This is a genomic window from Streptomyces sp. NEAU-YJ-81, from assembly GCF_017592595.1.
Lineage (GTDB): Bacteria > Actinomycetota > Actinomycetes > Streptomycetales > Streptomycetaceae > Streptomyces > Streptomyces hygroscopicus_B.
The window spans coordinates 1-56,595 of sequence record NZ_JAGFNO010000025.1; the positions used below are offsets into that span (position 1 = coordinate 1).

The 56,595-nt window shown below is 72.3% G+C and carries 51 protein-coding genes and 2 pseudogenes (1 of these 53 only partly in view); 26 read left to right on the forward strand and 27 right to left on the reverse strand.

Translation table 11 applies throughout. From position 1 onward, the window contains the following. The 3 genes and pseudogenes from J5X86_RS36840 to J5X86_RS36850 form a co-directional block, all read left to right on the forward strand. A pseudogene (locus J5X86_RS36840) lies at positions 1–127 on the forward strand (electron transfer flavoprotein subunit alpha/FixB family protein); the annotation flags it as partial. 181 nt (positions 128–308) lie between these two features. Then, the gene (locus J5X86_RS36845) at positions 309–1,598 is read left to right on the forward strand and encodes an aldolase/citrate lyase family protein (RefSeq protein ID WP_208521026.1); all 1,290 of its coding nucleotides are present in this window, start codon (positions 309–311) and stop codon (positions 1,596–1,598) included. 383 nt (positions 1,599–1,981) lie between these two features. After that, a complete protein-coding gene (locus J5X86_RS36850; RefSeq protein WP_208521027.1) occupies positions 1,982–3,193 on the forward strand; it encodes a hypothetical protein in 1,212 nt (403 codons plus the stop codon). Positions 3,194–3,237: 44 nt separating this feature from the next. Here J5X86_RS36850 and J5X86_RS36855 read toward each other — a convergent pair whose 3' ends face one another. Next, positions 3,238–3,870: a GAP family protein gene (locus J5X86_RS36855; RefSeq protein WP_208521028.1), complete on the reverse strand. Its 633-nt coding sequence runs from the start codon at positions 3,868–3,870 to the stop codon at positions 3,238–3,240. A 174-nt stretch (positions 3,871–4,044) separates the two neighbouring features. Here J5X86_RS36855 and J5X86_RS36860 point away from each other — a divergent pair, with 174 nt between their 5' ends. After that, positions 4,045–4,428 (forward strand): SHOCT domain-containing protein, encoded by a 384-nt coding sequence (locus J5X86_RS36860; protein ID WP_208521125.1) that lies wholly within the window; start codon positions 4,045–4,047, stop codon positions 4,426–4,428. 23 nt (positions 4,429–4,451) lie between these two features. On the opposite strand, the gene J5X86_RS36865 is transcribed toward J5X86_RS36860, so the two are convergent. Next, entirely contained in the window at positions 4,452–4,904 is a 453-nt protein-coding gene (locus J5X86_RS36865; RefSeq protein ID WP_208521029.1) for a hypothetical protein, read from the reverse strand. Positions 4,905–5,090: 186 nt separating this feature from the next. Further along, a complete protein-coding gene (locus J5X86_RS36870) occupies positions 5,091–6,152 on the reverse strand; it encodes a LacI family DNA-binding transcriptional regulator (RefSeq protein ID WP_208521030.1) in 1,062 nt (353 codons plus the stop codon). Between the two features lie 145 nt (positions 6,153–6,297). Between J5X86_RS36870 and J5X86_RS36875 the strand changes: the two genes are divergently transcribed. Both J5X86_RS36875 and J5X86_RS36880 read left to right on the forward strand, forming a co-directional pair. Then, positions 6,298–7,275 (forward strand): ROK family protein, encoded by a 978-nt coding sequence (locus J5X86_RS36875; RefSeq protein WP_208521031.1) that lies wholly within the window; start codon positions 6,298–6,300, stop codon positions 7,273–7,275. A 101-nt stretch (positions 7,276–7,376) separates the two neighbouring features. Beyond that, positions 7,377–8,147, forward strand: coding sequence for a hypothetical protein (locus J5X86_RS36880; protein ID WP_208521032.1), 771 nt, complete (start codon positions 7,377–7,379; stop codon positions 8,145–8,147). Positions 8,148–8,216: 69 nt separating this feature from the next. Here J5X86_RS36880 and J5X86_RS36885 read toward each other — a convergent pair whose 3' ends face one another. Beyond that, positions 8,217–10,274, reverse strand: a complete 2,058-nt coding sequence (locus J5X86_RS36885; RefSeq protein WP_208521033.1) for an NPCBM/NEW2 domain-containing protein — start codon at positions 10,272–10,274, stop codon at positions 8,217–8,219. A 213-nt stretch (positions 10,275–10,487) separates the two neighbouring features. Between J5X86_RS36885 and J5X86_RS36890 the strand changes: the two genes are divergently transcribed. The 4 genes from J5X86_RS36890 to J5X86_RS36905 all read left to right on the forward strand — a co-directional run bounded on the left by J5X86_RS36890 (position 10,488) and on the right by J5X86_RS36905 (position 14,847). Then, a complete protein-coding gene (locus J5X86_RS36890) occupies positions 10,488–11,771 on the forward strand; it encodes an ABC transporter substrate-binding protein (protein ID WP_208521034.1) in 1,284 nt (427 codons plus the stop codon). Between the two features lie 12 nt (positions 11,772–11,783). After that, on the forward strand, positions 11,784–12,698 hold the full coding sequence (locus J5X86_RS36895; protein WP_208521035.1) for a carbohydrate ABC transporter permease: 915 nt from the start codon (positions 11,784–11,786) through the stop codon (positions 12,696–12,698). Next, positions 12,695–13,606, forward strand: a complete 912-nt coding sequence (locus J5X86_RS36900) for a carbohydrate ABC transporter permease (RefSeq protein WP_208521036.1) — start codon at positions 12,695–12,697, stop codon at positions 13,604–13,606. The genes J5X86_RS36895 and J5X86_RS36900 overlap by 4 nt, the downstream gene beginning before the upstream one ends. 206 nt (positions 13,607–13,812) lie before the next feature. Continuing rightward, positions 13,813–14,847, forward strand: coding sequence for an NUDIX hydrolase (locus J5X86_RS36905; protein WP_208521037.1), 1,035 nt, complete (start codon positions 13,813–13,815; stop codon positions 14,845–14,847). A 127-nt stretch (positions 14,848–14,974) separates the two neighbouring features. On the opposite strand, the gene J5X86_RS36910 is transcribed toward J5X86_RS36905, so the two are convergent. Then, the gene (locus J5X86_RS36910) at positions 14,975–16,336 is read right to left on the reverse strand and encodes a dipeptidase (RefSeq protein WP_208521038.1); all 1,362 of its coding nucleotides are present in this window, start codon (positions 16,334–16,336) and stop codon (positions 14,975–14,977) included. A 169-nt stretch (positions 16,337–16,505) separates the two neighbouring features. Between J5X86_RS36910 and J5X86_RS36915 the strand changes: the two genes are divergently transcribed. The 3 genes from J5X86_RS36915 to J5X86_RS36925 all read left to right on the forward strand — a co-directional run bounded on the left by J5X86_RS36915 (position 16,506) and on the right by J5X86_RS36925 (position 19,931). After that, complete coding sequence (locus tag J5X86_RS36915; RefSeq protein ID WP_078645684.1) at positions 16,506–17,711, forward strand: geranylgeranyl reductase family protein; 1,206 nt, start codon at positions 16,506–16,508, stop codon at positions 17,709–17,711. 301 nt (positions 17,712–18,012) lie between these two features. Further along, positions 18,013–19,242: a sensor histidine kinase gene (locus tag J5X86_RS36920; RefSeq protein ID WP_208521039.1), complete on the forward strand. Its 1,230-nt coding sequence runs from the start codon at positions 18,013–18,015 to the stop codon at positions 19,240–19,242. Between the two features lie 23 nt (positions 19,243–19,265). Then, positions 19,266–19,931 carry a response regulator transcription factor gene (locus tag J5X86_RS36925; RefSeq protein WP_043239878.1) on the forward strand — a complete coding sequence of 222 codons (666 nt, stop codon included), beginning with the start codon at positions 19,266–19,268 and terminating at the stop codon, positions 19,929–19,931. Positions 19,932–20,000: 69 nt separating this feature from the next. Here the strand turns inward: J5X86_RS36925 and J5X86_RS36930 are convergent, their stop codons facing one another. From J5X86_RS36930 to J5X86_RS36950, 5 genes are read right to left on the reverse strand one after another with little or no spacing between them, the layout of a single operon-like run. Then, positions 20,001–20,906 carry a DUF2797 domain-containing protein gene (locus J5X86_RS36930; protein WP_208521126.1) on the reverse strand — a complete coding sequence of 302 codons (906 nt, stop codon included), beginning with the start codon at positions 20,904–20,906 and terminating at the stop codon, positions 20,001–20,003. Further along, entirely contained in the window at positions 20,906–21,148 is a 243-nt protein-coding gene (locus tag J5X86_RS36935; protein ID WP_208521040.1) for a DUF6332 family protein, read from the reverse strand. The genes J5X86_RS36930 and J5X86_RS36935 overlap by 1 nt, the downstream gene beginning before the upstream one ends. A gap of 6 nt (positions 21,149–21,154) precedes the next feature. Further along, on the reverse strand, positions 21,155–21,679 hold the full coding sequence (locus J5X86_RS36940) for a DUF4442 domain-containing protein (RefSeq protein ID WP_243982424.1): 525 nt from the start codon (positions 21,677–21,679) through the stop codon (positions 21,155–21,157). 54 nt (positions 21,680–21,733) lie between these two features. After that, positions 21,734–22,468: a maleylpyruvate isomerase family mycothiol-dependent enzyme gene (locus J5X86_RS36945; RefSeq protein ID WP_208521041.1), complete on the reverse strand. Its 735-nt coding sequence runs from the start codon at positions 22,466–22,468 to the stop codon at positions 21,734–21,736. A 53-nt stretch (positions 22,469–22,521) separates the two neighbouring features. Continuing rightward, complete coding sequence (locus tag J5X86_RS36950) at positions 22,522–23,781, reverse strand: MFS transporter (protein WP_208521042.1); 1,260 nt, start codon at positions 23,779–23,781, stop codon at positions 22,522–22,524. A gap of 17 nt (positions 23,782–23,798) precedes the next feature. Here J5X86_RS36950 and J5X86_RS36955 point away from each other — a divergent pair, with 17 nt between their 5' ends. Continuing rightward, positions 23,799–25,028 carry an ROK family protein gene (locus J5X86_RS36955; protein ID WP_208521043.1) on the forward strand — a complete coding sequence of 410 codons (1,230 nt, stop codon included), beginning with the start codon at positions 23,799–23,801 and terminating at the stop codon, positions 25,026–25,028. 23 nt (positions 25,029–25,051) lie between these two features. Here the strand turns inward: J5X86_RS36955 and J5X86_RS36960 are convergent, their stop codons facing one another. Then, on the reverse strand, positions 25,052–25,639 hold the full coding sequence (locus tag J5X86_RS36960; RefSeq protein WP_208521044.1) for a DUF4865 family protein: 588 nt from the start codon (positions 25,637–25,639) through the stop codon (positions 25,052–25,054). A 238-nt stretch (positions 25,640–25,877) separates the two neighbouring features. Between J5X86_RS36960 and J5X86_RS36965 the strand changes: the two genes are divergently transcribed. After that, positions 25,878–26,171: an SHOCT domain-containing protein gene (locus J5X86_RS36965; RefSeq protein WP_208521045.1), complete on the forward strand. Its 294-nt coding sequence runs from the start codon at positions 25,878–25,880 to the stop codon at positions 26,169–26,171. A gap of 399 nt (positions 26,172–26,570) precedes the next feature. Here the strand turns inward: J5X86_RS36965 and J5X86_RS51250 are convergent. After that, a pseudogene (locus J5X86_RS51250) lies at positions 26,571–27,026 on the reverse strand (ATP-binding protein); the annotation flags it as partial. Positions 27,027–27,211: 185 nt separating this feature from the next. Next, on the reverse strand, positions 27,212–27,547 hold the full coding sequence (locus J5X86_RS36975) for a hypothetical protein (protein WP_059145517.1): 336 nt from the start codon (positions 27,545–27,547) through the stop codon (positions 27,212–27,214). Between the two features lie 179 nt (positions 27,548–27,726). Between J5X86_RS36975 and J5X86_RS36980 the strand changes: the two genes are divergently transcribed. Continuing rightward, complete coding sequence (locus J5X86_RS36980; protein ID WP_078645706.1) at positions 27,727–28,848, forward strand: PLP-dependent cysteine synthase family protein; 1,122 nt, start codon at positions 27,727–27,729, stop codon at positions 28,846–28,848. A 43-nt stretch (positions 28,849–28,891) separates the two neighbouring features. Here the strand turns inward: J5X86_RS36980 and J5X86_RS36985 are convergent, their stop codons facing one another. Continuing rightward, on the reverse strand, positions 28,892–29,365 hold the full coding sequence (locus J5X86_RS36985; protein ID WP_208521046.1) for an SRPBCC family protein: 474 nt from the start codon (positions 29,363–29,365) through the stop codon (positions 28,892–28,894). A 24-nt stretch (positions 29,366–29,389) separates the two neighbouring features. Beyond that, positions 29,390–30,235 carry a DeoR/GlpR family DNA-binding transcription regulator gene (locus J5X86_RS36990; RefSeq protein WP_208521047.1) on the reverse strand — a complete coding sequence of 282 codons (846 nt, stop codon included), beginning with the start codon at positions 30,233–30,235 and terminating at the stop codon, positions 29,390–29,392. A 135-nt stretch (positions 30,236–30,370) separates the two neighbouring features. Here J5X86_RS36990 and J5X86_RS36995 point away from each other — a divergent pair, with 135 nt between their 5' ends. Then, a complete protein-coding gene (locus tag J5X86_RS36995) occupies positions 30,371–32,803 on the forward strand; it encodes a hypothetical protein (RefSeq protein WP_208521048.1) in 2,433 nt (810 codons plus the stop codon). Here J5X86_RS36995 and J5X86_RS37000 read toward each other — a convergent pair. From J5X86_RS37000 to J5X86_RS37020, 5 genes are all read right to left on the reverse strand, one after another. Next, positions 32,773–35,211 (reverse strand): right-handed parallel beta-helix repeat-containing protein, encoded by a 2,439-nt coding sequence (locus tag J5X86_RS37000; RefSeq protein WP_208521049.1) that lies wholly within the window; start codon positions 35,209–35,211, stop codon positions 32,773–32,775. The genes J5X86_RS36995 and J5X86_RS37000 overlap by 31 nt on opposite strands. Positions 35,212–35,424: 213 nt before the next feature. Then, complete coding sequence (locus J5X86_RS37005) at positions 35,425–36,027, reverse strand: hypothetical protein (RefSeq protein ID WP_208521050.1); 603 nt, start codon at positions 36,025–36,027, stop codon at positions 35,425–35,427. Between the two features lie 80 nt (positions 36,028–36,107). After that, on the reverse strand, positions 36,108–37,865 hold the full coding sequence (locus tag J5X86_RS37010; protein ID WP_208521051.1) for a GAF domain-containing sensor histidine kinase: 1,758 nt from the start codon (positions 37,863–37,865) through the stop codon (positions 36,108–36,110). 115 nt (positions 37,866–37,980) lie between these two features. Then, the gene (locus tag J5X86_RS37015; protein WP_208521052.1) at positions 37,981–38,940 is read right to left on the reverse strand and encodes a universal stress protein; all 960 of its coding nucleotides are present in this window, start codon (positions 38,938–38,940) and stop codon (positions 37,981–37,983) included. A 79-nt stretch (positions 38,941–39,019) separates the two neighbouring features. Further along, positions 39,020–39,478, reverse strand: coding sequence for an ATP-binding protein (locus J5X86_RS37020; protein ID WP_078645717.1), 459 nt, complete (start codon positions 39,476–39,478; stop codon positions 39,020–39,022). A 218-nt stretch (positions 39,479–39,696) separates the two neighbouring features. On the opposite strand from J5X86_RS37020, the gene J5X86_RS37025 reads away from it, so the two are divergent. Together J5X86_RS37025 and J5X86_RS37030 are read left to right on the forward strand one after the other, a co-directional pair. Further along, complete coding sequence (locus tag J5X86_RS37025) at positions 39,697–40,146, forward strand: cyclic nucleotide-binding domain-containing protein (RefSeq protein ID WP_208521053.1); 450 nt, start codon at positions 39,697–39,699, stop codon at positions 40,144–40,146. Positions 40,147–40,255: 109 nt separating this feature from the next. Further along, positions 40,256–40,963 (forward strand): response regulator transcription factor, encoded by a 708-nt coding sequence (locus tag J5X86_RS37030; protein ID WP_078647819.1) that lies wholly within the window; start codon positions 40,256–40,258, stop codon positions 40,961–40,963. A 440-nt stretch (positions 40,964–41,403) separates the two neighbouring features. On the opposite strand, the gene J5X86_RS37035 is transcribed toward J5X86_RS37030, so the two are convergent. Then, the gene (locus J5X86_RS37035; RefSeq protein ID WP_208521054.1) at positions 41,404–41,898 is read right to left on the reverse strand and encodes a DUF6643 family protein; all 495 of its coding nucleotides are present in this window, start codon (positions 41,896–41,898) and stop codon (positions 41,404–41,406) included. 239 nt (positions 41,899–42,137) lie between these two features. On the opposite strand from J5X86_RS37035, the gene J5X86_RS37040 reads away from it, so the two are divergent. Continuing rightward, entirely contained in the window at positions 42,138–43,505 is a 1,368-nt protein-coding gene (locus J5X86_RS37040) for a TerD family protein (protein ID WP_208521129.1), read from the forward strand. A gap of 28 nt (positions 43,506–43,533) precedes the next feature. Here the strand turns inward: J5X86_RS37040 and J5X86_RS37045 are convergent, their stop codons facing one another. After that, a complete protein-coding gene (locus J5X86_RS37045) occupies positions 43,534–44,772 on the reverse strand; it encodes a glycosyltransferase (protein ID WP_208521130.1) in 1,239 nt (412 codons plus the stop codon). An 80-nt stretch (positions 44,773–44,852) separates the two neighbouring features. Between J5X86_RS37045 and J5X86_RS37050 the strand changes: the two genes are divergently transcribed. Both J5X86_RS37050 and J5X86_RS37055 read left to right on the forward strand, forming a co-directional pair. Further along, the gene (locus J5X86_RS37050; protein WP_208521055.1) at positions 44,853–45,647 is read left to right on the forward strand and encodes a glutamate racemase; all 795 of its coding nucleotides are present in this window, start codon (positions 44,853–44,855) and stop codon (positions 45,645–45,647) included. 98 nt (positions 45,648–45,745) lie between these two features. After that, positions 45,746–46,303 carry a hypothetical protein gene (locus J5X86_RS37055; RefSeq protein ID WP_208521056.1) on the forward strand — a complete coding sequence of 186 codons (558 nt, stop codon included), beginning with the start codon at positions 45,746–45,748 and terminating at the stop codon, positions 46,301–46,303. 134 nt (positions 46,304–46,437) lie between these two features. Here J5X86_RS37055 and J5X86_RS37060 read toward each other — a convergent pair whose 3' ends face one another. Continuing rightward, positions 46,438–47,460 carry an O-antigen ligase gene (locus J5X86_RS37060; protein ID WP_243982428.1) on the reverse strand — a complete coding sequence of 341 codons (1,023 nt, stop codon included), beginning with the start codon at positions 47,458–47,460 and terminating at the stop codon, positions 46,438–46,440. Between the two features lie 204 nt (positions 47,461–47,664). Between J5X86_RS37060 and J5X86_RS37065 the strand changes: the two genes are divergently transcribed. From J5X86_RS37065 to J5X86_RS37075, 3 genes are all read left to right on the forward strand, one after another. Next, on the forward strand, positions 47,665–48,144 hold the full coding sequence (locus J5X86_RS37065) for an NUDIX domain-containing protein (RefSeq protein WP_208521057.1): 480 nt from the start codon (positions 47,665–47,667) through the stop codon (positions 48,142–48,144). Positions 48,145–48,199: 55 nt separating this feature from the next. Beyond that, on the forward strand, positions 48,200–49,006 hold the full coding sequence (locus tag J5X86_RS37070; RefSeq protein WP_208521058.1) for a 3-hydroxybutyrate dehydrogenase: 807 nt from the start codon (positions 48,200–48,202) through the stop codon (positions 49,004–49,006). A gap of 191 nt (positions 49,007–49,197) precedes the next feature. Further along, complete coding sequence (locus J5X86_RS37075; RefSeq protein WP_208521059.1) at positions 49,198–51,252, forward strand: GAF domain-containing protein; 2,055 nt, start codon at positions 49,198–49,200, stop codon at positions 51,250–51,252. Here the strand turns inward: J5X86_RS37075 and J5X86_RS37080 are convergent. Both J5X86_RS37080 and J5X86_RS37085 read right to left on the reverse strand, forming a co-directional pair. Then, positions 51,246–52,667, reverse strand: a complete 1,422-nt coding sequence (locus tag J5X86_RS37080; protein ID WP_208521060.1) for an MFS transporter — start codon at positions 52,665–52,667, stop codon at positions 51,246–51,248. The genes J5X86_RS37075 and J5X86_RS37080 overlap by 7 nt on opposite strands. 198 nt (positions 52,668–52,865) lie before the next feature. Further along, positions 52,866–53,546 carry a TetR/AcrR family transcriptional regulator gene (locus tag J5X86_RS37085; RefSeq protein ID WP_208521061.1) on the reverse strand — a complete coding sequence of 227 codons (681 nt, stop codon included), beginning with the start codon at positions 53,544–53,546 and terminating at the stop codon, positions 52,866–52,868. Between the two features lie 122 nt (positions 53,547–53,668). Between J5X86_RS37085 and J5X86_RS37090 the strand changes: the two genes are divergently transcribed. Further along, complete coding sequence (locus tag J5X86_RS37090) at positions 53,669–54,862, forward strand: cytochrome P450 (protein ID WP_208521062.1); 1,194 nt, start codon at positions 53,669–53,671, stop codon at positions 54,860–54,862. Between the two features lie 122 nt (positions 54,863–54,984). Here the strand turns inward: J5X86_RS37090 and J5X86_RS37095 are convergent, their stop codons facing one another. Together J5X86_RS37095 and J5X86_RS37100 are read right to left on the reverse strand one after the other, a co-directional pair. Continuing rightward, positions 54,985–56,346: a cytochrome P450 gene (locus J5X86_RS37095; RefSeq protein WP_208521063.1), complete on the reverse strand. Its 1,362-nt coding sequence runs from the start codon at positions 56,344–56,346 to the stop codon at positions 54,985–54,987. 82 nt (positions 56,347–56,428) lie between these two features. Next, positions 56,429–56,595: the end of a cytochrome P450 gene (locus J5X86_RS37100; RefSeq protein WP_208521064.1), read on the reverse strand. 1,195 nt of this gene lie beyond the right edge of the window; only the last 167 of its 1,362 coding nucleotides appear in the window; its start codon lies off the right edge, out of view; it ends in the stop codon at positions 56,429–56,431.

The following is a 56,595-nucleotide window of genomic DNA, read 5'->3' on the forward strand; positions in this document are numbered from 1 at the left end:
GACGATCGTGGCGGTCAACAAGGACTCCGAGGCTCCGATCTTCGATCTGGTCGATTACGGCGTGGTCGGTGACCTCTTCGAGGTCGTCCCGCAGCTGACCGAAGAGGTCAAGACCCGCAAGGGCTGATCCTCCGCGATCCCCGCAGGACATTCCGTGAGGCCCTGTACGCGATGCGCGTACAGGGCCTCACGTCTGCCGAAGGGGGTGTTGACCAGCCGTCGAGCGCCCGGATAACTTCGCGCTACGGATCATTCTTTCCGTAACGTGGAAACAAGCTGGATGCGGTGGGAAGGGCGGAGGAGCGGACATGAAGCCTCAGGAGACCGTGCCGACCAGCCTGCCCGGTGCTGTACGGGCGTCCATCGCCGACTCCCTCGCCGACGTCGACGCCGAGCTCGCCCGCCGCTATCCCGGCGACCCGGGCACCCGCCAGCCCGTCCACACGGTCTACGTGCCCGCCGACCTCCTTACCGTCGCCACCGTGCGCGATTGGGGCGACCAGGCGCTGGCGGCCCTGGACCAGCATGCCCCCGACGCCGACTCCTTCGCCGCCGTCCTCGGCCTCCCCGACGACCTCGCCGAACCCGTCCATACCCGGGTGCGGGCCAAGCTGGAGCGCGAGCCCGTGGAGGACCTGCGCATCGACTTCGAGGACGGCTACGGCCCGCGCCTCGACGCCGAGGAGGACGCCGCGGCCGCCCGCGCCGCCTCGCTCCTCGCGGCCGCCTGCGCGGAGGGCAGCGCGCCGCCCTATGCGGGCATCCGCATGAAGTGCATGGAGGCCGCCGTACGCGACCGGGGCATCCGCACCCTCGACATCTTCCTTACCGGGCTCATGGCGGCCGGTGGACTGCCGGACGGCCTGGTGCTCACCCTGCCCAAGGTGACGTACGCGGAGCAGGTCACCGCGATGGTCCGGCTGTGCGAGGAGTTCGAGAAGGCGCGCGGGCTCGCCCCGGGCCGCATCGGCTTCGAGATCCAGATCGAGACCACCCAGGCCATCCTCGGCTCCGACGGCCGGGCCACCGTCGCCCGAATGATCGACGCGGCCGAGGGGCGGGCCACCGGGCTGCACTACGGCACCTTCGACTACAGCGCCTCCTGCGGGGTCGGCGCCGCCCACCAGTCCATGGACCACCCCGTCGCCGACCACGCCAAGGCCGTGATGCAGGTCGCCGCCGCCGGCACCGGCGTACGGCTCTCCGACGGCTCGACCAACGTCCTGCCCGTCGGCCCCACCGAGCGGGTCCACGACGCCTGGCGGCTCCACCACCGCCTGGTCCGGCGGTCATTGGCACGCGCGTACTACCAGGGCTGGGACATGCACCCCGGCCACCTCCCCACCCGCTACGCCGCCGTCTACGCGTTCTACCGCGAGGGCCTGGAGGCCGCGGCGGAGCGGCTCGCCGCGTATGTGGACCGTACGGCCGGAGGCACCGGCATCGCCGACGAACCGGCCACCGCCAAGGCGCTCAGCGGCCATCTGGTGCGCGGGCTGGACTGCGGGGCCCTCGACGGCGCCGAGGTCGAGCGGCTGACCGGCCTGGGCCGCGCCGAACTCGACGCGCTGGCGGGGCGGGCCCCGGCCGCATCCTGACCTCTGCAGTCGGCCGGTCCGCCGGGAGCCGCAGATCGGCGGGAGCCTGCTGATCTGCCGGAGCCTGCGGGTCTGCCGGAGCCTGCGGGTCTGCCGGAGCCTGCGGGTCTGTTGGAGCCTGCTGGTCCGTTGGAGATCGCGGATCGGTAGGTGCCCGCTGATCGGTGGAAGCCTGCCAGTCCGCTGGAGCCCGCAGACCGGTGGGCACTTGTCGACTCGCAGGAGCCCACAGACCCGACTGAGCCCGTCCGTCCGCTGGAGACCGTCGCGCCGGAGCCCACAGTTCCACGGCCGCCGGGCCCGCTGATCCGCTTGGCCATATCCGCTCACCCGCACGTGTCACCCGGGATGCGGCCCCGCCGGGGAAGGCGGGAGATGGGTTCATGGCCAGAAGCGCCGTGTCGGCCCTGCTGATCCTGCTCGGTTGCCTGCTCGTACCGGTGTCCGTGCTGACGGTGTGGGTCCACGACATCGTCCTGGACACCGACCGCTACGTGGCGACGGTCGCCCCGCTGGCGAAGGACCCGGCGATCCAGGACACCGCCGTGGACCAGGTCAGCCAGGCCGTCGACATCCGCCACAACAGCCGCGAGGTCACCGCCGACATCGCCTCCTGGCTGCGCGCCCACGGCCTCCCGGAACAGGCCGCCGACACCATCGAGGGGCTGGCCCCGCAGCTGGACTCGGCCCTGGACCAGGCGGTGCGGAAGGTGGCGGCCCACATCGTGCGCAGTGAGCAGTTCCCCGCCGTGTGGACCGGCGCCAACCGGGCCGCCCACACCGCCGTCGTGGGCGCCCTCACCGGCAAGGGCGGGGGGCCGGTCGGCGTCGAGGGCCACACCGTCACCCTCAATGTCGGCGCCGCCGTGGAGCGGGTCAGACAGCAACTGGTGGACGCCGGGCTCCCCGTGGTGACCGGCATCCCCGACATCCACCAGCGGCTCGTCCTCTTCCACTCCGACCGGCTCGACACCATCAGACGGTCGGCGCGTTTCCTCGACCTGGCGGGCAACTGGCTGCCCGCGCTGACGGTGACCCTCGGCGGCACCGGAGTGCTGCTCGCCCACCGGCGCCGCCGGGCGCTCGCCCGCGCGGCCCTGGGCACCGCGCTCGCCTCCCTCGCCCTGGCGCTGGCCCTCGCGGTGGGCCGTAGCTACTACCTCGACCATGTGCCGGTGAGCGTGCTGTCCAGGGAGGCCGCCTCCGTCCTCTTCGACACGGTGGTGCGCTTTCTGCGGGTCACCGTGCTCACCGTGCTGGTGCTCGGCGTCGTCGTCGCGCTCGGCGCCTATCTGACCGGCCCGGGGCGGCTGCCGAGCACGGTACGCGGCACGGCCGAGGTCCTCGCCGACAGCGCGGCCCGTTGGGGCGCGTCCCACGGGATGCGCACCGGCCGGGCCGGCATCTGGACCGCGGACCACCGGCGGGGGCTGACCACGGCGGCCCTGCTGGTGCCGGTCGCGGTGTTCGCCCTGTGGAACCACCCCACCGTGCTGACGGTGCTCTTCCTGGTGCTGATCCTGCTGGCCGCCCTCGCGGTGATCGCCCTCCTGGCCGCCACGGGCCGCACGGGGGCGCACGGCAGGGGCCGTTAGGGGCCACAGGCTGTCAGGGGGCAGAGGGCCAGAGGGCCAGGCCGTCAGGGGGTCAGGATGAGCACGATGAAGATCAGGCATGCGGCGACATTGACCACCCAGCTATGGGTGGCGAGCCACTCCCGGAGCCGGGGCATCGCGCGCCGCGCCCGGTCGCCGAGGAGGAGGTAGACCAGCAGCGGCAGCGCCGCGATCAGTACGGTGGCGGCGATGAACGGCAGCGCCGCCGCCAGCCCCGCCCGGTGCTGCTCCAGATTCGCCCCTACGGTCAGCATGACCACGATGTCGGACGGCATGAACAGGATGATCAGAAATCCGGTCGTGAGCGCCTTACGGGCATCGGCTTCCATCAGCGCGCCCAGCCACTTCGGCGGCTCGACCGTCCGCCGCTTCACCACGTTCTTGACAGCGACCAGTGCCAACAGCCCCACCAGCACGAGTTGTACGACCGACGCGGCCGATCCCCGATGGGCCGGGCTGCCCGGCGAGACCGCCTGCCCCAGCAGCCCGCACAGCCCCCGGGCGAGAGCGACCCCCGCCGCGGTCGCGACCGCCACCCCGAGCAGAAACGCCAGGGACACCCGCACCGGCCGCGCGGTGGTCACCAGGATGACCGCGGCCACGATCTGAGGGCCGGCCATCATGGTGACGGCCAGGGGGAGAATCTGGAGATCCACGGCCGCCTGCCCTTCCCGCCCGCGTCGCCCGATCACCCTCCCGACTCCCCTTTCTACGCACGGCCCGCCGCCACGGCATCCGGCGCTGCGCCGATCGGGGCGCCGTAAGCTGAAGACGTGGGGCCCGGCGGGGCGCTCATGGCCGCGCCGGGCGTGGCCGACGGGAGGCTGACGATGGACTACCCACTGCTGAATGTTTTCCTGACCACGATGTGGGTCTTTCTCTGGATCCTCTGGCTGGCGCTTCTGTTCCGTGTCTTCACCGACCTCTTCCGTGACGACTCGCTGAGCGGCTGGGCCAAGGCGGGCTGGACCGTCTTCGCCCTCCTGCTGCCGTTCCTCGGGGTCTTCGTGTACCTGGTGGCACGGGGGCGGGGGATGGGCACGCGCGAGATGAAGCGTGCCGAGCAGGCGGAGAAGGACTTCCGGGAGTTCATGCGTACGACCGCCACCACCGGCCGGGCGGAGGAGCTCGAGCACCTCGTGGAGCTCAAGAACCACGGCGACCTCACGCCCGAGGAGTACGAGCGGGCCAAGGCCAAGGTCCTGGCCGCTTGAACGAACCATCGGCACCGCGGTGATCAGTACCGCACCGCGGTGCCCACCTGTGCCGTGATGCGGCCGGTGAGCTTGCGGTGGCTGCGGGCGGTGGCCCTGGTCGGCTGGTGCGGGGGCACCTTGGACAGATGCAGGACGACGGCGTCGACCAAGTCCCCGCTCTCGTTGCGGAAGTTGACCTCAATGGCGTAGCTGGCCGTGTGCTTGCCCCCGTTGGTCACGGTCAGCGGCGCCACGGACCGTCCCGCGCCGTTGCGGGTCACCCGGCCGGCCTTCACCTCGCGCTTGGCCTGGGAGCCGCCCTTGATCTTGTCCAGCTGGGCCTGGGCCGACGACCTCGCGGAGGCGATCGCGGCCGAGGCCCGGGACACTTCGGACGACGGGGTGCCCCCGTCGTCCGAACAGCCGGCGGCGGCCGGCGCCAGCACGGCCATGAGGCTCACCGCGCAGATCGTCCGCGTTCGGCGCCCGCTCATCGCGTCTCCCTCGTTCCGCCGGCCGGGGTCCCGGGCCCTCCGCATCCACCCTCGGGGCGGTGGGGGGCCGGGGCAACCGGAGCGGGGCCGTTCAGGCGTTCGGGGGAAACGGGCCGTTCGGGGATGGGCTCAGCCGCGCGGGAAAGCGCGGCCGTTCGCGAAAGCAGGCCGTACGGGGACGGCCGGTCAGGGTGTGGATGTCGCGGGCGGGGGCAGTTCGCCCGAGCCGCGCGGGATCAGCCGGGTCGGCAGGACGACCCGCTGGGGGTCCCCGGCCGCGCCGTCGAGGCGGCGGAAGAGCAGATCGGCGGCGGTACGGCCGAGCTGGGCCGAGTCCTGGGCTATGACGGTGATCCCGGGAGAGAGCAGATCGGCGAGCTCGAAGTCGTCGAAGCCGACGAGGGCCACCGGCGCGGCGGGCGTGGGGCGCTCGGCCAGGACCCGTACGACCGTGACCGTGACCCGGTTGTTGCCCGCGAAGAGCGCGGTGACCGGTTCAGTGGCGTTCAGCATCGCGGTGGCCGCGGCCCGGACCCGCTCCGGATCGGTGGGGCCGGGCGAGACCCAGGCGTCATGGACCGGCAGTCCGGCGTCGCTCATCGCCGCGTGGTAGCCGCGCAGCCGCTCGGCGGCGGTGTGGATGCCCGGCAGGTCGCCGAGGAAGCCGATCCGGCGGTGGCCGTGGGCGATCAGATGGGCGACGGCGTCGCGGGAACCGCCGAAGCTGTCGGAGAGGACGGCGTCGGCGTCGACACGGCCCGCGGGCCGGTCGACGAAGACGGTGGCGACCCCGGCCGCCATCTCGGGGGCCAGATAGCGGTGGTCATGGCCGGCCGGGATGATGACGAGGCCGTCGACCCGGCGCGCGCACAGGGCGAGCACCAGTTCCTGCTCGCGCTCGGGGTCCTCCGCGCTGGAGCCGTTGATCAGCAGTGCGCCATGGGCCCGGGCGATCTCCTCGACGGCGCGGCTCAGCGGACCGTAGAAGGGGTCGGCCAGATCCTCCAGGACCAGTCCGATGCTCGCCGTACGGCCCTTGCGCAGGATGCGGGCGCTGTCGTTGCGGCGGAAGCCGAGTGCGGTGATGGCCTCCTGGACGCGGCGCTCGGTGTCGGGGGTGACGCCCGGTTCGCCGTTGACCACTCTGGAGACGGTTTTGAGGCCGACCCCGGCCCGTGCGGCGACGTCCTTCATAGTGGGCCGGGTGCCGTAACGGCGTGTGGCGGTGCTCGGGGCGGTGTCGGTCACAGTGCGCTCGTCCCGTCGCTGGTCGTCGTGGGGGAGGGAGTGACGAGCATAGCCCCTGGACAACGTTGTCAGCGGCGGGAAGACTGTTGTCGCACACCGAACACGTCCATGCCCACCAGCAGGCCCACCAGGAGAGTCGACACCTATGCCACGTGACCTCATCGCCGCACTGGACATCGGCGGGACCAAGATCGCGGGCGCTCTGGTGGACGGGAGCGGAAAACTGGTCGTACGGGCCCGCCGCGCCACCCGTGCCCAGGAAGCCGGCGCGACGGTCATGCGGCAGGTCACCGCCGTGCTCAAGGAGCTCGCGGCCACCGCGCACTGGTCGCGGGTCGCCGCCGTCGGCATCGGCAGCGCTGGCCCCGTGGACGCCTCCGTGGGCACCGTCAGCCCCGTCAACATCCCCGGCTGGCGTGACTTCCCGCTGGTCGCCGGGGTCCGGGAGACCACCGGCGCACTGCCGCTGTCGCTGGTCGGCGACGGGCCGGCGATGACGGCCGCCGAGCACTGGCAGGGCGCGGCGCGCGGCCGTAAGAGCGCGCTGTGCATGGTGGTCTCCACCGGCGTCGGCGGCGGGCTGGTCCTGGGCGGCCGGCTGCACCCGGGCCCGACCGGCAACGCCGGGCACATCGGCCACATCAGCGTGGAGCTGAACGGCGACCTGTGTCCCTGTGGCGGACGCGGCTGCGTGGAGCGGATCGCCAGCGGTCCCAACATCGCCCGCCGCGCCCTGGACGGGGGCTGGCGCCCGGGTCCGGACGGCGACACCAGCGCCCAGGCCGTCGCCGCCTCGGCGCGGGACGGCGACCCGGTCGCGCGGGCCTCCTTCGAACGGGCCGCCCAGGCCCTGGCCGCCGGAATCGCCGCGACCGCCGCGCTCGTCGAGATCGAGGTGGCGGTCATCGGCGGCGGGGTGGCGGGCGCCGGGGACGTGCTCTTCACGCCCCTGCGGCGCGCCCTGCGCGACTACGCGACCCTGTCGTTCGTCCAGGGGCTGGAGGTCGTCCCGGCGCAGATGGGCACCGACGCGGGGCTGGTGGGCGCGGCCGCCGCGGCGGCGCAGGAGGCGCGGCTGGAGGGATTCGGCCCGGTGGCGGGCGCGCATCCGACCGGCGATTGAGCCCCGCTGTCACCGTCTCCCCCTAAGCTGTTCGCCCTCAGCTCGAAGCCCTGAAGCCTGGCAGCGGCCAGGCGGGGCCGAGGAGAGCGCGAGGGGGAGCGGTGGCACCGGTGGACATGGGCGGCGATCTGTCCGGCAGGCTCCTGGGCGGGCGGTACCGGGTGACGGGCCGGCTCGGCCGGGGCGGCATGGGCGTGGTCTGCAGGGCCGTGGACGCGGTGCTCGGCCGGGAGGTCGCGGTGCGGGGCGCAAGGCGCAGGCCCCGCGGAGCGCTCATCGCGGCTGCCGCCGCCACCGTCGTGCTCATCGCCGGCGGGGTGACGTACGCGCTGGTCGCAGGCGATGACCACACCACAGCGTCGGGGCCGACGAAGGATCCGGTGTCGGAGCCGGGCAAGGACCTGCCGAGCGACCCGGCGGGGCCCGCGGAGACCGCCTCACCGGGCGGCGGAAGGGCGAGCGGCACGGCCGGGCAGGATGGCGTCGAGCCGGGTGACACGGCCTCACCGTCCGCGTCCCGCAGCCCGGGCGGCGGCAATGGCGACCGGGGCGGCACGGCGGCTTCATCGGCCCCGCCCTCGGGGGCCGCGCCCGTCTGCCACGGCAGTGGCGGCGGGCGGTACGACTGCGAGGTGTGGCGGGACGCGACCTCGTACAGCCATGGTGGTGAGCCGGTCGGCACTCTCGAGCACGGCGTGAACTACTTCTTCTGCCAGGAGAACCTGGGCCGCCGGGAGACCTACGGCAAGTGGTCGAACGTGTGGTGGGCCAGGACCGACGACGACAACGGCCATCGCGATGTCTATGTGAGCGTCGTCTACGTCAAGGGCGGGAACAACGACGAGCCCCTCCCCGGGCTGCCCGAGTGCTGAGCCCGGGCGGCCGCGGGAAGGGGCGGATCTCCGTGGGGTGATGAGGTTTCAGCGTGGGGTGGACAGACCTCAGCAGGTGAAGGACGCGTCGGCCCAGTCCCCGTGGTCGCTGGTGACCCCGTCCCCGCCGTCGGTGACGACGAGCCGGACCGTGTCCGCCTCGCCGATGGCGGCCGTAAGGGCGGTGGCCGGATCGGCGTTCGTCAGCGTCTTGGACGACGCCACCTTGGTGTCGTCCGCCCAGACCTCGAAGGCGACCGATCCCTCGGTGCCCTCCTCGTCGTCCACGCCGACCTGTGCGGTGAAGCGCGAGCACCGGCCCCCGGTGTAGTAGGTGACCTCGCTGGGCGCGTGCACGCCCAGGCCCTTGTCGTACGTGGTGCCGCCGAGGGTGAGCGGATGGCCGTCACCCGCCCCGCTCTCGCCGACGCTGGTGTTCTTCTCCACCGGGCCCCAGCCGTTGAGCGCGCTCAGCCAGGACAGATCGCTCGCGTACGAGCTGCCGGAGGGCGGTGCGACCACCACATGGACCGCCGAGACCAGCCGCGCGGCGGCCTTGGCGCCCTTCGGTGAGCGGTAGTCGGCGGCGACCGTCAGATCGTACGCACCGGGTGCGGCCCCGGCGGGCGCGGTGACCTGCCAGCGTGTGGCCAGCTTCGAGCCGGTGGGCAGCGAGGCGGCCCGGGTCGGCGAGGTGGCCTTGATCCGCCAGCCGTCGGGGCCGGTGAGGCGGACCGAGACCTGATGGGCGGGGGTGCGGCCGAGGTCGGTGAGGGCGGTGACGACCTGGGCGGTGTCTCCGGCCTCGGTCAGCGCGGTGCCGTCGATGCCGAGTTCGGCGAGGGGCGGGTAGGAGGCCCAGCGCGCGTCGGCCGAGGCCCGGTAGAGCACGGTGCCATGGGCCGGGACGGTGGCCGAAATGGCTCCGGCGGTGTTGTAGTCCTTGTGCGACCACAGGTCGCGCAGCCGGTACGCGGTCGCCTTCGGCAGCCCGACCCCGGTCGCCGTTGTGGCGATGTGCTGCGGCCGGTCGGTCTCGTTGAACAGCGCGACGGCGCGGCTGCCGTCCGTCATCTCCTTGGCGATGACCCAGCGCCCGCCCTCGGACGAGACCACGGTGCCCTGCTTGCCGAGCGGGTCCTGATCGACGCCGATGACCTCGCGATTGCCGAGGATCTCATAGGTCTCGTCGGTGGCCTTGCGCAGATCGGTGCCGATCAGCAGCGGTGCGGCCATGATCGACCACAGTGAGAAGTGGCTGCGGTACTCGGTGTCCGTCATCCCGCCGTTGCCGACCTCCAGCATGTCGGGGTCGTTCCAGTGGCCGGGGCCGGCGTACTGCGCGAGCGGCAGGTTCTGCTTGGCGATCGACAGCATGCTGCCCCAGCTGTCGCTGATGTCGCCCGTCGTCCGCCACAGTTGGCCGAATTCACCGGCCCACTCCCATGGCTTGTTCTCGCCCCATTCGCAGATGCTGTAGACGATGGGGTGGCCGGTGGACTCGGACGCGGCCTTCAGCGCGTCGCGCATGGCGCGGTAGCGCTGCTTGGCGTCGACACCCTGGTTATTGCAGTTGTCGTACTTGAGGTAGTCGATGCCCCAGTCGGCGAACTGCTGGGCGTCGGACTTCTCATGGCCGAGGGCCCCGGGGAAGCCGGCGGTGTTGCAGGTCTTGGTGCCCGCGCTGGTGTAGATGCCGATCTTCAGTCCCTTGGAGTGGACATAGTCGGCGACGGCCTTGATGCCGTTCGGAAAGCGGACCGGGTCGGGGACCAGCTTGCCGTCCGCGTCGCGCTGCGGCAGCGCCCAGCAGTCGTCGAGGTTGACGTACTGGTATCCGGCGTCCTTCAGCCCCTTCGCCACGAAGATATCGGCGATGCCCTTGACCATCGCCTCGTTGAACTCGGCGCGGCAATGGGTGGAGTTCCAGTTGTTGAAGCCCATCGGAGGGGTGAGGGCGAGCCCGTCACCGGGCGCGGCGCCCGGTGCGGAGGCCGGTGTGGTGACCTCGGCGGGGTGCGACGGCTGGGCGACGGCCGGGAGGGCCAGACCGGCCGTCGCCAGCAGGCCGGCGCTCAATGCTCCGATGACTCTTCGCTTCGAGGGGCGAAAAAAGCGATGGCGCACGATGCGGGTCCTCCGTTCTCAACGGGGGTGACGCAGTGTCATGGCTGCGTCACATGCGAGCGTTTACGGTAGACCCTGTTGGAGTCTGTTGGAAGAGATGCGATAACAGTTGTTCGATATCTCGTCAAAACCCTTGACGTTCTGCCTGGGTGCCGGGTGAGATCCCCTCACTCGCGTTCGATTGTGTTTGATTGGACCTCTGTGGAGGGGCACATGGCACCGTCATTGTCAGGACATCGGATCTCCCGCCGTGCGCTGCTACGAGGTACCGCGGCCGGAGCGGGCGCGGTCACCCTCCCGACGCTGCTGACCGCCTGCGGTGGTCCGGGCAACGAAGTGAAGATCGGCTCCAACGCCTCCGACGCGGTGCCCCGGAAGGCGTTCGCCGAGGTGTTCAACGCGTACGAGAAGAAGTCGGACAAGAAGGTCAAGGTCAACACCGTCAACCACGAAGCCTTTCAGGAAGGCATCAACCGCTATCTGAAGGGCACCCCCGACGACGTCTTCATGTGGTTCGCCGGGTACCGCATGCAGTTCTTCGCCGAACAGGGGCAGCTCGCCGAGATCAGCGATCTGTGGAAGGGCTTCGACGGCTTCTCCGACGCGCTCAAGGCGCAGTCCACCGGCAAGGACGGCAAGCAGTACCTCGTGCCGTACTACTACTACCCCTGGGCGGTCTTCTACCGGAAGAGCGTCTTCGCCCAGCGCGGCTATGAGGTGCCGAAGACCTTCGACGAGTTCCGGGCCCTCGCCAAGCGCATGGACAAGGACGGCCTCGACGCCATCGCCTTCGGCGACAAGGACGGCTGGCCCGCCATGGGGACCTTCGACTATCTCAATATGCGGGCCAACGGCTACGACTTCCATATCTCCCTGATGGGCGGCAAGGAGTCCTGGACCGATCCCCGGGTCAAGCACGTCTTTGACCTGTGGCGCGGTCTGATGCCGTACCACCAGAAGGGCGCCAACGGACGGACCTGGCAGGAGGCCGCCCAGAGCCTGGCGCAGAAGAAGTCCGGTATGGCGGTCTTCGGACTGCCCCACCCCGGACAGCAGTTCCCCGACGCCGACCGCGACGATCTGGACTTCTTCGCCTTCCCCGAGATCGACTCCGCCTATGGCCAGGACGCGGTCGAGGCGCCCATCGACGGCTTTCTGCTGGCGAAGAAGTCCAAGCGGCAGAAGGAGGGCAAGGAGCTGCTCAAGTACCTCGCCACACCTGCCGCCGAGGAGATCTACCTGAAGCGGGACCCGAACAACATCGCGGTCAACGACGGCGCGTCCACCTCCTCGTACAACGCGCTGCAGAAGAAGGCCGTCGACCTCATTTCGAACGCCAAGCAGATATCCCAGTTCATGGACCGCGACACCCGGCCGGACTTCGCGTCCCAGGTGATGATCCGGGCCATTCAGCAGTTCATCAACAAGCCGGACGACATTGACTCCCTGACCAAGGACATCGAGTCCCAGAAGAAGACCATCTTCGCCGGCAACTAGGAGATTCGCGCCGTGCCGCTCATCAACGCGCGGCGTGCCAAACGGCGGGGTCCCCGGAGGTTCACCTCCCGCGACCTCGCCGTTATCGGCGTGCTGCTGGGCATACCCATCCTGCTCGACCTGGCCCTGGTCTGGGGCCCGACCCTCGCCTCCATCGGTCTGTCCTTCACCAACTGGGACGGGATCGGCGATATCCAATGGGTCGGCATCGACAACTACAAGACCCTCTTCACCGACTATCCGCCGTTCTGGCCCGCCGTCCGCAACAATCTGCTCTGGGTGGCCTTCCTCGGCCTTGTCGCGACCCCCTTCGGGCTGCTGCTGGCCGTACTGCTGGACAAGGGCGTCCGGTTCAGCCGGTTCTACCAGTCCACCCTCTATATGCCGGTGGTGCTCTCCCTCGCCATCGTCGGCTTCATCGCGCAGTTGATCTTCTCCCGTGACCAGGGCGCGCTGAACGCGATTCTGGGCAACAAGGACAACCCGGTGGACTGGCTGGGAGACCCGGAGCTCAATATCTGGATGGTGCTGCTGGCAGCCGCCTGGCGGCACACCGGGTATGTGATGATCCTCTATCTGGCCGGGCTGAAATCCGTCGATCCCTCGCTCAAGGAAGCGGCCGCGATCGACGGCGCCAGCGAGACCCAGACCTTCTTCCGGGTCGTGCTGCCCACTCTGCGGCCGGTCAATGTCATCGTCGGTGTCATCACCGTGATCGAGGCATTGCGCGCGTTCGACATCGTCTACGCCATCAACCATGGCCGTAACGGGCTCGAACTGCTCTCGGTGCTGGTCACCGACAACATCATCGGCGAGGCCAGCCGGATCGGCTTCGGCTCCGCGATCGCCGTCGTCCTGCTGGCCGTGTCCATGGGATTCATCGTGACCTATCTGGTGCAGGAACTGCGAGGGGGGAAGAAGGGATGACCATCACCCGGACCGCCCCCGTACGGACCGTGGCGCCGGTGACCGGCAAGCGCCGGGTGAGCCGTGGACGGCTCGGGCTGCACGCGTTCTTGATGACCGTGTCGCTCGCCTTTCTCGCCCCGCTGCTGCTCGCCATCTACGCCTCGCTGCGGCCCTACGAGGAGACCGCCAAATACGGCTATTTCTCGCTGCCGCGCCATCTGTCGTTCGACTACTACGCGCAGGCGTTCAACGACTCCGGAATGGGCAAGTACTTCATCAACTCGCTCATCATCGCGGTGCCCGGAGTGCTGTTGACGCTGTTTCTCGCCTCGTTCGTCGCTTTCTGCGTGACCCGGCTGAGAATGCGCGGCGGGCTCGTGCTGCTGATGGTGTTCACGGCGGGCAATCTGCTGCCGCAGCAGGTCATCGTCACCCCGCTCTATGTGCTCTTCACCAAGATCAATCTGCCCTACTGGATGTCGGACTCGATGACGATGTACGACTCCTACTGGGCCGTGCTCGCCGTCCAGGTCGCCTTCCAGGTGGGTTTCTGCGTCTTCGTCCTCGCCAACTTCATGCGCACCCTTCCCGAGGAGATCACGGAAGCGGCGCGGGTGGATGGCGCGGGGGTGTGGACGCAGTACTGGAACATCACGCTTCCGCTGTGCCGGCCGGCGCTCGCCGCGCTCGCCACATTGCAATTCACCTGGATGTACAACGATTTCCTGTGGGCGCTCGTCTTCATCTCCGACGGTGACAAGCTGCCCATCACCTCCGCGCTCAACAATCTGCGCGGCCAGTTCTTCACCGACTACAACCTGCTCGCGGCGGGCTCGGTGATCGTGGCGCTGCCCACGGTGCTGGTCTTCCTGCTGTTGCAGCGCCACTTCATCGCCGGACTCACCCTCGGCGCCAGCAAGGGCTGATACGGCAGGGGTCACCGTGGTCCATGTGGCCGCGGTGACCCCTGTGGCACAAGGGCCCCACGACCCCCGACCACGCCTCACCGCACCGCCCGCGTCATGCGCCCATACGGTCCGGAGCGGCGCGATCCGTCACTCGGTCGTCTTCGGGCGTTTCCGTGGCAGGGTGATGCGGGCAACTGTCAGGAGGCGATGGAATAGGGGGAAATGTGATCGTCTGGCTGAACGGTGCGTTCGGTGCGGGTAAAACCGCCACGGCCCGTGAATTGGTGGACTTCATGCCCGGCAGCACGTTCTACGACCCGGAGCTGGTCGGCAACGGTCTGCGGATGATGCTTCCGCGTAAACGTCTTGAACAGGTGTCCGACTACCAGGATCTGCCCTCCTGGCGCCGGCTGGTCGTGGACACCGGAGCGGCGCTGATCGCGGAGGTCGGCGGTCCGCTCGTGGTGGCGATGACGGTCCTCAGACAGGAGTACCGGGATGAGATCTTCGGTGGTTTCGCGGCCCGTCGCATCCCCGTGCGGCATGTTCTGCTCCACACCGATGAAACGATCCTTCGCGAGCGGATAGCCGGGCGCGAGGAGATACCCGGGGACCCGGACGCGAACGAGTCCGTACGTCAGTGGTGCCTGGCCCATCTCGCCCCCTACCGGGCGGCCCTGCCCTGGCTGACCGCCGATGCCCATGTCGTGGACACCACCGGCATCACCCCGCGCCAGACCGCCCAGCACATCGCCGACGCCGTCCGCGACGGCGCCGGGAGCTGCGACATCGTGCAGACTCCGGAGCCGACGGCGGAGACGCTGGCCGCCGGGGTGCTGCTCTTCGACGAGGAGGACCGCGTGCTGCTCGTCGACCCCACCTACAAACCCGGCTGGGAGTTCCCCGGCGGCGTTGTCGAACCGGGCGAACCCCCGATGTGCGCCGGGGTCCGCGAGGTCACCGAAGAGCTGGGCGTACGGCTCGACGAACCGCTGCGGCTGCTGGTCGCCGACTGGGAACGCCCCCAGCCGCCCGGCTACGGGGGCCTGCGGCTGCTCTTCGACGGCGGCAAGCTCTCCAGCGCGGCCGCCCGGGAGGTGCTGCTGCCCGGCTCCGAACTGCGCGGCTGGCGCTTCGTCACCGAGAGCGAGGCGGCCGCGCTGCTGCCGCCGGTGCGGCTGAGCCGACTGCGCTGGGCGCTGCGCGCCCGCGAACAAGGCCGCCCGCTCTATCTCGAAGCGGGCGTCCCCACGGGCTGACCCACCGGCCCGCTCGTACCTCGTCCGCCCGCCCGTGCCCCACCGGCCTGCCGCGCCCCATAGCGGGACCGGGCCGTCGCCCCACGGTCCGGAACCGGCCGCGGGGCGACGGCAGGAGGGGGGAAGCTCAGCCCTTGCCCGCCGCGTACATCCCCAGGAACAGCGCCTCGGTCAGCGAGAGCTTCTCCAACTCCTGCGGCGAGACGCTCTCGTTGACCGCGTGGATCTGCGCCTCCGGCTCGCTCAGCCCGATCAGCAGGATCTCCGCCTCCGGGTAGAGCGAGGCCAGCGTGTTGCACAGCGGGATCGAGCCGCCCTGCCCGGCGATCGCCATCTCCTGGCCGTCGTACGCCAGGCGCATCGCCTCCCGCATCGCCGCGTACGCCGGGCTCGTGGTGTCCGCGCGGAACGGCTGGCCCTGGCCGACCTGCTCCAGCGAGAGCCGCGCGCCCCACGGCACCGAGGACCGGAGGTGCTCGGCGAGCAGCCGGTTGGCCTCGGCCGCGTCCACGCCCGGTGGCACCCGCAGGCTGACCAGCGCCCGCGCGCTCGACTGGACGGACGGGGTGGCGCCGACCACCGGCGGGCAGTCGATGCCGATCACGGTGACCGCGGGGCGCGCCCAGATGCGGTCGGCGACCGTACCGGAGCCGACCAGCCCGACCCCGTCGAGCACCTTGGCGTCCTTGCGGAATTCCTCTTCCGGATACTGCAGCCCGTCCCACTCCGCGTCCGCCTCGAGGCCCTTGACGGTGGTCGAGCCGTCCTCGGCGCGCAGCGAGTCCAGGACGCGGATCAGCGCGGCGAGCGCGTCCGGGGCCGCCCCGCCGAACTGGCCGGAGTGCAGATTGCCCTCCAGGGTCTCCACCGAGACCCGCAGCAGCGTCATACCGCGCAGTGTGGCCGTGACCGTCGGCAGCCCGACCCGGAAGTTGCCCGCGTCGCCGATCACGATCGTGTCGGCGGTCAGCAGCTCCGGATGGGCCTCGGCATAGCGCTCCAGGCCGCCCGTGCCCTGCTCCTCCGAACCCTCCACGATCATCTTGACGTTGACCGGGACCCCGCCCTGCTCCTTGAGCGCCCGCAGGGCGGTGAGATGCATGATCACGCCACCCTTGCAGTCCGCGGCGCCCCGCCCGTACCAGCGGCCGTCGCGCTCGGTCAGCTCGAAGGGCGGGGTGTGCCAGGCGGCCTCGTCCAGCGGGGGCTGCACGTCGTAATGCGCGTAGAGCAGCACGGTCGGGGCGCCGGCCGGACCGGGCAGAAAGCCGTAGACGGACTGGGTGCCGTCGGGGGTGTCCAGCAGCGCCACGTCCTCGAACCCCTCGGCGCGCAGGGCGTCGGCGACCCACCGGGCGGCGGCCTCGCATTCCTCGCGCGGGAACTGCGCCGGGTCCGCGACCGACTTGAAGGCCACCAGCTCCGCCAGCTCGGCCCTCGCGCGCGGCTGCAGGGCGGCTACGGTGGCGGCGAGAGGTGCCTTCTCCATGGGGGTCACTCCTGGGGTGCGACGGGCAGGCGGCGGGATGCGCTGCGATGGGCACGTATGTACGGCTTGATGCCGCGTGGCCGATCATCCCACAGCGGGGTCATCCGTCGGGGAGCCGTAGGATGCCGGGAAGGCGCATCAGGTCGGTCGATTGGGAGCGGATCCACACGTGAGCAGCGACAACGCAGCCCCGGACAATGAGACGGTATGGGACGTCGTCGTGGTGGGCGCGGGCCCTGCGGGTGCCTCCGCGGCCCATGCCGCCGCCTGCGCCGGACGCCGGGTGCTGTTGTTGGAGAAGGCCGAACTGCCGCGCTACAAGACGTGCGGCGGCGGCATCATCGGTCCCTCGCGCGACGCACTCCCGCCGGGCTTCGAACTGCCGCTGCGGGAGCGGGTGCACGCGGTGACCTTCTCGCTCAACGGCAAGCTGGCCCGCACCCGCCGCTCCAAGCACGCGCTCTTCGGGCTGATCAACCGGCCGGAGTTCGATGCGGCCCTGGTCGAGGCCGCCAAGGACGCGGGCGCCGAGGTCCGTACGGGCGTCGCGGTCACCCGCGTCGAACAGCACGGCCCGGCCGTGCCCGACCGGCGCACGGTCGCCGTGGTGCTCGCCGACGGTGAGACGGTGCTGGCGCGGGCCGTGGTCGGCGCGGACGGCAGCGCGAGCCGCATAGGCGCGCATGTCGGCGTGAAGCTGGACCAGGTGGATCTCGGCCTGGAGGCGGAAATCCCCGTTCCGGAGACCGTCGCGGAGGACTGGGCGGGCCGGGTGCTCATCGACTGGGGCCCGATGCCGGGGAGTTACGGCTGGGTCTTCCCCAAGGGCGACACCCTTACCGTCGGCGTCATCTCGGCGCGCGGCGAGGGCGCCGGGACCAAGCGGTATCTGGAGGACTTCATCGCCCGGCTCGGCCTCGCCGGATTCGAGCCGAGCATCTCCTCCGGCCATCTGACCCGCTGTCGCGCCGACGACTCGCCGCTGTCGCGCGGCCGGGTCCTGGTGTGCGGGGACGCGGCCGGGCTGCTGGAGCCGTGGACGCGCGAGGGCATCTCCTACGCGCTGCGCTCGGGCCGGCTCGCGGGCGAGTGGGCGGTGCGCGTCGCCGAGGCGCATGACGCGGTGGACGCCCGCCGCCAGGCCCTGAACTACGCCTTCGCGATCAAGGCGGGGCTCGGCGTGGAGATGGGCGTCGGCCGCCGTCTGTACACGATCTTCGCCCGCCGCCCCGGGATGTTCCACGCGGCTCTCACCGGCTTCCGCCCGGCGTGGCGTACCTTTACGAAGATCACCCGCGGCACCACCACCCTGGGCGACCTCGTCCGCACCCACCCGGCCGCCCGCCGGGCCCTTGCGGCGATGGACCGGGGCTAGCCGCTTTCTCCCGGGCGTCGCGCGGCGGTGATGCGTCGCGCGGCGGTACCGCGTCTTCGTCGGTAGTGCGTCGCGCGGCGGTGATGCGTCGCGCGGTGGTCCCGAGCCTTCGCCGGTAGTGCGTCGTGCGGCGGTCCCGAGCCTTCGCCGGTGATGCGTCGCGCGGCCTCGCCAGTGACGCGGAAGACCGGGCGCCTCCCGGCGATCCGGGCCCGGCCGGCGCGACGTACTCCGCCGGGAGTACGCGCGGGCACCGCGCAAGGGGGACGCCGGGCCCGCCCGGCCGGTTTAGCGTTGCCGTATGCACGGATTCACGGGGGAGCCCGGCCCCTGGCACCGGCCGGGCGGACGCCGGCGCGAGATGCCCTTCGGCCCACCGCGCTCGGCCGTACCCTGGCCCTCCTCGCTCGCCATCGCCGTCGTCCAGCTGATGGGCACCGGGTTCGCCGCGCATGACCAGCCCGCCCGGGCGGGCCTCGGGCCCGGGGCCGGTGCGCTGCTGCTCGCCGGGCCCGCGCTGCTGCTCCTGCGCCATCGCCACCCCGGGACCGTCGTGGTCGGCACGTCGGCAGTGACCGTGGTCTACATCGCCGCCGGATATCCGTACGGGCCCGTCTTCCTCAGCGTCGTCGTCGCCTGTGTGGCGGCCGTCGCCGCCGGGCGGCGGATCGCCGCGTGGAGCGCGCTCGGGCTGCTGTGGGGCAGCCATCTGCTCATCGGCCACTGGCTCTACCGCTGGCTGCCGCCGCGCGGTGACGGGCCCGTCGGATGGGGGCAGGAGCTGGGGATCACCGCCTGGGCGCTGGCGATCGTCGCCGCGTCCGAGCTCGTCCGCGTACGGCGTGAGCGGTGGGTCCGCGAACGGGCCGAACGGGAGGCGGCGGCGCGGCGCCGGGCGGATGAGGAGCGGCTGCGGATCGCCCGCGAACTGCATGACGTCCTTGCCCACAGCATCTCGGTCATCAACGTCCAGGCGGGCGTCGGCCTCGCCCTCCTCGACCAGGACCCCGAGCAGGCCCGCACCGCGCTGACCACCATCAAGGCGGCCAGCAAGGAGGCGCTGGGCGAGGTCCGCCAGGTCCTCGACACGCTGCGGACCTCCGGCGCGTCCGGCGCCGCGCCGCGCTCGCCCGCGCCCGGTCTGGACCGCCTGGAGGAGCTGACCGGGCAGGCGGCGGACGCGGGCCTCGCGGTGCGGGTGGAGGTGGAGGGCGTACGGACGGCCCTGCCGCCCGGCGCCGACCTCGCGGCGTTCCGTATCGTGCAGGAGGCCCTGACCAACATCGTCCGTCACTCCAGCTCCCGGAACGCCCATGTCCTGTTGTGCTACGCCCCCGGTGAGTTGGAGCTGCTGGTGGACGACGACGGTCCGGCGGCCGGGGGCGAGGTGACGGGCGGCGGCAACGGCCTGGTCGGCATGCGCGAGCGGGCCGCCGCGCTCGGCGGCACGGTGGAGGCGGGCCCCCGCCCGGACGGCGGTTTCCGCGTCCGGGCCCGGATCCCGTTCAGGGGCGGGAGGGAGACACCATGAGTGAGGGGGACAGGGACGACGCCGTGATCCGTGTCGCGCTCGCCGATGACCAGATCCTCGTCCGCGCGGGCTTCCGCGCCCTGCTGGCCGCGCAGCCGGATATCGAGGTGGTCGGCGAGGCGGCCGACGGGGAGCAGGCGCTGGCGCTCGTGCGGGAGCAACACCCCGACGTCGTCCTCATGGACATCCGCATGCCGGTGCTCGACGGCCTCGCCGCCACCCGCCGGATCACCGGGGACCCGGCCCTCGGCGAGGTGAAGGTGGTCATGCTGACCACCTTCGAACTCGATGAGTACGTCTTCGAGGCGATCCGCTCCGGTGCCTCCGGCTTCCTGGTCAAGGACACCGAACCGGAGGAGCTGCTGCGGGCGGTGCGCGCGGTCGTCGGCGGCGACGCGCTGCTGTCGCCCGGGGTGACCCGCCGCCTCATCGCCGAGTTCGCGGCCCGTTCCAGGGAACCCGCGCCCGCGGCGGCGCTGGCGGAGCTGACCGAGCGGGAGCGGGAGGTGATGGCCCTGGTCGGCATGGGGCTGTCGAACCAGGAGATCGCCCGGCGGCTCGTGGTCAGCCCGCTCACCGCCAAGACCCATGTGAGCCGCACGATGGTCAAACTGGGGGTCCGGGACCGCGCCCAACTCGTCGTGCTCGCCTATGAGTCGGGCCTGGTCCGGCCCGGCTGGCTGGGCTGAGGAAGGCCCCGCGCTCAGGGGTCGGTGGCGAGGATGCCAGGTGCTCAGGGCGTTCTCAGATTCCTTCGCTCAGAACAGCCCCTCCGGGGCCTCCGCCTCCCGCGCCCGCGCCGCCACCGGCGCCGTCGTCGGGGCGTCCGCCGCGGCCACCGTCAGTGGCCAGCCCGCCAGTTGGCGGGTGTCCAGCAGCAGGATCCGGCCGTCCGTCGAGGTCAGGTGGACGTCCGGGCCCGCCACGGCGTCGATCCGACCGGCCACGGTGGTCCCGGGGACGAGCTGGATCAGCCCCAGCGCGGGGCGCACCCGGTCCAGATGGAACGCCGCGTCATGGTGCACCGGCTCGAACGGCGCCAGAGTCAGCGACTCCGGCAGACCGGCCAGGCCGCGCGCCCGCTGATGGAGCTCGGCGAGGTCGGCGGCCCGCCGCTCCGGGGGCGGCGCGGCCTCGCGGGCGGTGCGCTTGGCGGCGTAGGGGAAGCGGTCCGGGACGCCGAGCGCTGTGCCCAGCACGGCCTCGGCGCGGCGCGCGGCCATCAGCGGGCCACCGCCCAGCAGGCAGTAGGAGAGCGCGGCCTGCTCCAGCAGCCGTGCCCCCTCCCGCTCGGCCGCGGTGATCCCGACCTTGATCAGATCCGGACCGAACCAGGCGAGATAGACGTCGTAAGGGCGCGGGTCGTCCGTACGGGTGTCGGCGGCCACGGAGTACGAGCGGTCCAGCCGGGCGCAGTCCGGGCACTGCGCCGATACGGCGGAGGCCGGTACCTCGGCCCCGGCCGGGCACGGGGTGTGCCGGGCGCCCCTGCGGACGCCGACGCAGTCGCGCCGGGGCCCGGTGGTGAAGGAGAGCGGGCGGTCCGGCGTCAGCGGGGAGAGCCGTTCACCCTGGGCCGGATGGCGCCAGACGAGCGCGGGCCCGCGGTGGCCCCAGCGCGATCCCGCGCACTGCCACCGTGCCGGCCGCGGGCCCTGGGCCATCAGCGCCGCTGCCGGGAGAAGAGCCACAGCGCCCGCACCAGGCGGACGGCGAATCCGATGGTGGCCACCACGAAGGCGGCGCCCTTCCAGGCCGTCTCCTGGGCCCGGCCCAGGTCGCCGAAGAGCGCGGGGCTCGCGACCGCGACATAGAGCACCGCCGCCAGCAGACCGGCCGTGACCAGGGCGAACACTATCTCGACGGTGAGCGTGTCGCGCTCGTCCTGGGAATGGGGTCCGGTCATCTCGAATCAGCCCTCCGCCTGCTGTCCTGTGGCTGCCGCCGAGCCGGTCCTCCCCGGCTCGCGCTGCCCGTCACGCTGCTTGTGGCGCACATAGAGCTGCTTGCGTACGCGTGCCACGACCGTACCGTCCGCGGCGACCACGTCGTTCTCGAACCACGGCAGCGCCTTGCCGCCGTCCGCCGTGGCCTCGCGGATCTCCTCCAGCCGCTCCTCGGTGAGCTTGAAGTCGGCGAACACGTCGCCGCGGCCGGGCGAGACGAAGTCGATCTCGCCGGCCTTGTCCCAGACGATGTAGTCCCGGCCGAGCCGGTTCATCACCAGCAGCATCCAGAACGGGTCGCTCATCGCGAACAGCGAACCGCCGAAATGGGTCCCCACGTAGTTGGAGTTGAAGCGGTGCAGCCGCAGCCTGACCCGGACACTGCTCCAGTCCTCCGCGAGGTGGACCACCCGCACTCCGGCGAAGAGATAGGGCGGCCACCAGTTCATCGCGCGGCGCAGGCGGCGCGCGGACATCGATCGACGTGACATGTCAGGAAGCTAGCACGTGATATTACTCGCTGGTAACCCGCAGGGCTCGGCCTATCAGATGCCCGAGCGCTCCCGCCACAGCTCGGCCAGCTTCTCGTCCCCTTCCGTGTCCAGCGCGGTGATCGGCAGCCGGTTCCAGAGCGCGAGATAGAGGTCGCCGGCCGGGCCGCTCAGCTCGCAGTCGGCCGCCCCCTCGCCGTCGCGCACGGTCCGCGGAACGTCCTGTGACAGGTGTATCGTCCACGCCGCGTCATGGTCCGTGGCCCTCACCCGGAGCGTGCGCGGGGTGTCCGTGCGCACCCGGGACCGGTCCAGGCTGTGGAAACCGGCCAGCAGCTCATCGACCCCGTCGGCCGCGAACTCCGGGGCGAACGGGGAGAGGTCCCCGCCCCGCGCCGACTCCGCGTCGACCCGATGGATGGCCGTCTCATGAGCCTGGCGCCGGGCCCAGAAGCCCAGCGGGAACTCCGTGGGCAGGAAGGTGAAGCACTTCACCTCGGGATCGGCATCGGTGAGGGTGTCGACCATCCGTCCATGGACCTCGCGGTACCAGGACAGGATCTCGGCGTCGGCAGGCGCCGGCCCGAGCGTCGGCCGGACCGGGTCCGTCAGGCCCTCGCCGACGATCCGGGCAGCCCAGCCGTGCACCTGGCCGAGGTGGGACAACAGGTCACGGACGCGCCAGTCGGGGCAGGTGGGCACCGGGGCGTCCACTCCGGCCTCGGCCGCGGCGTCGGCCAGCAGCCGGCCCTCGCGGTCCACGATTCCGATCAACTCAGCAGTATCCATGGCGGAATCATGCCAGCCACCTCCGACATCCGCCGGGCTGGACGGCGAGGACGTCAACTTCCGGCCGGGCACACGGCGTTCCGTGTGCCGTACGCGACCACCGCCGCCACGGCCGCCAGCGCCGCGACCGTGGTGAGCGCGATCGGCAGCGAGTACCAGTCGGCGAGGAAGCCGATCGTGGGCGGGCCCAGCAGCATGCCGCCGTAGCCGAGCGTGGAGGCCGCGGCGACCCCGCCCGGCCCCGTCAGCGCGCCCGCCCGCGCGATGGCGACGGGGAAGAGGTTGGCCAGCCCCAGCCCGGTGACCGCGAAGCCCAGGAGCGCGAGCCAGACCGTGGGCGCGAGCGAGCCCAGCAGCATGCCGGCCGCGGCCGTGGCGCCGCCCGCGATCAACGTCCTGGTCTGGCCGAGCCGTTCGAGCAGCGCGGTGCCGGTCAGCCGGCCGACGGCCATCATCAGCGCGAAGACGGAGTAGCCCGCGGCGGCGAGTCCGGCGGAGGCGTCGAGGTCCTGGTGCAGATGGAGGGCTGCCCAGTCGGCCATCGCGCCCTCGCCGTACGCCGTGCAGAGCGCGATCAGGCCGAAGACGGCGACGAGCCACCGGGCGCGGCCCGGCCGCTCTGCGCCGGGGGACGGCTCGGGGCCGCTGGCGGCGTTCTCGGACTCGGCCACGGGCCCGGCGCCGTCCCGCGGCGCGGGCACCGGCAGCGAGATCAGCGTCCGGCCGGCGACCGCCGCGAGCAGCAGCCCGAAGACCGCGAGCAGGGACAGATGGCGGGTGGGGGAGAGGTGGTCGGCGATCAGCCCGCCCAGCCCGGCCCCGGCCATCCCGCCCAGGCTGAAGGCGGCGTGGAAACCAGGCATGACCGGGCGGCGCAGGGCGGCGATGAGGTCGACCGCCGCGCTGTTCATGGCCACGTTGAGCGCGCCGAACCCGGTGCCGAAGACCAGCAGCACCAGACCGAGGGCGAGCGCGGAGTGGGTCAGCGGCGGCAGCGCGACGGAGCCCGCGAACAGCACACCGGCGGCCACCGTCGTCGGGTGGTTGCCGAAGCGGCGGCACAGACGTCCGGTGGCCATCATCGTGGCCGTCCCGCCCGCGGACACGCCGAGCAGCGCCAGCCCCAGCGCGCCCTCCGAGGCGCTCGTCTGGTCCTTGATCGCGGGGATCCGGGCGACCCATCCGGCGAACACGAAGCCGTCGAGGAAGAAGAACGCGGTGATGGCGGCGCGGAGTCGGGCGAGGTCGCGATCCGTGGTGACGGAGCGGCGCGCGCCCAGGATGGCCGTCCGTGTTTTGTTTGGAGTCGGCACAAAGTGAGAATAGGGGCGTGACCCAGACACGGACAAGGCTCGAGCGCGGCCGAAGCGCTCTTGGCCCGGCACTGGCACTCGTCCACACCGGCCGCGCGCCCACCCGCGCGGTGCTCACGGCCGAGCTCGGGGTGACCCGCGCGACCGCGGGCGCCGTCGCCGCCGAGCTGGAGGCGCTCGGCCTGATCCAGGTCGACTCGCGGCCGCTCGGGGCCGCCGGGGCGCAGGGCCGTCCCTCGCACCGGCTGTCGATCGCCCCCCGAGGGCCGGTCGCGCTCGCCGCCCAGGTGCACGCCGACGGCTTCCGCGCGGCGCTCGTCGGGCTCGGCGGCCGGACCGTGGCCACCGCCCCGGGCAGCATGACCGTGCCCGCGGACCCGGCGCATGTCATCGACGCGGTCGTGGAGGCCGGTGCCCGGCTGCTACGGGAGACCGGCCGCCGCTGTGTCGGCGCGGGGCTAGCCGTCCCGTCCGCGGTCGCCGAACCGGAGGGCACCGCCCTGAACCCGCTGCACGTCGCCTGGCCCGCGGGCGCTCCGGTGCGCGAGCTGTTCAACCGCAGCCTGGCCGCGGCCGGTATCCGTGGCGACGACGGGGAGCCGGTCACCGGCTTCGCGGGCAATGACGTCAACCTGGCCGCGCTCGCCGAGCACCGCCATGGTGCGGGCGGCGGCGCCCAGCATCTGCTCTGTGTCGCCACGGGGCACCGGGGCGTCGGTGGTGCGCTGGTGCTCGACGGAAGGCTGCACACGGGCAGCGCGGGGCTCGCCCTCGAGGTGGGCCATCTGACCGTCAACCCCGAGGGCCCGCCCTGCCACTGCGGCAGCCGCGGCTGTCTGGACATCGAGGCCGATCCGCTCGCCTTCCTCACCGCGGCCGGGCGCGACCCGGGCCCGGAGGTGTCCCTGCTGCAGCAGGCCCGCGATCTGCTGCGCGAGGAGTACGCCACGGAGCCGTCCGTACGGGCCGCAACCTGCCAGCTCATCGACCGCCTCGGTCTCGGGCTCGCCGGTCTGGTCAACATCCTCAACCCGGACCGCATCATCCTCGGCGGGCTGCACCGCGAACTCCTGGAGGCCGACCCGGAGCGGCTGCGCGCGGTGGTGGCGGAGCGGAGCCTGTGGGGCCGGAGCGGAGGCGTGCCGATTCTGCCGTGCACGCTGGACCACAACAGCCTGGTGGGTGCGGCGGAGTTGGCGTGGCAGCCGGTGCTGGACGACCCCTTGGCGGCCCTGGGCGTGGGCTGACCGCCGCGCGGTCCTTACGGCGGTCACCACTGGCGGCCCCGGGGGAGCGCGTCCAGGTCCGGGGTCGACAGGTGGAGCACCTGGTAGCGGTCGCCGGGCTCCGAGGGCGGTGCGGAGTCCTCCCAGAGCGTGAAGTGGATCAGCTCCCAGCCGCGCGGGTCGATGCCCAGGGCCGTCGCGTGGACGCCGTCCGTACGGGCGCGCTCGGCCAGCCGCGCCAGCGCGTCCTCGACAACGGAGGCGGGATCGGCGGCGGCCGGGACCGGCGCGGCGTGGCGGGTGGCGGCGCGCGGCACGGCGCCCGCGGCCGGGCCCCGTTCGAAGGCGAGCCCCTGCCAGTGCTCGACCGCGGGCCTGCCGAAGTCCCGGACGATGCCCTGGAATCCGGGGCCCCACAGAAAGCGGTTCATGGCCTCGGGCGCGGTCCACAGATAGAACGGGGCGTACTGATGGACCGGCGAGCCGTCCACCCCCCGCTCCCGGATGCCGTACGCCTTGAGGCCCAGCCCTGAGAAGTCGTCGAGCAGCGGCCCCTTCGTCGCCACCCGGTCCCGGATGATCCTCATGTCGTAGTCGGCGGGCAGGGTGATCCGGTACTGCATGACGAGCATCGGTGAACTCCTGTCGGCGGGGCGTGTGTTCGTGTCCGTTCGCTGCTTCGATTCGATCGTACACACTAGTAGGTACAGAGTGGGTCGCCCCCGGCGCGCGTACTCCCCGTGAGGTACCGGGAGTGTCGTCGGCCGTACGACGACCGGGGCACTGTAAGGGAGTGATCCTCGAAGTGGCCATGAGAAAGGGCCATGAGAAGTGGCCATGAGACAACCACTCCCGAGGAGCGCGATCATCATGAACACCCTGGCGCACGGCTTCGCCGACGGCGACGGCCCCGGACCGTGGATTCTGCTCTTCCCGCTGATGTGGGCGCTGGTCGTCGGCGGTGCGGTCGTCCTGTTGAGGCGCGCCGGGCGGCGCGGACGGGCCCCTTGGCGGCAGGGACCCGTGGACTTCGGCGAGCGATCGCCGATCGCGGTGCTGGGCCGTCGCTTCGCGGCCGGTGAGATCGACGAGGACGAGTACTGGCGCCGACTGTCCGTCCTGGACGAGCAGTTCGGACGCCATGCGAAGGGCGGGGCCCTCTGACCGCTGACGGTGTGGGGGCGCTGACGCGGGGCGCTCAGGCCGTCCGGGCCATCAGGGCGGTCGGGGCTGCCCGGACTGTCAGGGCGGTCGGGGCCGTCCGGACCGTCCCGCCTCGCGGGAGGCGGGACGCCTACGTGCTCAGCGGGAGGCTGCCGACCGGGCGGCCGCGGGAGCCCGCTCGCGCACCGCAGGCGCCGGGGCTGCGGCAGCGGCCGGTGCCGGGGCCGCAGCGACGGGCGCGGGGGCCGGAGCCGGGGCGACGGGCGCGGGGGCGACAGGTACGGGGGTGGGCGCCGGCGCGACCGGTGTCGGGGCGGTGGCGGGTCCGGGTGTGGGCGTGGGGCCGGTGATGGGCGTGGTGGGCGCCGGTGCCGGGCGGGAGGCGTCCGTGCGATGAGGCGGTGCGGTACGGCCCGCTCCATGCGCCGTGAGGGGCGACTTGGCGGTGGCGGTGGGACGCGGCACGGCCAGCGTGAACCAGACGACCTTCCCGCTTCCGTCGTCCCGCGCGTGCATCCCCCAGCTCTGGCTGACGGCCGCGACCAGCGCGAGCCCCCTGCCATGCGTGGCGACGGGATCGCATGCCCGAAGTCGGGGCAGTCGCGGATCCTGGTCGCGGACCGAAACAGTCAACCGGTCCAGCATGAGAACGATCTCCACCGTGCACTGCTTGTCCGGCTCGGCGTGCCGATGCACATTGGTGAGCAGTTCGGTGACGCCGAGCGCCGCCGGGTCGATGAGCGGATCCAGATGCCAGTAGCGCAACTGCGCCGACACGATTCTGCGGACCTGTCCGATCCGCGACGGCAGGGCCTGCAGCTCCACCGTGCACTGCCTGCTAGGACGACTGATCACGGCTGCGACTCCCTGAAGAAGTTGGGGCTAGCCTGATTCAGATGCGGGCGACGAACACGTTCAGCAGTGGTGGCTGCTGGGCGCGACCGGTGGGACGGTTCTCAGCGTCACCGCTTGTTGACCCTCAGTGATACTGATACTCGTCCAGGGTCGGTCCCACCGCGCGCACGCGCAACTCGGCCACTTCACCGCTTCTGGGAGTGCCCCCGAGCGGACCGGACGGCGTCGAGGAAGCGGCTGGCGGCCCCCGAGCCGGACTTGGCCGAGGTGGACTTGGTGTCCTGCGAGCCGAGGGTGAGACGGTAACGGGTGCCGTTCACGGTGGCCATGGCCTGGTCCCCGTCGACGAACCAGGGCTTGCTGGCGCGCACCGACTGCACGGGCGCGCTGTCGATCTCGCGACCGTAGCTGGTGAGCAACTCCAGCCTGCCGTCCTTGATCAAGACCTGACCGGCGCGGGTGACCGAGCGCAGGAACCGCTCGATCCGCACTCCCCTGGCGTTGAACTCGTTATCGGCCATCACAACCGCCTCCCCGATGGCTCCGACTGGCGCTTCTGCCGCCGTCTCTCATTTTCCCTGCTGCGCAGTGTGCCCGGGACCGGCCCCGGGCACCAGGGCGCACTGGGGGACAATGAGGATCGAAACGGCACGAGTATGCCACTTGGGCTGGGCATGGGCACGAGCAGGAGGAGTGGGCGTTGGACGGCACTGCGCGCGGGATCATCAAGACGATCGACGTGGACCGCAGCGACCACGGCTATCGCGGATGGCTGAAGGAGGCCGTCCGAAAGGTGCAGGCGGACGCCCAGCGGTCCGCGGACACCCATCTGCTGAGCTTCCCGCTGCCCGAGCGTTGGGGGATCGACCTCTACCTCAAGGACGAGTCCACCCACCCCACAGGGAGTCTCAAGCACCGTCTGGCACGCTCGCTGTTCCTCTATGGGCTGTGCAACGGCTGGATCCGACCGGGCAAGCCCGTGATCGAGGCGTCCAGCGGCTCGACCGCCGTTTCCGAGGCGTACTTCGCCAAGCTGATCGGGGTGCCCTTCATCGCGGTGATGCCCCGCACGACCAGCCGGGAGAAGTGCCGCCTGATCGAATTCCATGGCGGCCAGTGCCATTTCGTGGACGACCCGCGGACCATGTACGAGGAGTCCGCCGCTCTCGCGGCGGAGTCCGGGGGGCACTACATGGACCAGTTCACCTACGCCGAGCGGGCCACGGACTGGCGGGGCAACAACAACATCGCCGAGTCGATCTATCAGCAGATGCGTCTGGAGCGCTATCCCGAACCGGCATGGGTCGTCGCCACGGCGGGCACCGGAGGCACCTCGGCGACCCTCGCCCGCTATGTCCACTACATGCAGTACGACACCCGGGTGTGTGTCGCCGACCCGGAGAACTCCTGCTTCTTCGACGGCTGGGTCCACCATGACGACGACGCCTCCAGCGACCACGGTTCACGCATCGAGGGCATCGGCCGCCCCCGGATGGAGCCCAGCTTCGTACCGGGCGCGATCGACCGGATGATGAAGGTCCCGGACGCGGCGAGCGTCGCGGCCGTGCGCGCCCTGGAGCGGGCCATCGGCCGTAAGGCGGGTGGCTCCACCGGGACGGGGCTGTGGAGCGCGCTGCGGATCGTCGCGGAGATGGTCGCCGCGGGGCGGACCGGGAGCGTGGTGACGCTGCTGTGCGATCCGGGGGAGCGGTATCTGGACAAGTACTACTCGGACGCATGGCTCGAGGAGCAGGGGCTGGACATCGAGCCGTATGTGCAGACGCTCGACATCTTCCTCACCACGGGCAACTGGACCGACTGACGGCGCTCACGGCCGGACCGGCCGATTTCCGGCCGTACGGCCGTCAGGCCGCCGCCACCATCCGGTCCAGGTTCCGCACCGCCTGGTGGAACGCGCGCCGCAGACCCGGCCGCATCGCCCGTACGACAGCGCGCAGCAGTACCGTGCCGTCCACCGCGAACACATAGCGCACCACGGTCCCGCCGCCGTCCGAGGGCCGCAGCGTCCACTCCTCCAGCAGCGCCCGCAGCCCCGGTGCGTTGGTCTCGTCGACGCGGTAGGCATAGCGCTCGTGCGGATCGACCGCCATGACCGTCTCGCGGAAGCGGCCGCCGCCCACGAGGCGGATCGCCCTGCCCTTGCCGCGGTCCGTGGAGCGGGCTTCCTTCACCGCCCGGAACCACCGCGGCCAGCCCTCGACATCGGTGAACGCCTCGAACACCGCCTCAGGGGAGGCCGAGACCTCGGCGACGAAGACGAGCCGTAGTGGTGCGGTCTCGACGTACTCCAGTCCGACGGCACGCAACCGGTGTGTCATGGACACACGATAACTGCCGGGGTGTCAGATGTCTGCGGTGCGGGACGGCTCGCCCGCCACCACCAGCTCCGGCAGATACTCGGAGATCTCCGCCCGCGCCTCCTCCGGCAGCCCCGGGTCCGTGACCAGCGCGTTCACCTGGTCCAGCGAGGCGAAGGAACTCAGCCCCACCGTGCCCCACTTGGTGTGGTCCGCGACCACCACGACCCGCCGCGCGGCCCTGACGAAGTGGCGGTTGGTCTCCGCCTCCGCGAGATTCGGCGTCGACAGACCCGCCTCCACCGATATGCCGTGCACTCCGAGGAAGAGCACATCGAAGTGGAGCGAGCGCACCGCCGCGTCCGCGACCGGCCCCACCAGCGTGTCCGACGGCGTGCGCACCCCGCCGGTGAGCACGACGGTGGCCGCACCCGGGCGCGGGCCCACCCCGCCGACCGCCGCCGACCGCTGGGCGTTGTAGAACACATCGGCCACCCGGACCGAGTTCGTCACCACGGTCAGATCCGGCACCTCCAGGAGCTGCTGGGCCAGCGCGAAGGCCGTGGTGCCCCCGGCCAGACCGATCGCGGTGCCCGGCGTGGCCATCGCGGCCGCCGCCTTGGCGATGTCCTCCTTGGCGCTCAGCTCGAGGCCCGATTTGGCCTCGAACCCGGGCTCGTACGTGCTCGCCTCGGCCACCGGCACGGCCCCGCCGTGCACCTTCTCCACCACGCCCAGCCGGGCCAGCGCGTCCAGATCGCGACGAACCGTCATGTCCGAGACATTGAGCTTGCGCGTCAGCTCGTTGACCCGCACCCCGCCGCGCCGCCTGACCTCGTCGAGGATCAGGGCGCGCCGCTGCTCCGCGAGGAGGTTCTGGTTGTCGCTCACCCTGCCTCGTCTCCCTCCGGTCGGCCCTCGTCGCCCGCGCGTTCATCTTCGCATGAGGTGAGGACAGCCGGTCGCACAGCACCCGGGGTTACGATTTCGCCACGCCCGCTCTGTCAGGGTCGGGGGAGGTGGCCGATGGGCACAATCCTGGAGCAGAACGACCGCACCACACCGGAATCGGGGGACACGGTGCCAGCGACCATGCCTACGGACACGCCGGCCGACGGGGCGCAACGGGCGACGGCAGCCCGTAAGGGCGGAGCGCCGCCCGATCTCGAACTCCTCGTCCACGGAGTGGGCGGCACCACCCCCGAGGAGATGCTGCGCGATCCGCGCACCTGCCGGGTCACCGGCGACGAGACCGCGGCCGTCTACCGCAGGGCGGACGAGGTCGACGCCGAGCAGCGCCCGCCGGAGGACCGTGAGGGCCCGATCCGCGAGGCATACGTATGGTGCAACCTCACCTCGGGCAACAGCTCACGCGCCCTGTGGCTGCTTTTACTGCCGTTCATGGTCGCCAACCTCGCCCACTGGATGCGGCCCCCGGCCGACCGGCGCGAGCGGACCGTGCGCACCTACGGCCTGTTCGTCCGGCTCGTGGCGCTCACCTTGACCGTGCTGCTGATCGCCGGGGCCTGTGAGGTGGCCCTGGACCTGATCGCCTGGCAGTGTGCCGGTTCGGCCGACTGCGCCGGGGGCAAGTCCTGGCTGGGCTTCCTGTCCCCGGAGAACCACGGCTGGTGGAGCCAGCCCGGCCGCAGGCTCGCGCTCGCCGCGGTGCTGCCCGGCGCGCTCACCGGACTGCTGTGGTACCTGTCCAACCGCACCTGGAGCGCGTACGAGTCCTCCCCGCCGCTGGAGCGCCCGGTCGACGAGTCCGCCCCCGAGGCGGGCAACCGCCCCGCGCTGTGCCTGCCCGGCTTCTGGTACGGCCGCAGGATCGTCGCCCGGCTGCGCGCCGCGCACACCGCCGCCGGCTTCCTCACCATCGCGGCAGGCCTGACCCTGCCCACCACCACCTACGACCGCAAGCCGGGCGGCGGCGGGCTGCAGGACGCCGCGGGCTGGGCGCTGCTGACGCTGCTCGCCGTGGGCGCGGTCGCGGTGGTGGCGGTGGTGTGCTACCGCGGCCGCAGTGAGACCAAGGTCGACGGGGAGCTGGACCGCATCACCATCACCGCGCTGCCAGGCGCGGCCCTCGCGGTGCTGGCGCTCTCCGTGCTGTATGCCGGGTGGTCCCGCCCCGGCTGGGCCTCCACCGGCAAGCTGCCGGGCAACCAGGCGTTCTGCGCGATCGCCATAGGGGAGGGCGTCCTGATCGTGACCATGGCGGTGTGCGCCCTGGTCCTCCGCCGCTCCGCTCCCGGCCGCACGCCGCTGTACGGGCTCGCCGGGCCCGCCGTCGCCGTGCTCGCCTGCGGGCTCGGCGCGGTGCTCGCGGGCGGTATCGCCCAGCGCTTCGCCGACTGGCTGGACGGCGGCGCCACCCCCGGTGAGGGGCCGGGCATCGCCCCGCCGGTTCTGCTGACCTGGCTGGCCACGGCCATCCCCGCGCTGCTGCTCGCCCTGGTCGGGCTGCTGCTGATCTTCACCGTAAGAGTGTGGCGGGTGCGCAACCAGTTGCTGCCGACCATCATGGACGGCTATCCGGGGGAGCGGCCCGACCCGGTGCGCACCCGGCGGATCGCGCGCACGATCGCCCGCGCCGGCCTCACCGACTCCGCCCCGTGGATCGTCGGCCCCGTCGCGCTGCTGACCCTGCTGTTCGGCGCCGCCGCCGTCACCGGGGCCTGGGTCACGGACCAGGTGCCGGGGCGGGCCGCCGACGACGCGCCCGGGGCCGTGGACGCCGCCGCCCAGACCGCGCAGGCGCTGGGCTCCTGGCTGATGGGCCTGGCCTTCCTGATGCTGGTCACCTGGGCCCGCCGCGCCTACCGCAGCCCCTCCGCCCGCCGCACCATCGGCATCCTGTGGGACGTGGGCACCTTCTGGCCGCGCGCCGCCCACCCCTTCGCGCCCCCGTGCTACGCCGAGCGGGCGGTGCCCGATCTGACCTGGCGGATGGAGACCTGGACCCGCCGGTACGGCGGCCGGCTGGTCATCTCCGGCCACTCCCAGGGCAGTGTGCTGGCCGCCGCGTCGGTCTGGCAGCTGGACCACCGCACCCGCGGCCAGGTCGCGCTGCTCACCTACGGCTCACCGCTGGAGCGGCTCTACGGGCGCTGGTTCCCCGCCTACTTCGGCCCCACGCAGCTGCTCTCGCTCCACGGCGAGGTGCGCTACTGGCGCAATCTGTGGCGCTACACCGACCCGATCGGCGGCCCCATCCGGCTGCCCGACGGCAGCGGGCCCGAGGTCGACTGCGACGCGCTCAAGGACCCGCTGGTCTATGGCCGTACGCCCGAACACCCGCTGCCCGCGCCGATCCTGGGGCATGGGGACTACCAGGCCGACCCCGTCTTCGACCGGGAGCGGGCCGGGCTGCTGGCCCGGCTCCCGGAGCAGACGCCGCCGCCTCCGCAGGAAGGGGCCGCCGGTCAGATGAGCTCCGGCAGGTCCTCGGGGTAGAGCAGCGTGAGGTCGTCCTTGGTCGGGTCGCTCAGCTGGGCGACCCGACCCGCATGCCGCTCCACCATCGCCTCGAAGGTCTGCCGGGCGGTGCGCCCGTTGCCGAACGCCGGGCCCTTGGGAAGGGCCGTGAAGTACTTCAGCAGCGCCTCCGCCGCCCCCTCGCCGATCCGGTACTCATGCTCCTCGGCCTGCTGCTCCACGATCCGCAGCAGCTCCTCCGGGGCGTAGTCGCCGAAGGTGATGGTGCGCGAGAAGCGGGAGGCCACACCGGGGTTGACGGACAGAAAGCGCTCCATCTCGGCGGTGTATCCCGCGACGATGACCACGACCGCTTCCCGGTGGTCCTCCATCAGCTTGACCAGGGTGTCTATCGCCTCCCGGCCGAAGTCCCGGCCGGAGTCCTCCGGCGAGAGGGCGTACGCCTCGTCGATGAACAGCACCCCGCCGCGCGCCCGGTCGAACGCCTCCTGGGTGCGTATGGCCGTGGAGCCGATGTGCTCACCCACCAGGTCCACCCGGGAGACCTCCACCAGATGGCCGCGCTCCAGCACCCCGAGGGAGGCCAGGATCTCCCCGTAGAGCCGGGCGACCGTCGTCTTACCGGTGCCCGGGGAGCCGGTGAAGACCAGATGGCGGCGGGCGGAGGCGGCCTTGAGCCCGGCCTCCTGACGCCGCCGGCCCACCTCGATCATGTCGGTAAGAGCGCGCACCTCGCGCTTGACGCTCTCCAGCCCGACCAGTGTGTCGAGTTCGCCCAGCACCGCCGAGGAAGGCCGGACGGAGACCGGGGGCTCGACGGCGGGCGCGGAGGTCTGGACGGACCGCTGCGACGGGACGCCGCCCAGCAGCCCGCCCGTCGAGGCGGCGGTCTCCACGGCGGGCGCGGTGAGCGGGGGCCGGCCGGGCGTGGTCGGGGAGCCCAGCGCCGTGGTGGCGCTCTCGTCGCTGGTGCAGTCCTCGACGAGCGGCCCCGCCTCGGAGAACTCGTACCCGCCGCGCGCACACCGCTCCGTACGGCACCGGGTCAAGGTGGTGCGGCAGCCGTCGATGATGTGGAAGCCGTAGCCCCCGCTGCCGGTCACCCGGCAGCCGGTGAACGTGCCCCGGCCCTCGGCGGACACGTAGAACCCGGCCTCTGTCGGCCCGGAGACCGTGGTGCGCTCGACCGTCGGATCGGCGCCCTTGGTGACGATCACTCCGGTGGCGGCCCCGTCTATCGTGCAGTTGGCGAGCGTGCCGCCGCTGCCGTGGTCGCGGAACCACGCCCCGGTGGCCGCCTCCCGGATGCGGCAGTCATCCAGCTGGACGATGGCCCCGTCGCTGACCGAGACCGCGGTGGAGCGCACCTGCGACAGATCGCTGTCGACCACATCGACCCGCGATCCGCGGTCCAGGACGAACAGCGCGTCCGGCACCTCGCGCACCCGGCACGAGTCGAGCACAGCGGTCGCCCCGTCGCTCACCCAGACCGCCGGATAGTCGCCGGTGCTCTCGTGCAGCTCGCACTGGTTGGCGTCCACCCGGGTGCCCGGGTCCCACACGGACAGGCCGTTGCGCCCGAACCGGCGCACCGTGGAGCGGGTCAGCGTCAGCACCGAACGCGACCTCAGGTCGATCGCGTTCTCCGGGATGTCATGGATCTCGCAGTCGGCGAGCGTGAGCACCGCGTCCGTGTCCAGGTTGACCCCGTCGGACGTCGTACGGTGCACCCGGCAGTCGGTGAGATGCCCGGTCGCGCGCCCGGATACCTGCACCCCGGCGCCCCTGATCTCGTACACCTCGCAGCCGACGGCCTCCAGCGAGGAGCCCTCGCCGGTCAGCGAGAAGCCCGCCCCGGACGCGTGGTGGACCCGACAGCGGTCCAGGCGCGGACGGGCGCCGCCGCGCACCGCCACCCCGGACTGCCCGGCGGCCACCACCTCGCACTCCTCGAACACCCCGCCCGCGCCGCCCAGCACGCTGAGCCCGACGCCCGCGGGGTTGTCCACGGTGCAGCGCCGCACGGTCGGACGGGCGCCGCCGCGCACCTCGATGCCGACCGCCGAGCGCGTGGCGACCCGTACGTCGGACACCTCCGGGGTGGCGTCCTCGATCAGCAGCGCGGGGGCGGCCGAGTCCTGGCCCTCGACATGCAGATCCTGGACCACGGCGGAGGCGCGTATCGTCAGCGCGACTCCGTCCACCGGCGCGATGCGCACCGAACCGCGTGCCGAGCCCTCGGGGCCGCGCAGTGTGACGGCCCGGCCCACCACCAGATTCTCGCGGTAGGTGCCGGGCGAGATGGAGAGCACATCACCGTCCCCGGCGGCCTCCAGGGCCGCCGTGAGGGAGGCGTACTCTCCGGTGCGGCGCCGCCACCGCGACGTTCCGCTGTGCGTCACCTGGACGACCGAGCCCTGTGCCATGGTGCTGCTGTGCCCCCACCTCGTGCGTTGCCGGTGTGCGCACGCCTGACTGCCGCTGCGGACTGTCGCTGCGCATATGGAATGCCCCACCGTAGCGTGCGCACGGCGTCATGAGATGACCTGCCTGTGGAGCACGGGCGGAGTTGGCGTTCATATGACAACTCCCGCCCGTGCACTGCCCACTCGCAGGGGCCAACGGCCCACTCGCAGGGGCTAGCTGTCGGCGTCCGCCCGGCCCCAGTCCTGACCGGCTCGCTCCCAGGCGATGTCCCACTGTGTGTAGCGTCGGCGCATGAGCCGCCATACGACCAGCCGCCGGGCGCCGTCCACCAGGACCGCCGTCGCCCCGGCCGCGCCGATCCCGGCCAGCACGGCGTGGGTGGTGGCCGTCGCGGTGTCCAGCGGGCGGCCCACCGGGCGGCCGTGGTCATCGGTCCAGATCCGGAACCGCTCACCGGGATCGGCACCGGGGTGGGCCCCGAGCGTGCCCTGGTGTCTGCTGCCGTCCGGCCCCGTCCAGCGCGCGAGGACGCGGCGGTGCGCGTCTCTCGCGGAAGCGGTCTCGGGATCGGAGTCGATGGGCGGATGCGGCAGCACCTTCAGCACGGTGGCCGAGAGTGGATGACGCTCGGCCCGCTGTTCGTGCGCGGCCCTCACCAGCGCCCCGTGCGCCAAGGACCCCGATGCCCAGCCGGCGACGGGGGCGACGAGCAGGATGAGCGCCGCGGCGATCATTGCCGCGCACGCCTCCACGACGTCGGTCTTACGGCGCAGCGGATTACGCCGCCAGCGCCACAGCCCCCAGATCATTCGCATGGATCACATACCCCCTTCCCCATTCGTGGGTACCGCATGGCGGGCCGGATATGCGCGAATTCGGTGAAGAGAGAGCAATATCACGGGGCCAGCCCTTTCGCCGTTCCGGCGGGCCGTCGGCGGTTCAGAGGGACACACCAGACCAGCCGGGTGCCGCCCGCCTCGGGCGCCTCGATGTCCAATGTGCCGCCCAGGAGTTCGGCCCTTGACCGCATGTTGACCAGCCCTCCGCTGGGGGCCGCGCCCCCGATGCCCACCCCGTTGTCCGCGACCACCAAGGTGATGTCGGCGCCGACGGTCAGCCGCACCTCCACCCGCTGGGCATGGGCGTGCCGCACGGTGTTGCTGAGTGCCTCGGCGAGCACCGCCAGCACATGGTCGCCGGTCGTGTCCGGCACATCGGTGTCCACCGGGCCGTCCATCAGCAGCGACGGTGCGAAGCCCAGGGTGTCGGAGGCCGACCGGACGGCCTTGACCAGCCGGCGCCGCAGCGTGGCGGGCTCGCCGCCGTCGTCCCCGACCGTGCGCAGGGCGAAGATGGTGGAACGGATGATCTTGATGGTCTCGTCCAGGTCGTCGACTGCCCGCCCCACCCGTTCGGCCGCCTCCGGGCGTTCGATCAGCCGGCCCGCGCTCTGCAGGGTGAGACCGGTCGCGAAGAGCCGCTGAATGGCCAGATCATGGAGGTCCCGGGCGATCCGGTCACGGTCCTGGAGCAGCGCCATGTGCTCGGACTCGGCGCGGTGCCGGGCCAGTTCCAGCGCGAGCGCCGCCTGCGCCGCGAACCCTGAGAGCAGCTCCACCTCATGGTCGTCGAAGGGCTGCCGCCCGGCGAGCCGGCACAGCCGCAGCGCACCGGAGGCCCGCGCGCCCGCGACCAGCGGTACGGCCACCACCGGGCCGAACTCGCTCTCCGGAGCCGGCAGCGGCCAGGACCGGGCCCGGGAGTCCACCCGTACGTCCGAGGCGACCGCGGGGCGTCCGGTGCGGGCGGCGAGCCCGGCCAGCGAGCCGTCGGAGGGCACCACGAGCCCGCCGATGGCCTCCGCGTCATGCCCCTCGGCCACCTCGACCATCAGGGAGTCGGTGCCCGTGGCCGGCAGCAGGATCGCCGCCGAGTCGGCGAGGGCCACCTGCAGGGCGAGCCGGGCGATCAGGCTCAGCGCCTCGCCCGCCGCGGTGCCCGCCAGCAGCGTACGGGTGATGACGCCGAGCGCCTCCAGCCACTGCTCGCGGCGTCGGCTCTCGTGGTACAGCCGGGCGTTGTCGATGGCCACCCCGGCGGCGACCGACAGGGTGGTCAGCACCGCCTCGTCATCGGCGTCGAACTGGACGCCCCCGCGCTTCTCGGTCAGATAGAGATTCCCGAAGACCTCGTCACGGACCCGGATCGGCACGCCGAGGAACGAGCGCATCGGCGGATGGTGCTCGGGGAAGCCATAGCTCGCCGGATGCTCCGACAGATCGGTGAGCCGCAGTGACTGGGGGTGGCGGATCAGCTCGCCGAGCAGTCCGTGACCACTGGGCAACGGGCCGATGCGGTGGGCTCGTTCCTCGGATATGCCCACCGGCAGGAACTGCGAGAGCCGATGCCGGTCGATCACGCCCAGCGCGCCGTACTCCGCGTCGGCAAGCACCACCGCGGACTCCACGATCCGGCGCAGCACCTGCTCCAGATCCAGCTCGCGGCCCACGCTGAGCACGGCCTCCAGCAGGTTGTGCATCCGGTCCTGGGTGGACCGGGCGGCGTCCAGCCGCGCCTGGAGCTCATCGAGAAGCTGGTCGAGCCGGAGTTGGGGGAGGGCCGGATGGCGTCCCTGATCCGCACTGCCCGACACCTGGCCACCGTCCCCCCCATGAGCCTCTCACCAGCAGGGTAGCCGGGGCAGGGGCCGGTGGTGGCGGCTATGGAAGGAACTCGGCCAGGGTCAGGAGCCGCTGAGGGACGAGAGCCTAGGAAACCGGCACCACGGCGACCGGGCACTTGGCGTGATGCAGTACGGCGTGGTTGACAAGCCCGAGCTGCATGCCGAAGTGCCCCTGCCGTCGCCGGGCCCCCACCACCAGCAGATCGGCGTGCGCGGAGGCGTCCAGCAGCGCCTTGCGCGCCGAGCCCTCGACCGGGCGGTGTGCCACCGGCACCGGCGGCAGCCCGGCCGCCGTGGCGCCGCCCAGCGTCTCGTCCAGGAGCTCGGCGGCGCGCCGTGCGTGGTCCTCGCGCGCTCCGTGGCTCTCGTGTCCTGCGTGGTTCTCGCGTGCCCTGTGGTTCCCGTGTGCCCTATGGCTCTCGCGCGTTCCGTGGTCCTCGGGGCCCGCGCAGCGCCATGCGTGCACCGCCTCCAGTTCCCCGCCGCGCAGCCGCGCCTCGCGCAGGGCGAACGCGACGGCGGCGGAGGGCGGCGCGGGCTCCCGCTCGCTCGGGCGCTCGCGCTCGGCGATTCCCACCACCACCCGGTTCATCCCGCCGTGCACGTTCTCCGGGCGGCCGCGCACCACGACCACCGGGCACTGGGCGCGGGCCGCGATGCCCAGTCCGACCGAGCCGAGCAGCAGGGAGGCGAACTCGCCGCGGCCGCGCGAGCCGACCACCAGCGCCTCGGCGCTCTGCCCGGCGCGCAGCAGGGCGGTGACCGCGTCGTCGGCCGCCAGGTCGGTCATCACCTTCAGGGCGGGCACCCGCCGCCCGGCCCGCTCGGCCGCGGCGGCCAGCACCGCCTCGCTGTGGAGCCGCTCGGCGGGGCGGTCGGCGGCCGTTCCGGCGACGTAGCCCTCGTACCGCTCCCACAGGGAGGCGTGGACGACGCGCAGCGGCAGCCCGCGGCGCCCGGCCAGCTCGGCCGCCCAGTCCAGTGCGTCCGAGGCGGCGTCCGAACCGTCGACCCCGACGACCACGGGAAGCTCCACCGTGCCCACCGCCTCTCCTGCCGGCACATGGGTGTGTCCCCTCCCATTGTCCCGCCGAAGCGGTCGCCGAGGGAGTCCGGCGGCTCACTCAGCGCAGCCGCATGGCCAGCGTCACCACGGCACCCACCGCCCCCGCGCTGATCACCAGCCGGTCGGTGACCAGCTGGGTCAGCCACAGTCCGCGGCCGCTGGTGGCGCCGTCCAGCCCCGGCAGGATCCGGGGGATGACGTCCTCGGAGAAGCCGGGGCCGGAGTCGCTGATCCGGCACTCCAACTCGTCGCCGACCCGCCGCAGCAGCAGGGAGCCGGTGCCGCCCGCATGCTCGATGGCGTTGTTGGCGATCTCGTCCACGGCCAGCACGAAGTCCCCGCGGCGGGCCTCGCAGAGCCCGGCCCAGGCCGCGCACTCCTCGATCTGCACCCGCAGCCGGGGCAGCTCGTCGGCGGTGAAATGGCGGTGGAGCAGGTGTTCTCCGGCTCGATCGGCGGACCGACGAGGGTCGGCTAGCACCAGTGCCTCCCGTTTGGTGACGAGTACGAGCGACATCGCAGGGTCGGTGAAGCAGCCGAGGGTACGGGGAGTGGGGCCTCATCGGTCATCACGACCACGAATGACGTGTCATATCGGAAACGTGACCGGAAATGGGTAAGGGTTAAGCGATACCCGATCGTCGGCGTATCGCTTTGGATCGCTGCCTCTCGTCGTCTCGTAAGCACAGTGACCGCCGAGGGGCGAGGGGGGAGAGGAAACGGCAGAGTGAGGTCATGATGGGACTTCTGAGCGCGCTGAAGACCGAACATCGTGAGCGGGTGATGGCGCTTGCCCACGATGTGTCCTTCCCCGCGGGCGGTCGCATCTTCGAGGAGGGCCGTAGGGCCGATCGCTTCTGGATCATCCGCACCGGCGCGGTCACCCTCGATCTGCATGTCCCGGGGCGGCGGGCCGCGGTGATCGAGACCCTCGGCCCCGGAGAGCTCATCGGCTGGTCCTGGCTCTTCCCGCCGGACACCTGGCATTTGGGCGCGGAGGCGCTCAGCCCGGTGCGCGCGCACGAATTCAACGCGGAGGCGGTGCGCCGGCTGTGCGACGAGGACCCGGAGCTCGGCTATGCCCTCGCGCTGGCCTGTGCCCAGGTGATCGGGGGCCGGCTGCAGAGCGCCCGCACCCGGCTGCTGGATCTGTACGGGCCGTACGCGGGCGGGATCTCGCCATGATCGGGCCGGAGGGCGCGGAGAGCGGCCCGGGGGCCGAATGGCCCCTTACGCCGCCCTGCGGCAGAACGTAAAGCTGGGCAGCCGGATCGCGACCGGCGACCCGTGCGCCATGGATGGAGAGGCCGTGCCCCAGACAGCCGACCCCGACGGCCCCATCAGGGTCTTTCTGCTCGACGACCACGAGGTGGTGCGGCGCGGACTGCGTGACCTGCTCGACGCCGAATCCGATCTGAAGGTGGTCGGCGAGGCGGCCAACGCCCGCGAGGCCATCGCCCGCGCCCCCGCCGTCCGGCCACGGGTCGCGGTGCTCGACGTACGGCTCGGCTCCTCGGGCGACGGCGGGGACCACGAAGGGATCGAGGTCTGCCGGGAGTTGCGGGCCCGCCTCCCCGATCTCGCCTGTCTGATGCTGACGTCCTTCGACGACGACGAGGCGCTGTTCGACGCCATCATGGCCGGGGCCGCGGGCTATGTGCTCAAGCAGATCAACGGATCCGACCTGGTGTCGGCGGTGCGTACCGTGGCCGACGGCCGCTCCATGCTCGACCCCGGCGCCACCGCACGGGTGATGGCCCGGCTGCGCGGCCCCGCGCCCAGCGGGCCCGTGGAGCTGGAGAACCTGTCACCCCGGGAGCGGGAGATCCTCCAGCTCATCGGCGACGGGCTGACCAACCGGCAGATCGCCGAGCGGCTGTTCCTGGCCGAGAAGACCGTCAAGAACCGCATCTCCGCGATCCTGTCCAAGCTGGGCGTGGGGCGGCGCATTCAGGCCGCGGTGATCGCCGAGCGGATCAAGGAGCGCGAAACGGGTCAGTGAGCCCGTGAGCGGTACGGCCTCGAGCCGATGACGTCCTTACGGCGGGCCGGATGACGCCCCTACGGTGGTCCTGGTGACGTCCTTACGGTGGGCCCGGCGCGCGTTTCGCATGGAGCGCGAGACCGGCTCCCCTGCCGGCCCCGCGCCCCACACCGAACGAGGCGGACCGGCCGAGATGCCCTTCACCGCAGTGGAGTGAGAGCCCGGTCCGCCCCCGTGATGGAGATGGCTCGCGGAATTGCCCGGTCCAGCATCGCGATGCGTTCCGCCGCCGGGGAGGGGCCGAACGGCCCCCTCGAGAGACAGGACCGTCCCGGCCCCCGGAAATCCAGAGGCCGGACGGCCCGCACAAAAATCAGGGGCCGGACGGGGATGCCCCATCCGGCCCGATCCTTCCCGCGACCGGGCACCGGCCCGGTCGCATCACCTCCCGACACGTGTCAGTAGCCGCCTCCCGGCTGCGGCGACCGGCCGCCCGGGTACTGCTGACGCCCGTAAGGGTCCTCGTAGGGAGACGGCGCGGGGGCCGCCGGACGCGGCGCGGCCGGACGCGCCATGGCCGGGCGCATCGCCTCGTACCCCATCGGCGCGGCCGGGCCGGGGCGCTGCATCTGCGGCTGCTGAGTGCCCGGGTAGCCCCGCGGGCCGGTCGGCTGCGGCGGGATGTAGGGCGCGTGCGCCTGCTGCAGCCCGGTGGGCTGCGGCTGCTGCTGGTAGCCCTGGTACATGGGCTGCGGCGAGGGCGCGGCCGGCAGCGCGGGAAGCGCTGAGGGCAGGGCCGGAAGATGACTTCCGGTGTCGTAGGCGGACGGCACCCTGATGGGTGCGATCTGTGGTGTGCCCCGCTCGGCGACAAGGCTGTCGTAGATGGGGGTGTCCGGGAAGGACGGCGAGGAGTAGTAGCCGCCACCGTAAGTGCTGCGGGGGGAGGTCATAGACCATAAGTTAAGCCCACCATGTGCTGATTGGGGAGTCCGGTAGGAGGGTTGTTTTCAGTGTTCGGAGTGGCCGTGGATCCCCAATCCGAGCGAACCCGGGAAAATCGGTCGTCAGGGTACGTTGAGATCGTGTAAAGAGCGCGTTTTCAGCGGGTAACCACCGGTGGTCCGCGCTATGCGGCGGCCGAGCGGCCCGGTGACCGAGCGAACAGAGAGGCAGGGGGACGGAAATGGCGATGCGCAAGGGCGGTAACACGCCAGTACCGGCAAGCGCGGTGCGGATCGAGCTCGGCTGGCGCGCCGGACCGGGGGCACCGGACGTGGACGCCTCGGCGCTGCTGCTGATGTCCGGAAAGGTCAGGTCCGACGGGGACTTCGTGTTCTACAACCAGGCGGCGCACTCCTCCGGCGCGGTGCGCCACGAGGGGAAGCGGACCACGGGTGACACCGTGACCGACACCCTTTCGGTGGACCTCGCCCGCGTGGAGCCCGCCATCGACACTGTGGTCCTCGCGGGCTCGGCCGATGGCGGAACGTTCGGTCAGGTCCCCGGTCTGCACATCCGGGTGCTGGACGCCGCGGGCGGCGCGGAGCTCGCCCGCTTCGACAGCGAGGACGCCACCGTCGAGACCGCCTTCGTCTTCGGCGAGCTGTACCGCAGGCAGGGCGCCTGGAAGTTCCGCGCGGTGGGCCAGGGGTACGAGAGCGGGCTGGCGGGGCTCGCCACGGACTTCGGCATCAGCGTCGACGAACCGCAGCAGACGCCCGCTCAGCCCGCCGCCCCCGTTCCTGCCCCCGCCGCGCCGCCGAGCGCCGGGCAGAACCCGTACGCCGCCCCCGCACCGCCGTCCGGCCCTCCTGCCGGGGCGTACCCGCCTCCGCCGCCCACCGCCGCCTCCACGCCCCTTCCGCCGCCCCCGCCCACCGCACCGGCCGCCCCGGCTCCCGCGCCCGGCTCGGCGCCGGTGAGCCTCAGCAAGGTCACCCTGACGAAGGAGGCGCCCGCGGTCTCGCTCACCAAGCAGGGCGGCACCTCCGGCACCATGCGGGTCAACCTCAACTGGCAGGTGCACAAGCAGTTCTCGGGGTGGGCCTCCAAGCTGGGCAAGGCCATGGCCATGCACAACGAGCTCGATCTCGACCTGGGGGCGCTGTTCGAACTCTCCGACGGCAGCAAGGGCGTGGTCCAGGCGCTCGGCAACTCGTTCGGCTCGCTGCGCCAGCCGCCCTTCATCCACCTGGACGCCGACGACCGGACCGGTGCCCGGGCGGCCGGTGAGAACCTCTCCATCAACCTCGACCACCTGCGGTCGTTCCGCCGGATCCTGGTCTTCGTGACCATCTACGAGGGCGCCCGCAGCTTCGCCAACCTCCACGCCACGGTCACCCTGCAGCCGCAGTTCGGCGCCCCGATCGACTTCTCGCTCGACGAGTGCACCGTCCCGTCCCCGGTCTGCGCGCTCGCGCTCATCACCAACACCGGCAGCGATCTCGTCGTACAGCGCGAGGCCCGCTATCTGGTGCCGCAGCGCGGCGTCAGCCCGCAGCGCACCCTCGACCACGCCTACGGCTGGGGCATGAACTGGACACCCGGCCGCAAGTGAAGGCCCGGTGCACGGGGCGCGGCTGTCGTCAGGGCGCGGCGCTGGGGCGGGCGTACGTGCGTCCCTTCCAGGCCGCGCCCTGTCCGAGGTGGTGCCGCACCGCCGAGTCCACGGTCATCAGGAGGTAGAGAAGGGCCGTCAGGGGCAGCAGCGGCGCCAGCCACAGGGTCTGCCGGTAGTAGCGCAGCATCGGGATGTAGCTGCCCGCCATCAGGACCCAGGCGGCGGCTCCCAGCGACAGTAGTGCGGGACGCCCCGTCAACACCCCGGCGCCCACGGCCGTGGGCGGCACGAGGTACACCACCGCCAGCCCCGCGACCGTCATCAGCAACAGCAGGGGATTGTGGCGCAGCTGGGTGTACGCGCTGCGCGAGACCATCCGCCACAGCTCGCCCAGCCGCGGATACGGCCGCACGCTGTCGACCCGGTCGGCCAGCCCCAGCCAGATCCGCCCGCCGGACCGTTTCACCGTGCGGGCCAGCGCCACGTCGTCGATGACCGACTGCCGGATCGTCTCCGGGATCCCGGCCCGCTCGGCCGCCTCCCGGCGCAGCAGCACACAGCCGCCCGCGGCCGCCGCGGTGCGCCCCCGGGGCCGGTTGACCCACCGAAAGGGGTACAGCTGGGCGAAGAAGTAGACGAAGGCGGGCACGATCAGCCGCTCCCAGCAGGTCGCCACCCGCAGCCGCGCCATCTGGGAGACGAGGTCCAGTCCGTTCGCCTCGGCCGCGCGCACCAACTCCCGCAGGGAGTCCGGTTCATGCGCGATATCCGCGTCCGTCAGCAGCAGGTAGTCGACGCCGACGTCGTCCTTACGGTCGCCCTCGTCCTTACGGTCGCCGTCGCCCGCACGGTCCGCGGCGATACGGGTCGTCGCGAGCGCCATGCCGTGCCGCACCGCCCACAGCTTGCCGGTCCAGCCCGGGCCGGGTTCGCCGGGGGAGTCGACGGTCAGCGGCAGCCCTCCGTACTCCTCGGCCAGTTCACGGGCGAGCTTTCCGGTGCCGTCCGAGCTGCCGTCGTCGATCAGGAAGATCTCCGCCGGTCCCGGATAGTCCTGGGCGAGCAGCGAGGGCAGGCTGGCCGGAAGCACGGCGGACTCGTCCCGGGCGGGCACCACGACGGCCACCGAGGGCCATGCCGCGGGCTCCGGCGGCCCGGAGCCGTCCGGGCCCCTCCGGGGCAGCCGGACGTCCGTACGCCAGAAGAAGCCCTGGCCCAGCAGCAGCCACAGCCATGCGGCCAACGACCCGGCGGCGATCCACATCAGCGCGCTCACCCGCCGAAGTCTGCCCGAAGGTGTGCCCGGCCGTCGGGCGCACCGGACCGATCCATTAAAGTGACCGGGTGAAGATCGCGCTTATGGACTCCGGAATCGGGCTCTTGCCCACCGCCGCCGCGATGCGCCGACTGCGGCCGGACGCCGATCTCCTTCTCTCCTCCGACCCCGCCACCATGCCGTGGGGACCGCGCACGCCCGAGGAGGTCACCCAGCTCGCCCTGGGCTGCGCTCGGGCCGCCGCCGCGCACCGCCCCGACGCGCTGATCGTCGCTTGCAACACCGCTTCCGTCCACGCCCTGCCCGCGCTGCGGGCCGAGCTGGAGCCCGTGCTGCCGGTCGTCGGGACCGTGCCCGCCATCAAGCCCGCGGCGGCCGGGGGAGGGCCGATCGCGATCTGGGCCACTCCGGCCACCACCGGCAGCCCGTACCAGCGCGGACTGATCCGCGACTTCGCGGACGGCGTCGAGGTGACCGAGGTGCCGTGCCCGGGACTCGCGGACGCGGTGCAGCACGCCGACACCGAGGGGATCGACGCCGCGGTGGCCGCCGCGGCGGCCCGCACTCCGCGCGAGGTAACGACCGTCGTCCTGGGCTGCACCCATTACGAACTGGTCGCCGACCGCATCCGGGCCGCCGTGCAGCAGCCGGACGCGCCGCCGATCGCCCTCCATGGCTCGGCCGGGGCCGTCGCCGCCCAGGCCCTGCGCCGGATCGGCGCCGACCCCTTTCCGCCGGACGGCGTGGTCGCCCCCGGGGGTCTGACCGTCATCCTCGGCGGGCGCGAGGCCCCCTTGCCGGAGGTCGCCCTGACCTACGCCGAAGGAGTGCTGCTGGCACCCGTCGCCCCGGCGCGCGGTTGACAGCGGCGCCTCGTGCGGTGAGCTGACCGCAACGCTGTTCACCAGCGGAATCACTCTCCCCGCTGCCGTGTGGCCGGAACCTGAGTACGCTGCCAACCATGAGGCACCACGACCACGGAACGCCGAGCGCCCACGGGCAGCCGCCCGCGGTCTGGACCGGACGAGCCCACAACCGCGGGCAGTGGGTGCTGGCCGTGGCGGGCGCCGCGTGCCTGGCGCTCGGTGTCGACCTCGCCGTCGAGTCACCATGGGGCTCGGGCCTCGCCCCGCTGCTGATGTCCGTCATCGGCTGTGTCACCGCCGGGCTGCTGATGCTCTTCGGCACCCTCGCCTTCGTCCATGTGGCGGTGCGGGTCGACGACGAAGTGCTGGAGATCCGCTGCGGCCATATGGGGCTCCCGCGCCGCCGCATCCCGCTCAGCGATGTGGTCCACGCCGATGTGGCCCGCAAGGTCACCCCCTGCCAGTGGGGCGGCTGGGGCTACCGCTGGCGCCCCGACAAGGGCACGGCGGTGGTGGTGCGCCGAGGCGAGGGCGTGGTGGTCCGCCTCGGGGACGGGCGCGTCTTCACGGTCACGGTCGACGACGCGGAGGCGGCGGTCCGGGTCATCCGTGACCGGGTGCGGCTGATCGCGGCGCGCACCTCCCAGGTCTAGCCGGTCCCCGTCCCCCTCTTTCGGGGGACGCGGATGCCTTTCGGGGGACGCGCTGTCCGTCGCGGCTGTCAGGGGCCCGCATTCTCTGTCGTCGGACGCGTCTGAGGGCGCGTTCTCTCCCGCCGTGCCGGGTCTCATGGCACCGCTCCCGGGCCGTCGTTCAGGCGGGCGGTCGCCAGTCCGGCGAGGAGGCCCGCTCCCGCGGTGATCTGGGAGAAGCTCAGGGCGTTGTCCAGACAGGACACGACGGCCAGGGCCGTGAGCGTCGCGGCCGCCGTAAGGACCACCGGAGTCGGGCGCGGAGAGCGCCACAGGGCGTGGAGCATCCAGCCGAAGGCGGCGCCCAGCAGGACCACCCCCGGCAGCCCCTGACCGGCCGCCTGCTGCAGCGGCGCCGAATGGGGCTTGGTCTCCGGGCCCTGCGGCTGGGCCGCCGCGGGGCTCAGCTCGCCGAAGCGGTCCGGGCCCGCACCGCGCAGCGGGTCCGTCTCCTCGATGCGGGCCGCGTCCTGCCACAGCCGGATCCGGTGCTCGGTGAGATGGGCGCGCAGGGCCGGCGGGAGCCCGCCCGGGACCGCCTCCTTGGCCACCGCCCAGGTGCCGCCGACCGCGACCGCCGCGATCAGCGCGCACGCGGCGAGCGCCGGCACCCGGTGCCGGTGCCGGGCGGCGGTGAGCGAGCACACCAGGACGGCGCCGCTCGCGACCGAGCCCGTCGTCGAGCCGGCCACCACGGCCGTCAGCGTGATCGCCGTGGCCAGCAGCCACAGCGCCGGGCGCAGCGCCCGCGGGGCGGCCCAGGCCGCACAGCAGACCGCGCCCGTGGCCAGGGTGAGCTGGCCCGCGCCCGCCCCCTCATGACCGGTGAGCCCGTACGGCGAGGCGCAGGCCAGGCCGAACCCCGCGAGCCCGGCTGCCGCCGTCGCGGTGACCGGCAGCAGCGATCCGGCGATCCGGCCGCAGGCGTAACCGGCGGCCACCGCCAGTACCGCGAGCAGCACCCCTTCGGGGCGGGCCGGCCGCCCCATGGCCGCGATCAGGGCCCAGACGGCGCAGCCGGCCAGGATCAGGACCCCCGCGATATCGGACGCGCCGGCGCATCCGTCGGCCGGTCTGCCGTGGTCCTGCACGACAGGCTCCACCACTGATGACGTCATCCCGTCGACCCCCCGTCGTGACGGGCACCGCACCGACACGCCTTACGGCCGTCGTGCGAGCCATGACACCCGAAACCGTAGCGCTTGTCGTAAGGAATGTGTATATGGTGCGCAGAAACGATGAGTCGGTCGTGAAACGCCCGCCGTGGAGGGTGCCGTTCGGCCGCCGTGCGCGCCCCCTTTTCCGCCCGATACCCTCGGCCCATGCCGACCCCCGACTTCATCCGTGACCTCAGGGCCTCCATCGGTCACCAACTGCTCTATCTGCCGGGCGTGAGCGCCGTGGTCTTCGACGACCAGGGGCGGGTGCTGCTGGGTCGCCGGGCCGACAACGGCCGCTGGACGATCATCTGCGGCATCCCCGAACCCGGTGAGCAGCCGGCCACGGCGGTGGTCCGCGAGGTGGAGGAGGAGACCGCGGTGCGCTGTGTCCCCGAACGCATCGTGCTCGTACGGACCCTGGCGCCGGTGACCTACCCCAACGACGACCGGTGCCAGTTCGTGGACGTCTGCTTCCGCTGCCGTGCGGTGGGCGGCGAGGCGCGGGTGAACGACGACGAGTCGATGGACGTCGACTGGTTCCCGCTCGACGCGCTCCCCGAGATGGAGGACTTCTCCCTGTCCCGGATCAAGCAGGCGCTCCAGGACGGCCCGACATGGTTCGAGCCCACCGTCGCGGAGTGAAGTATGTGCCGCCCCCACATCGGACCGGGCCCGGCGGCTGCCTAATGTGCCCCTCATGAGCGCGTCCACCACACCAGGCCCGGGCCCCCGGCCGTCCGACGGCCTCGATCTGTCCCGCCGTACCGCACTCGTCACGGGCGCCGCCGGGGGCATCGGCCGGGCCTGCACGCTGCGGCTGGCCGCCGCCGGGGCGCGGGTGCGGGCCGTCGATCTGGACGCCGAGGGCCTCACCGACCTGGTCGCCGCGGCCTCCGGACTGCCCGGCCCGGTCGAGGCCCACCCCCTCGACCTCACCGACCTCGACGCCGCCGAACGGGCCGCCGTCGGCATCGACATCCTGGTCAACAACGCCGGGCTCCAACTCGTCCGGCCCATCGAGGACTTTCCGCCCGAGGTCTTCTCCCGGGTGCTGACCGTGATGCTCGAGGCCCCGTTCCGGCTGGTGCGCGGCGCGCTGCCGCATATGTACGCGCGGGGCTGGGGCCGGATCGTCAACATCTCCTCCGTGCACGGGCTGCGCGCCTCCCCGTACAAGTCGGCCTATGTGGCCGCCAAACACGGTCTGGAGGGGCTCTCCAAGGTCGCCGCCCTGGAGGGCGCGGCGCACGGGGTGACCTCCAACTGCGTCAACCCCGGCTATGTGCGCACCCCGCTCGTCGAACGGCAGATCGCCGACCAGGCCGAGGCCCACGGGATCTCGCCGGAGCGGGTCGTCGCCGAGGTGATGCTGGCCGATACGGCGGTCAAGCGGCTGGTCGAACCCGAGGAGGTCGCCGAGGCCGTCGCGTATCTCTGCGGTCCGCACACGTCCTTCGTCACCGGTGCCTCGCTCAGCATGGACGGCGGATGGACCGCCCACTGAGCGGCCCAGCGGATCGGTCACCGGGCGACGAAGGCCGATTGGCTCAGCCACCGGGCCACGAAAACGGATTGGCTCAGCCGTCGGCGGACAGTGGCCCATTGGCTCAGCCACTGGACCGCGTACTGCCCGGCCGCCCCGTCGAAGGAGCACCGGGCCGCCTTACGGCTGGCGCCGCCGGGCCCGGCGGGAGTATGCCTGTGCCCATGTCCGACGACCGGCCGGAGGCCCCCTACCTGGAACTGCTCGTACGCGGCGCGCCCGCCGAGGCGTACGAGCGCCCGGTGCTGCGCGCCCGCGCCGACAAGGCCCCGGCCGACCGGCTGGCGGCCCTGGAGCGCGCCAAGCTGCTCGCGCTGCGGGTGCGCGGTGAGCTGGAGGGGCGACGGCGGCGCGAGGCCGAGCTGTCCGCCCTCTACGAGACTGCCCACGACCTGGCGGGGCTGCGCGATCTGGACGCGGTGCTCCAGGCCATCGTGCAGCGCGCCCGCTCCCTGCTGGGCACCGAGGTCGCCTATTTGACGCTGAACGATCCGACGGCCGGTGACACCTATATGAGGGTCACCGACGGTTCGGTCTCGGCCCGTTTCCAGCAGCTTCGGCTCGGCATGGGGGAGGGGCTCGGCGGTCTGGTGGCCCAGACCGCCCGCCCCTATGTGACCGAGAGCTACTTCCACGATCCGCGGTTCCAGCACACCCACACCATCGACGCGGGGGTCAGGGACGAGGGACTGGTCGCCATCCTCGGGGTGCCGCTGCTGCTCGGCAGCGGGGTCATCGGTGTGCTGTTCGCGGCCGACCGCCGGGCCCGGGTGTTCGAACGCGAGCAGACAGCCCTGCTCGGTTCGTTCGCCGCCCACGCGGCCGTGGCCATCGACACCGCCCATCTGCTCGCCGAGACCCGTACGGCGCTTGCCGAGCTGGAGGCCGCCAACGAGATCATCCGGGACCGCAGCCGGGTCATCGAGCGCGCCTCCGAGGTCCACGACCGGCTCACCGAGCTGGTGCTGCGCGGTGGCGGGGTGCACGACGTGGCCGATGCCGTGGCCGAGGTGCTCAGCGGTTCCGTGGAGTTCCTCGAGGTCGACGAGGCGCCCGCGGCGGCCGTCGACCGGTCCCGGGCCGACGGCCACGCGGTGCGCGACGGCGAGGAGGACTGGGTCGCCGCCGTCTCGGCGGGTGGCGAGCTGCTCGGCGCGCTCGTGCTGCGCGGCCACCCCCGGCTCGACCCCATGGACCAGCGCACCCTGGAGCGCGCCGCGATGGTCACCTCGCTGCTGCAGCTCGCCCGCCGCTCGGCGGGTGAGGCCGAACAGCGGGTGCGCGGTGAGCTCCTGGACGACCTCCTCGACACCCCCGACCGCGAGCCCCGGCTGCTGCGCGAGCGCGCCGCGCGGCTTCGGGCGGACCTTGACACGCCCCATGTGGTGCTCGCCGCGGGCATCGAGGCCCCGGATACCGGCACCCCCGCCGCCGGTCCCGGCGGCACACCCGGAGGCAGTCCCGGCGGCGCACCCGGAAGCGGCCCCGGCGCCACACCCGGAAGCAGGTCAGGCGGCGCACCCGGCGGCGGCTCCGGTAGCGCGCCCGCCGAGGACGCCGAGGGCCGTCGGCGGCTGTGGTCCGCCGCATCCCATCTGGCGGTCACCCGGCACGGTCTGGCCGCCGCCCGCGACGGCGGCACGGTTCTGCTGCTGCCGCTGGCCGACGGCGACACGGCCGACGCCCTCGCCCGCCGCACCGCCCGGCAGCTGGGCACCGCCGTACACGCCGCGGTCACCGTCGGCGCCTCCGCACCCGTCCCCGCGCCCGCCGCACGGCCCGGGGAGGTCGCCGCGGGCTATGCCGAGGCGCGGCGCTGTCTGGCCGCCCTGCGGGTGCTGGGCCGGGCCGGACAGGGCGCCGCCGCCGAGGACTTCGGCTTTCTCGGCCTGCTGCTGGCCGGTACCCGCGAGGGCGCCCCGGACGGCACCGGCGTCCAGGACTTCGTGACCCGCACCGTGGGCGCGGTCATCGACTACGACGAGCGGCGCGGCACCGAACTGATCCGCACCCTCGACGCGTACTTCGCGGGCGGGATGAGCCCGGCCCGTACGAAGGACGCCCTCCACGTGCACGTCAATACGGTGGCGCAGCGGCTGGAGCGGATCGGGCGGCTGCTCGGTCCCGACTGGCAGTCGCCCGCCCGCTCCCTGGAGATCCAGCTCGCCCTGCGGCTGCACCGCCTGGCCTCGGCCGTGGGCTACTGAGCCGAGGCCGAACGGGCCGTGCGCTCCGCCGCATCCGGTGCCGGGCGCGGGGACGGGGCCGAGGTCGGTTCGACGGCGGCCAGATCGCGGTCCCGGGTCTCCTTGGCGACGCCCACGGCCACCACGGTGAGCAGGGCCGCCGCGATCACATAGAGCGCGATCGGGGTGGCGCTGCCGTAGTCGGCCAGGAGCGCGGTGGCGATCAGCGGGGCGGGCGCACCGGCCGCGACGGACGCGAACTGCGCGCCGATCGACGCCCCCGAATACCGCATCCGGGTCGCGAACATCTCGGAGAAGAAGGCCGCCTGGGGCGCGTACATCGCGCCATGGAAGATCAGCCCGACCGTCACGGCGAGCAGCAGCGCAGGGAAGCCCTTGGTGTCGATGAGGAGGAAGAAGGGGAAGGCCCACGCGCCCACGCCGACCGCGCCCAGGAGATACACCGGGCGCCTCCCGATCCGGTCCGACAGCGCGCCCCATGCCGGGATGACCGCGAAGTGCACGGCCGAGGCGATCAGTACGGCGTTGAGCGCGGTCTGCTTGCCGAGGTCCACATGGTCGGAGGTCGCGTAGACGAGGACGAAGGCGGTGATGACGTAGTAGCTGATGTTCTCGGCCATCCGCGCGCCCATGGCGATCAGCACATCCCGCCAGTGGTGGCGCAGGACCGCCACCAGCGGCATCTTCTCGGTGGCCGCCTCGCCCGCGGCCGCCTTACGGGCCTCGGCCCGGGCCTGCGCCGCCTTGAACACCGGCGATTCATCGACAGAGAGACGAATCCACAACCCGACCAGTACCAGCACCCCCGAGAGCAGGAACGGCACCCGCCACCCCCACGCCTCGAAGGCGTTGTCGGAGAGCAGGGCGGTGAGCGCGGAGAGCACCCCCGTGGCCAGCAACTGCCCGGCCGGGGCGCCGGTCTGCGGCCAGGACGCCCAGAACCCGCGCCGCCGCGGGTCCCCGTGCTCCGACACCAGCAGCACCGCCCCGCCCCATTCGCCGCCGAGCGCGAACCCCTGGACCAGACGCAGCGCGGTGAGCAGTACGGGCGCCGCCGAACCGACCGTGGAGTGGGTGGGCAGCAGCCCGATGGCGCAGGTCGCGCCGCCCATCAGCAGCAGACTCAGGATCAGCAGCTTCTTACGGCCGAGCCGGTCGCCGTAATGGCCGAAGACCAGGGCGCCGACCGGCCGGGCGGCGAAGCCGACCGCGTAGGTCAGGAACGACAGCAGCGTGCCGACGAGCGGATCGGAGTCCGGGAAGAAGAGCTTGTTGAAGACCAGGGCGGCGGCCGAGCCGTAGAGGAAGAAGTCGTACCACTCGATGGTGGTGCCGATGAGGCTCGCGGCGACGATGCGGCGCAGTGAGCCGGGTGGGGTCGGGGGAGCGGAGGCCGGAGAATCCGGGGTGGTCATGGGTCACCACTTCCGAGCGGGGTGCGGGGACGATTTTGTGTTGCCACACCGTAGAAATGCGCACTTCGGCTCGGATATGTAGGCGGGCGACACACTTCACCCGGCCACTGTGGTGACGCGCCCCGCCCAGGGTGCCCCCGAGCCGGCACGGCCCCGTCCAACATGCCCCGGGTCGGCGCCTCCCGCCCCGAATGCCCCCTAGTCGGCCCGCCCCGTACGAGGCCGCCGCACCTTGCCGAGCTGGAGCATGGCGGCGCCGAGCTGGTCCCCGGTGAGCGAGGGGGCCGGGAGCGGGTGGGACCCCTCGGGGCGCAGCCCGTCGAGCAGCAGGGCCAGATAGCGGCGCCAGGCCATCGGTGCGGCGACGGTCGAGCCCGGGACCGCGCGGCCGAGCGCGGCCAGCAGGAACAGCAGGTCCTCCGCCGTGGTGTCCTTCCGTGCCGCGCCCTGCTCCTGAGCGCGGCGCAGAAGGACGTCGAGCGTCTTGTGGTTCTCCTTACGGAGCGCGTCGAGCGAGGGGACGCCTTGGATGCCGGTGGTCATCAGGTCGTTGGTGCCCCGGTCGGCGGCGAGCAGTCCGAATATGCGCTCCAGGTAGGCTGTCAGGCCGACCCAGGCGTCCGGCGCCGAGCGGGCTTCTTCGGCGGCCCGCAGGATTTCCCGTAGGGAATCGCCGAATACCGCCTCGATGAGTTCCGCCCGGCCGGCGAACCGCCGGTAGAGAGTGGCGCTGCCGACTCCGGCCCGACGGGCGATGTCGTCGAGCGGGGCGTCCACACCCTGATCCGTGTAGATCTCCCGGGCGGCAGCTATCAGCATCTCGCGGTTGCGCCGTGCGTCTCGGCGCAACGGTGTCTCTTTCTCCACACGGCTGCCCATGGCCCGCAACCCTAACACTAACCGGGGGAATCTCTCCGGTTAGTGTTAAGATCACCGAAGGACCGGAGAACTATCCCCGGTTCTGGCTTCGGGGGAAGCCGCCATCCGACTGAGGGGATCGCATGCCCCAGGATCTGTCCGCGCTCGGCGCGGATTTCGTCGTCAACCCGTATCCGGTCTACGCACGACTGCGGGAACGGGGCCCGGTCCACCGGGTGCGCACCGACGCCTCCGGTGAGTTCTGGCTCGTCGTCGGCCATGAAGAGGCCCGCGCCGCGCTGACCGATCCCCGGCTGAGCAACGACGTCCGGCACTCGGCGGCGTGGCAGGACGACGGCGGCAACGCCATCGGGCGGAACATGGTGCAGACCGACCCGCCGCACCACACCCGGCTGCGGGGGCTGGTGGCCCGCGCCTTCACCCCGGGGCGGATCGAGGCACTGCGCCCGCGCGTGCGGCAGATCGCGGACGGACTCCTGGACGCCATGGTCCCGTTGGGCCGGGCCGATCTCGTCGAGGACTACGCGCTGCCGCTGCCCCTGGCCGTCATATGCGAGCTGCTCGGCGTCCCGGAGACGGATCACAAGGCGTTCCACGACTGGTACCTCGAGAGCACCGACATGACCCGCCCGGAGGCCGCCGGTGCCGCCGCCCAGGCCCTTACGGGGTACTTCGCGGAGCTCATCGAGTCCAAGCGCGGCGCTCCCGGCGGCGATCTGCTCAGTGCCCTGGTCCGCACCATGGACGAGGACGGTGACGCGCTCTGTGACGAGGAAATGCTCGGCATGACGTTCGTGCTGTTGGTCGCCGGTTACGAGACCTCCGCGAACCTGATCTCCAGCGGCACCCTCGCCCTGCTCCGCCACCCCGAGCAGCTGGCCGCGCTGCGCGCCGACTGGTCGCTGCTGGAGGGCGCGATCGAGGAGATGCTGCGCTACGACGGCCCGGTGGAGAGCGCCGCGTTCCGCTTCACCAAGGAGCCGGTGGAGATCGCCGGTACCGCCATTGCGGCCGGGGAGCCGATCGCGGTCGCCCTGGCCGCCGGGTCGCGCGACCCCCATCGCTTCGCCGAGCCGGACCACTTCGACATCCGGCGCTCGTCGCGCGGCCATCTCGCCTTCGGGCACGGGGTCCACCACTGCCTGGGCGCCCCGCTGGCCCGGCTCGAAGGAGCCGTCGCCTTCCGGGCCCTGCTGGAGCGCTGCCCCGATCTCGCCCTGGACGCCGATCCGGCCGAACTCGCCTGGCGGCCCAGCCTGATGCTGCGCGGACTGCGCCGGCTGCCGGTACGGTTCACCCCCACTCCTGACGCCTGAACTCCGGCTCCGGACGCCTGAGCCCCCGCCCGCCCCGGCCGGATACGCTCGACGGGCCGCCCCGGCCGAGGACGCTCGACGGACCGCGGTGCGTGCCCACCGCGGTCCGGGGGCCAGGGCGTTCAGCGTGGTTCCGGAATCATGCGCAGCGGACCGGCGGTAAGGCTCATCTGCGCCCTCGGCCGGATCTTCGTCCCCGGAATCGGGCGCATCCGCCAGCGGCCCGCGATCGCGGCCAGGGCCAGTGTCGCCTCCGTCATGCCGAAGACATCGCCGATGCACTTCCGGCTGCCACCGCCGAACGGCAGATACGAGCCGCGCGCCACATCCTTGGCCCGCTCGGGGAGCCAGCGGTCGGGGTCGAAGGACTCCGGGTCGGGGAAGAGGGCCGGATCGCGGTGTAGCACATACGGGCTGATCAGCACGTCCGACGCCGGGGGCAGCCGCCGCCCGCCGAGCTCGGTGGACTCGGTGGTGGTCCGGGTGAACAGCCACGCGGGCGGGAAGAGCCGCAGCGCCTCGCTGAACACCCGCTGGGTGTAGGCGAGCCGGGGGACGTCGGCGTACCGCGGGGCCCGCCCGCCCAGCACCTCGTCGACCTCGGCGTGCAGCGCGGCCTCGGCCCGGGGATTGCGGCCGAGCAGGAACCAGGCCCAGGTCAGCGCGGAGGCGGTGGTCTCGATCCCGGCCAGCAGCAGGGTCATGACCTGGTCGTGGATCTCCTGGTCCGACATCGTGCCGCCGGTCTCGTCGTCCTGTGCGGCGAAGAGTGCGGACAGCACATCGCCGCGGTCGCCGTCGTCCGCCGCCTTGTAGTCGTCGATCATGCGGTCGATGAGCTGGTTGAGCCGGGTGAGCGCGTCGTCGAAGCGCCGGTTCGCCGCGAGCGGAAGCTTGGCCAGCAGCCCGGTGGGGTCGATCGCCTGCCGGTAGGCGCCCTCCACGACGATGGGCAGACAGTGCTGGATCTCGGCCACGGCATGCGGCGCCATATCGGTCGAGAAGAGCGCACGGGCCGTCACCCGCGCGGTGAGCGCGAGCATCTCATGGCTGACGTCGATGGGACGGCCCGCCGTCCACGCCGTCGACTCGGCCTCGCACTCCCGCTCCATCACCTCGGCGTACTTGGCGATCCGGGCGGCCTGGAAGGCGGGCTGTACCAGCCGGCGCTGCCGTCTGTGGTCCGCCCAGTCGGAGGTGATCAGGCCGTTGCCCAGGATGGGCTTCGCCTTCTCCTTGACCGGTCCGCCGGTGTCGTAGATCCGCGCGTTCACCAGCACCTGCTGGACCAGCTCCGGATGACAGGGCAGAAAGACGGGCCGGGGCCCCAGCCGGAGCTCGACCAGATCGCCGTAGGCGGGCAGGGAAGCCAGGAACTGAAGCGGCTTGCGGCCCATCAGCAGGACATGGCCGGCCAGCGGAAGCCCGCCGGGGGCGAGGGCGTGCCGCCAGTGGCGCGTCGCCGGTTGCTGCGCGGTCCTCATGCGGAAGATGTCCTTCGCTCGCGAGGTGGGGTACGGAAGGTACGGGGCGTCCGGTCCGGGGCGGACCCCGGACCGGACGTCGTCAGCGCGGCTCGCACACCATCGGCAGCGGGCCGGGTTCGAGCGTCGCCTTCGGCTCGGGGCGCAACGTCGTCCCGGGCACCGGGCGAAGACGCCACCGGCTCGCGATCGTCGCCACGATGAGGGCGGTCTCGGTCAGCGCCAGGACGTCCCCGATGCATTTGTGGC

Coding starts and splice junctions, on each gene's coding strand:
- J5X86_RS36845 (WP_208521026.1), top strand. CDS start 309: ATGAAGCCTCAGGAGACCGTGCCGACCAGCCTGCCCGGTGCTGTACGG.
- J5X86_RS36850 (WP_208521027.1), top strand. CDS start 1,982: ATGGCCAGAAGCGCCGTGTCGGCCCTGCTGATCCTGCTCGGTTGCCTG.
- J5X86_RS36860 (WP_208521125.1), top strand. CDS start 4,045: ATGGACTACCCACTGCTGAATGTTTTCCTGACCACGATGTGGGTCTTT.
- J5X86_RS36865 (WP_208521029.1), bottom strand. CDS start 4,904: ATGAGCGGGCGCCGAACGCGGACGATCTGCGCGGTGAGCCTCATGGCC.
- J5X86_RS36875 (WP_208521031.1), top strand. CDS start 6,298: ATGCCACGTGACCTCATCGCCGCACTGGACATCGGCGGGACCAAGATC.
- J5X86_RS36890 (WP_208521034.1), top strand. CDS start 10,488: ATGGCACCGTCATTGTCAGGACATCGGATCTCCCGCCGTGCGCTGCTA.
- J5X86_RS36900 (WP_208521036.1), top strand. CDS start 12,695: ATGACCATCACCCGGACCGCCCCCGTACGGACCGTGGCGCCGGTGACC.
- J5X86_RS36910 (WP_208521038.1), bottom strand. CDS start 16,336: ATGGAGAAGGCACCTCTCGCCGCCACCGTAGCCGCCCTGCAGCCGCGC.
- J5X86_RS36920 (WP_208521039.1), top strand. CDS start 18,013: ATGCACGGATTCACGGGGGAGCCCGGCCCCTGGCACCGGCCGGGCGGA.
- J5X86_RS36930 (WP_208521126.1), bottom strand. CDS start 20,906: ATGGCCCAGGGCCCGCGGCCGGCACGGTGGCAGTGCGCGGGATCGCGC.
- J5X86_RS36935 (WP_208521040.1), bottom strand. CDS start 21,148: ATGACCGGACCCCATTCCCAGGACGAGCGCGACACGCTCACCGTCGAG.
- J5X86_RS36940 (WP_243982424.1), bottom strand. CDS start 21,679: ATGTCACGTCGATCGATGTCCGCGCGCCGCCTGCGCCGCGCGATGAAC.
- J5X86_RS36945 (WP_208521041.1), bottom strand. CDS start 22,468: ATGGATACTGCTGAGTTGATCGGAATCGTGGACCGCGAGGGCCGGCTG.
- J5X86_RS36960 (WP_208521044.1), bottom strand. CDS start 25,639: ATGCTCGTCATGCAGTACCGGATCACCCTGCCCGCCGACTACGACATG.
- J5X86_RS36965 (WP_208521045.1), top strand. CDS start 25,878: ATGAACACCCTGGCGCACGGCTTCGCCGACGGCGACGGCCCCGGACCG.
- J5X86_RS36975 (WP_059145517.1), bottom strand. CDS start 27,547: ATGGCCGATAACGAGTTCAACGCCAGGGGAGTGCGGATCGAGCGGTTC.
- J5X86_RS36985 (WP_208521046.1), bottom strand. CDS start 29,365: ATGACACACCGGTTGCGTGCCGTCGGACTGGAGTACGTCGAGACCGCA.
- J5X86_RS36995 (WP_208521048.1), top strand. CDS start 30,371: ATGGGCACAATCCTGGAGCAGAACGACCGCACCACACCGGAATCGGGG.
- J5X86_RS37000 (WP_208521049.1), bottom strand. CDS start 35,211: ATGGCACAGGGCTCGGTCGTCCAGGTGACGCACAGCGGAACGTCGCGG.
- J5X86_RS37005 (WP_208521050.1), bottom strand. CDS start 36,027: ATGCGAATGATCTGGGGGCTGTGGCGCTGGCGGCGTAATCCGCTGCGC.
- J5X86_RS37020 (WP_078645717.1), bottom strand. CDS start 39,478: ATGTCGCTCGTACTCGTCACCAAACGGGAGGCACTGGTGCTAGCCGAC.
- J5X86_RS37025 (WP_208521053.1), top strand. CDS start 39,697: ATGATGGGACTTCTGAGCGCGCTGAAGACCGAACATCGTGAGCGGGTG.
- J5X86_RS37030 (WP_078647819.1), top strand. CDS start 40,256: ATGGATGGAGAGGCCGTGCCCCAGACAGCCGACCCCGACGGCCCCATC.
- J5X86_RS37035 (WP_208521054.1), bottom strand. CDS start 41,898: ATGACCTCCCCCCGCAGCACTTACGGTGGCGGCTACTACTCCTCGCCG.
- J5X86_RS37040 (WP_208521129.1), top strand. CDS start 42,138: ATGCGCAAGGGCGGTAACACGCCAGTACCGGCAAGCGCGGTGCGGATC.
- J5X86_RS37045 (WP_208521130.1), bottom strand. CDS start 44,772: ATGTGGATCGCCGCCGGGTCGTTGGCCGCATGGCTGTGGCTGCTGCTG.
- J5X86_RS37055 (WP_208521056.1), top strand. CDS start 45,746: ATGAGGCACCACGACCACGGAACGCCGAGCGCCCACGGGCAGCCGCCC.
- J5X86_RS37060 (WP_243982428.1), bottom strand. CDS start 47,460: ATGACGTCATCAGTGGTGGAGCCTGTCGTGCAGGACCACGGCAGACCG.
- J5X86_RS37065 (WP_208521057.1), top strand. CDS start 47,665: ATGCCGACCCCCGACTTCATCCGTGACCTCAGGGCCTCCATCGGTCAC.
- J5X86_RS37070 (WP_208521058.1), top strand. CDS start 48,200: ATGAGCGCGTCCACCACACCAGGCCCGGGCCCCCGGCCGTCCGACGGC.
- J5X86_RS37075 (WP_208521059.1), top strand. CDS start 49,198: ATGCCTGTGCCCATGTCCGACGACCGGCCGGAGGCCCCCTACCTGGAA.
- J5X86_RS37080 (WP_208521060.1), bottom strand. CDS start 52,667: ATGACCACCCCGGATTCTCCGGCCTCCGCTCCCCCGACCCCACCCGGC.
- J5X86_RS37085 (WP_208521061.1), bottom strand. CDS start 53,546: ATGGGCAGCCGTGTGGAGAAAGAGACACCGTTGCGCCGAGACGCACGG.
- J5X86_RS37090 (WP_208521062.1), top strand. CDS start 53,669: ATGCCCCAGGATCTGTCCGCGCTCGGCGCGGATTTCGTCGTCAACCCG.
- J5X86_RS37095 (WP_208521063.1), bottom strand. CDS start 56,346: ATGAGGACCGCGCAGCAACCGGCGACGCGCCACTGGCGGCACGCCCTC.